Here is a 52,967-nt window from a genome sequence, read left to right on the forward strand (position 1 = left end):
GCCCAGGTTCACGCGCGCGGCGATGACATAGGCCTTGGCGTCGTCCACCGCCCAATAGCCGCTGGCGCCCGCGTTGCCGATGACGAAGGTGCCGCTGTCGCCCAGGGGGCTGAGATAAGGGGTCAGGCCGGCGTTCCAGCGATAGCCCTGGGTCGGGTTCAGCAGGTTGTCGGTGTTGTCGAACTTCAACGCCACCGGCAGCCCCACCAGGGTGTTGTCGGTGGTGGTCAGCACGCCATCGCCCGTCAGGTCCTGCCGGATGGAGGATTGCTCCAGCGTCACGCCGGCGCTGGCCATCAGATGGGGCGTCAGCGGGTGGGTGACGATGGCGCCCAGCGTCAGGGCGTCGCGCGAGTAGGCCTCCGGATGCTCCGACACCGCCAGGGCCGAGAGGTTCAGCGTGGTGTCGGTTTCCAGGAAGTCGGGCTTCTTCAGCGTGGTGCCGAGGCTGTAGTCCAAGCCGTCGGAATCGCGGAACTTCTTGCGGGCGATGCCGCCGATGGACCCGGTGACGGTCAGCGCCTCCGCCCCGCCCAGGAAGTTGCGGTCGCCCCAGGTGGCGGTGGCGGCGGCGCCGTCGGTGGTGCCGTAGTTCAGGCCGGTGTTGATGAAATGGCGGGGCCGCTCCTCCATCTGGCCCAGCATGGGCACCTCATGCGACCCGTCCGGCTGCACCGTGCCCGGCACATCGTCCAGAACGACGCGCACTTGGGAGAAGACGCCCAGGTCGGTCAGTTTGTTGCGGGCTTTGTCCACCTTGGCCGGATCGTAGACATCGCCCTCCTTCCACGGCAGGCGGCCATAGGCCACGTCCGGGTCCAGGCGGCCCAGGCCGGTGAAGGTGGTGGGGCCGAAGCGGACCAGCGGCCCGGGGTCCAGGGTGAAGGCCACGGCCATGGTGTGGGCCTGCACGTCCACGGCCAGGTCGCGTTGGCCCACCTTGGCCCGGGCATAGCCGCGCGCCGCCATCAGGGGCACCACGGCCGCCTCCGCGTCGCGCACCGCCGGGCCCCGGGCGGGGTCGCCCGGCTTCAGGTGCAGCTTGGACAGGTCCAGCGGCCCGCCCGGCGGGGGGAGCCGTCGGGCATGCTCAGGGTCACCTTGGAAATGGTGTAGCGCCGGCCGGGTGTCACCTCGATGACCACCGCCACCGGCTTGGCGTCGGCATCGACCTTCACCATGACGCTGCCGTCGAAATACCCTTCGGAGCGTAAGGCCGCGGCCAGCTTCTCGTAGTCGTTGTCGATGCGCTTCTCCAGCCCCAGCAGGGACGACGGCGGGTCGTTCTGCAGGGTGATGAGGGAGGAGGCGCTGCGCAGCACGTCCATCAGGCCGTCATCGGCCTCGACCCCCGGCGCGGGATGGAAATCGACGGTGTAGGTGGCCGGTGGCGGCTCCGCGTCCGGCTGGTGGGGGACGCCGTCCGGCTCCTGCTCCGCCTTGCGCGCCAGCACGGCCCCCGGCGTGTCGTCATCGCCAGGCGTGTCCGGCAGGGCGGCCGTTCCGGTGGTGCTCCCGGTGGCGGCCCCGGTGGCGGCGTCCGTCGGTGTGGCGGCCTTGGCGGCATCGGCCGCCGGCGCGGCGCCGACTTGGGTCTGCTGCGGCGCGGGCGCACCTTGGGCGTGGCCCTGCGCGGACCAGCAGGCCAGGGACAGGGTAGAGAGCAGCGCCAACGCGGACGGACGGACCGGCGATCGGGGCTGAAGGCGGGGGACGGCGAAGGGCGACGCGGGCTCCAACGGCTGCGGGTGGTCGGGTGGGCTTGGGGGCTGGCGATAAGGGGACCGGCGCTAAGGGCCAGAAAGGGGCATGGGGCCGCGGGCGGGCCCGATCGGGCGGCGTTTCGCCTCCTTGGTTGTCGACCCATCCGCCGGCGTCCAGCGTTAAGTCTTTGTGACGGTGACGGCGGGCGCAGTCCCCTGATTCAGGAAAAACGCGCCGCGCGCATGAGGTTAACCCACAAAATCATGGCGAATTTATAGTCTGCCTTGCGGTACTCGTAACCCCCTCTTGCGTCCAACCCCCTTAGGCAGGTCTTTCTCCCGACCCTGCCAATAGCTATATTCCGCTCCGTGAAACCCGGTCCCGGCGCCGATGCGCCAGGGGTCGGGCTTTTGTTTTTGGGCCATCGCCAGGCGCACGTCGCGTTTTTGGACCGGGCCCCAGCTTCGCGGGATTAGCGTCCAATGGATATGCGTAACATCGCCATCATCGCGCACGTCGACCATGGCAAGACCACCTTGGTTGACGTGCTGCTGCGCCAGTCGGGCGCTTTCCGCGACAACCAGCAAGTCGCCGAGCGCGCCATGGACAGCAATGACCTGGAACGTGAGCGCGGCATCACCATCCTGGCGAAGTGCACCAGCGTCCTCTGGGAAGGCACCCGCATCAACATCGTCGACACCCCCGGCCACGCCGACTTCGGCGGCGAGGTGGAGCGTATCCTGAGCATGGTCGACGGCGTCATCCTGCTGTGCGACGCCGCCGAGGGCCCGCTGCCCCAGACCAAGTTCGTGCTGGGCAAGTCGCTGAAGCTGGGCCTGAAGCCCATCGTCGTCATCAACAAGGTGGACCGTTCCGACGCCCGCCCCGACGAAGTGCACAGCGAGGTGTTCGACCTGTTCGCGGCGCTGGACGCCACCGACGAGCAGCTGGACTTCCCCACCCTGTTCGCCTCGGGCCGCAACGGCTGGGCGGCGGAAAGCCTGGATGCCCCGCGTGAGGACATGCGCCCGCTGTTCGAGCTGGTGCGCCGTCACGTGCCGCCCCCCAAGGTCGACGTCGACGCACCCTTCACCATGCTGGCCACCACCCTGGAAGCCAACCCCTACCTGGGTCGCCTGCTGACCGGCCGCATCCAGACCGGCACCGCCCGCGCCAACATGGCCATCAAGGCGATGAGCGCCGACGGCAAGCTGATCGAGCAGGGCCGCATTTCCAAGCTGCTGGCCTTCCGGGGCCTGGAGCGCGTGGGCGTGGAAGAGGCGCAGGCGGGTGACATCGTCGCCATCGCCGGCCTGACCAAGACCACCGTGGCCGACACCATCTGCGAACCGTCGGTGACCGAGCCGCTGGCCGCCCAGCCCATCGACCCGCCGACCCTGGCGATGACCTTCAGCGTCAACGACAGCCCGCTGGCCGGCCGCGAAGGCGACAAGGTCACCAGCCGCATGATCCGCGACCGTCTGATGCGCGAGGCCGAGGGCAACGTCGCCCTGCGCGTCCGCGAGACCGAGAACGCCGACGCGTTCGAGGTCGCCGGCCGTGGCGAACTGCAGCTGGGCATCCTGATCGAGAACATGCGCCGCGAAGGCTATGAGCTGTCGATCTCCCGTCCCCGCGTGCTGCTGAAGACGGACGAGAACGGCCAGCGCATGGAGCCGATCGAGGAAGTCGTGGTCGACGTGGACGAGGAATTCTCCGGCGCCGTCGTGCAGAAGATTTCCGAGCGCAAGGGCGACATGCTGGAGATGCGTCCGTCCGGCGGCGGCAAGGTGCGCCTGGTGTTCCACGTGCCCTCGCGCGGCCTGATCGGTTACCAGAGCGAGTTCCTGACGGACACCCGCGGCACCGGCCTGATGAACCGCCTGTACCACGGCTACGCCCCGTACAAGGGTCCCATCCAGGGCCGCCGCAACGGCGTGCTGATCTCCAACGGTGAGGGTGAGGCTGTGGCCTACGCCCTGTGGAACCTGGAAGACCGTGGCCCGATGATGATCGAGCCGGGCGCCAAGGTGTACCAGGGCATGATCATCGGCGAGCACAGCCGCGGCAACGACCTGGAAGTGAACGTCCTGAAGGGCAAGCAGCTGACCAACATCCGCGCCGCCGGCAAGGATGAGGCCGTGCGCCTGACCACCCCGATGGACATGTCCCTGGAAAAGGCCCTGGCCTACATCGAGGACGAGGAACTGGTGGAGGTGACGCCGAAGTCCATCCGCCTGCGCAAGCGCCTGCTGGACCCGACCGACCGCAAGCGCGCCCAGAAGCAGGCTGAAGCCGGCTGATCGCCGACCTTGCCGCTTTGACGATCGAAGCCCCGTCCACCGCCTGGTGGGCGGGGTTTCGTTTTGGGGAGGCCGCCCTTACGCGCGGGTGGGCAACGATATCTTCGCCTGGGGCGCCGTCTCCGGCAGGATGGGGGCGGGCCCGTCGTAAGTGACGTCGGTGGAGAGGCTGACCGCTTTCCACGCCGCCAATTGGGCCGCGCGCTCGGCGTCGGCCAGGCTGAAGAAATGCATCGCGTCACTGCCCAGCAGCAGGTGCGGGGGCAGGGTGGGATGGTCGGCCAGGCGCAGGATCAACTGGGCGACCTTGGCCGGATCGCCGGCTTCATTGCCGATGTAGGGCTTATACATCTCCAAGAAAGCGCCCACGGTGGGCTGGTAATCGGGCCATATCGCCGGCATGTCGCGCAGGGAGCGGGGGCCCCATCCGGTGCGCATGCCCCCGGGCTCCAGCGCGCAGATCTGGATGCCCAGCGGGTTGAGTTCCCCCGCCAGGACCTCCGTCAGGCCGCCCACGGCCCACTTGGCGGCCTGATAGGCGCTGAGCCCCGGCCGGCCTACCCGCCCGCCGACGGAGGATACCTGTAGGATGTGGCCGGAGCGCTGGGCCCGCATGACGGGCACCGCCGCGTGAGTGACGTTCACCACGCCCATCAGGTTGGTGTCGATCTGGGCCCGAAAGACGTCCAGGTCCATCTGCTCGAATGGGGCGACGTCGGCATAGCCGGCATTGTTCACCACCACATCCAAGCGGCCGAAAGCCTTGACCGTCTGGGCCACGGCGTCGTGAGCGGCCGCGGCGTCCGTCACGTCCAGCGCCAGGGGCCGCACCCCGTCACCATACCGGGCATGAAGATCGGCCAACCGCTCGGGCTGGCGGGCGGTGGCGACCAGGCGGTGGCCGGCGGCCAGAATCGCCTCGGCGATGTCGCGGCCCAGGCCGGCGGCGCTGCCGGTGACGAGCCAAACCTTGGAAGTGTCGGTCATGATCGGTCCGTACATGGATGACAGGAACATGAGTGATCAGTCACTCATTTTAGGCAAGAAAGGAAAGCCGGCGTTTACGCTTCGGCCGTCAGCGGCCGATGGCGTGCCAGAAGGCGTCGAAGCCGGCGGTGCGGTAGTTCTCGGCGTTGTCCGGCCGCCGCAGGATGAAATCCATGGTGGTTTCGGCCAGTGAGGCCAGGATGGCCGCGGCGAAGTCGGGTGGTTGTTCCCGCATCAGGTCTTGGGCCACACCCTCACGCACCATGTCCTCGATGCGGGCGAACCCCTCGCTGCCCAGCGCTCGGGTTTCGGTGGCCAAGCGGCCCGACACGATCAGCTGCGCCAGCGTCTGGCGCTTGGCGGGATTGTGAACTCCCCAATCGACATAACGGTCCCAGATGTGGCGCAAGCGGTCACGCAGGGGGGCGTCGGCGGGATAGGTCGCCATCATGGCTTGGCGCAGTTCCGCCTTCAGCCCCAGGTACAACTGGTTCAGCAGCAAATCCTTGGTGGCGAAATAGGTGAACAGCGTGCCTTCCGCCACGCCGGCCAAGCCGGCGATGCGGGCGGTGGTGGCGCCCAGGCCCTGATCGGCGATGACCTGAACGGCAGCCGCAAGGATGGCGTCGCGCTTCTCTTCGCTTTTGGGCCGGGCCATGAGTTGAACACACAGAGGTTAAAGAGTGAGTACGCACTCAATATAATTCCCGTTTGCGCCGGGCGCCAGTGCGCGGCGTCACAGAGACCGCGCGCGCCTCATTTGATCCGAATCAGCGCGGACTGGGCGCGCGCAAGTTAAGTTTCCGAGTGAAGGACGCAATCAGGCGCAGGGGTGTTTCGCGCTTTGGTGGTGCGGCAGCTGGCGAGCATGCTTGCACCCGGATTGGTAAATGGCCGAGACTAGGAACCGGGGATGGCCAAATGCCGCCCCACCGGAATTTCCACCGCCTTTTCCCGCCGGCCCCGTTAACCTTGACAGGGGCGCCGGCGGGGCGGGCCGCCCCAGGATCGACGGGGCATGAAATCGTTCGGGAAGAGAGGAAACATCATGGTCGAAGTGGTCATCGCCGGTGCCGCGCGCACGCCCATCGGCAGCTTCAACGGCGCGCTCAGCAGCCTGTCCGCCGTGGCGCTGGGCACCGTGGCCGTCACCGAGGCCCTGCGCCGCGCGCATGTTGACGCCGCCGAGGTGTCCGAGGTCGTCCTGGGCCATGTACTGAAGGCCGCCACCGGCCAGAACAGCGCCCGCCAGGTGTCCGTCGCCGCCGGCGTGCCGGTGGAGCGCACCGCCTACACCCTGGACCAGGTCTGCGGCTCCGGCCTGCGCGCCGTGGCCCAGGGCTTCCAGGCCATCCGCCTGGGCGAGGCCGAGGTGGTGGTGGCCGGTGGCATGGAAAGCATGAGCCAGGCCCCCCACGCCATCCACCTGCGCAACGGCACCAAGATGGGTGACGCCAGCATGGTGGACACCATGATCAAGGACGGCCTGTGGGACGCCTTCAACAACTACCACATGGGCACCACGGCCGAGAACGTGGCCAAGAAGTGGGAAATCAGCCGCGAGGCCCAGGACGCCTTCGCCGCCGCCAGCCAGCAGAAGGCCGAGGCGGCGCAGAAGGCCGGCCGCTTCAAGGATGAGATCGTTCCCGTCACCGTGCCCGGCCGCAAGGGCGACGTGGTGGTCGAGGCCGACGAATACCCCAAGGCCGGCACTACGGCGGAGACGCTGGCCAAGCTGCGCCCGGCCTTCGCCAAGGACGGCACGGTCACCGCCGGCAACGCCTCGGGCATCAACGACGGTGCGGCCGCCGTCGTGCTGATGACCGCCGAGAACGCCGCCAAGCGCGGGGTGAAGCCGCTGGCGCGCATCGTTTCCTGGGCCACCGCCGGTGTCGACCCGTCGATCATGGGCACGGGGCCGATCCCGGCCAGCAAGCTGGCGCTGCAGCGCGCCGGTTGGACCGTGGCCGACCTGGACCTGGTGGAGGCGAACGAGGCCTTCGCCGCGCAGGCCTGCGCCGTGAACAAGGACATGGGCTGGCCCGAGGACAAGGTGAACGTCAACGGCGGCGCCATCGCCCTGGGCCACCCCATCGGCGCGTCGGGCGCCCGCGTGCTGGTGACCCTGCTGCATGAGATGCAGAAGCGGGACGCCAAGAAGGGCCTGGTCACGCTGTGCATCGGCGGCGGCATGGGCATCGCCCTGTGCGTGGCCCGCGACTGAGTGATGCGGTCGCGCGATCGGAATTGATCTTTCCGGTCGCGCAACCATCTAGGATTTGCCTTGGGTTAGGCGCGATGCCATTCGCGCCGGCCTGGGGGCGGGGGGCCGGGATGCCGGGCGAATGCCGATCCTCCTGACGCGTGACGCTCCATGGTCGTATTCTGACTCGTGAAAAAGGGGAGGACTAGATGACAGCGCGTGTTGCATTGGTGACGGGTGGTACCCGCGGCATCGGTGAGGCCATCTCGGTGGCGCTGAGGGACGCCGGCTACAAGGTTGCGGCCAACTACGGCGGCAACGAGCAGAAGGCGCGCGAGTTCACGGAGCGGACGGGCATCCCCGCCTATCGCTTCGACGTGGCGAATTTCGAGGACGTGCGGCATGGCATGGGCAAGATCGAGGCCGACCTGGGCCCGATCGAGATCATCGTCAACAACGCCGGCATCACCCGTGACGGCGTGCTGCACCGCATGACCTTCGAGCAGTGGAACGAGGTCATCCAGACCAACCTCGCCTCCTGCTTCAACACCTGCCGCGTGGCCATCGACGGCATGCGCGCGCGCGGCTTCGGCCGCATCGTCAACATCGGGTCGATCAACGGCCAGGCCGGCCAGTACGGCCAGGTGAACTACGCCGCCGCCAAGTCCGGCATCCATGGCTTCACCAAGGCCATGGCGCAGGAAGGTGCCGCCAAGGGCGTGACCGTCAACGCCATCGCCCCCGGCTACATCGACACCGACATGGTGCGCGCGGTTCCGCCCAACGTGCTGGAAAAGATCGTGGCCAAGATCCCGGTCGGCCGCCTGGGCAAGGCGGAGGAGATCGCCCGCGGCGTGCTGTTCCTCGTGGGCGACGACGCCGGCTTCATCACCGGTTCCACGCTGTCCATCAACGGCGGCCAGCATATGTATTGATGACCCGTTGGGGACCTCAAGCGCCGGTGGGGGGCGCGGCCCGTGGCCATGAGGTGCGGGTGTAAGGTATGACGGGGGCGGGTCCGGTGATGGGCCCGCCCTTCGTCTTTGGTGCCCCATGTCCGATCAGCCGTCCACCCAGCCACCCGCCTCGCCGCACCTTTATCCCGACCAGCCCCGCGTGGGGGTGGGCGTGCTGGTGTGGAAGGGTGACCAGCTGCTGCTGATCCGCCGGGCCAAGGCGCCCCTGGCGGGGGAATGGTGCCTGCCCGGTGGCAGCCAGGAATTGGGCGAGACCCTGTTCCAGACGGCGGCGCGCGAGGTGCGGGAGGAGACGGCCGTGACCTGCCGCCCCTACACCGTGCTGACGGCGGTGGACGGCATCACCCGCGATCCCCGGCCCGTGGGCGCCGGCCCGGCGGTGCCGCCGCGCGTGCGCTTCCACTTCACCATCGTGGAGATCATGGCGGAGTATGGGGAGGGAGAGCCGGTGGCGGGCGACGACGCGGCGGCGGTGCTCTGGGCCGACCGGGAAACCTGCGACCGGCTGGTGACCTGGCCGTCGATCAAGGCGGTGGTGGATTTGGGCTGGGCGGCACGGGCGGCCGGCGGTTAGGATTCCCCGAGAATATCGGGGCAAGGGGTGGGGCATGGTCGACAGGGCGGAGGATGACCGGGTTGTGGATGACACTGCCGCGGATGACGGGGCGGCGGATGACGGGGCGACGACCGGCGGCACGGCCGCGCGGCGGGCGACGCTGATCGGTGCCGGGGCCATCCTGCTGTGGTCCACGCTGGCGCTGCTGACCACGCTCACCGGCCCCATCCCGCCCTTCGAGACCGAGGCGGTGGCCTTCGCCGTCGGCGGCCTCATCGGCATCGTCTGGATGGTGGCGCGCGGCCGCTCGCCCTGGCTGGCCCTGCGTCAGCCGCCGGTGGCCTGGGTGCTGGGGGTGGGGGGGCTGTTCGGCTATCACTTCTTGTATTTCCTGGCGCTGAAGTCGGCGCCGGCGGCGGAGGCCAACCTCATCAACTATCTCTGGCCCTTGCTCATCGTGCTGTTCGCCGGCCTGCTGCCGGGTGAACGGCTGGGCCGGCGCCAACTGGCAGGCGCCCTGGTCGGCTTGGCCGGCACCGGCCTGCTGGTCACCGGCGGCCGGGGGCTGAGCGTCGACCCCGCCTATCTGCCGGGTTTCCTGGCGGCGGCGGGGGCGGCCGTCACCTGGGGGGCCTATTCCACCCTGTCGCGCCTGCTGGGGGCCGTGCCCACCGATGCCGTGGCCTTCTTCTGCCTGGCCACCGCCGCCCTGTCCGCCCTCTGCCATGGCGCGCTGGAGGCGACGGTGGCGCCCGACGCCGGGCAATGGACCCTGCTGGCCCTGATGGGCCTGGGGCCGGTGGGCGCCGCCTTCTTCGTCTGGGACATCGGCATGAAGAAGGGCGACATCCACACCCTGGGTGCGCTCAGCTACGCCACGCCGCTGCTGTCCACCCTGCTGCTGATCCTGGCGGGGCGCGCCCAAGCCAGCGGCGTGGTCGCCGCCTCCTGCCTGCTCATCATCGCCGGCGCCGCCATCGCCAGCTGGAAGCCCCGCCGTTGGAAGGCCCCCGTGTGACGCCCCGCCAGCCCTGACATTTTTCGCTCACATACCGCTTGCGCAAGCCCCCCGCATCCGCTAGGGTCCGCGCCGCTTCGCCAGCCGGCCCCTTTCCCGTTCGACAGCAAAACGGGGGCCGGACACGGGAATGGATACGGAGAGGTGCCGGAGCGGTCGAACGGGGCGGTCTCGAAAACCGTTGTACCAGCGATGGTACCGTGGGTTCGAATCCCACCCTCTCCGCCATACCCCAGTTCGTGGGGGTGCGTAGCTATGCACGAAATTTCTCCAAAAATGCCGAAGAGCCGTTGAAAATCAGCGATTCCCTCGCTGATAGTGTCCACCTTCGTTCCCCTGTTCTCACTGCCGTTCGGTCACGGGATTAGGGGACAGACTAGGGGATAGCTTCTATCCCCTAATCGATAGGGGATTGGGATGCCACGAGTTCCGACGCCGTTATCAGCCGCAAAGGTGCGTACCGCTAAGCCTGGGCGTTATGCGGACGGGCATGGCTTGTACTTGCTGGTGCGGTCTGCGGAGCAAGCCTACTGGCTGTATCGTTATACGCCGCGCGGCGGGAAGATGCGGGAGATGGGCGGTGGCAAAGCACGAGGGCCCGGGGCCGTAACGCTGGCGGAAGCCCGGGAGTGGGCGCAGGGCTTGGCGCGCCTAGTCAAGGATGGGGTCGATCCTCAAGAGCAGCGCAAGGCCGATGAGGCGGCCAAGGCGATTGAGGCCCAGGAGGCCGCTGCGCGCGCCACAACGTTTAAACAGTGCGCAATGGCCTACATCGCCGCGCACGAGGCTTCCTGGCGGAATCAAAAGCACATCCAACAATGGGCAGCGACGCTTGATACATACGTTTACCCCGTCTTCGGTGATCTGCCCGTCGCAGCGATCGATACGGCTTTGGTCATGAAGGTGCTGGAGCCGATTTGGACCACCAAGACCGAGACGGCCAGCCGGATTAAGGGCCGCATAGAGACGATCCTGGATTGGGCAGCGGTGAGTGGGTTCCGCAGTGGGGAAAACCCCGCCCGATGGAAGGGGCATCTGTCGCACCTCCTGCCGGCGCGGGGTAAGGTGCGAAAGGTTAAGCACCACAAGGCGCTGCCCTACAGCGAACTGCCCGACTTCATGGCGCGGTTGCGCGCGCAGCCTGGTATGGGCGCCCGGGCCCTTGAGTTCCTTATCTTGACCGCCGCTAGAACTGGCGAGGTGAGAGGCGCCACCTGGGCCGAAATTGATCTGGTCGCCAGGGTGTGGATTGTTCCGGCGGATCGCATGAAGGCGCGACGCGAGCACCGGGTGCCCCTTTCGTCATCCGCTGTCGCGTTGCTTGAGGCGCAGCGAAAAGCCGGGGATCGGGAATTCATTTTTCCGGGTTCCCGGCGAGGTAGCGCCCTATCGGATATGACGCTGACGAAATTGCTCCGCCGGATGAAGGTTGATTGCACGGCGCATGGCTTCCGTTCAACTTTCCGGGACTGGGTTGCCGAATGTACGCACTATCAGCGGGACGAAGCTGAGATGGCATTGGCGCACACCATCGATAATAAAGTTGAAGCGGCCTACCGGCGTGGCGATCTTATCGAGAAAAGAACATCAATGATGGCTGATTGGGCTGACTTCTGTGACGGCAAGATGGGTAAGGTTTTGCCCATTTATCGACGGGCATGATTGATCATTTGCGGACGTAACGGAAATTTATCGGGATTTTTGCTGTGAAATTCGGCGATATATCCCGATAAATCCCGAACTGTATTTCATTGTCCCAGATAATCCCAACAAATACTCTTCCGCACGGCTGAGAATTATCAATAATCACGGCATCGAATCGACGGCGAAATATCCCGCCATAAACGAAAGGTGCCAAAATTGGTATTTGAAAATAAACTTCAGCCGATGGTGTATTCAATCCAAGAGGCATGCAAAATTGGTGGATTTGGACGGACGAAAGCTTACGAGTTAATGGGGTCCAAGATTCTGGATGCCCGTAAGATCGGCTCGAAGACCGTTATTACGGCGGAAAGCGTTCATGCGTTCGTCTCTAGTCTTCCTGTAGCTAATATCCGCTGACCCCGGGCCAATATTTTTCTCTCCCCGACCCGGGAGGGAAATCTGGAAATCACGGATTACGGGCTTCTTCGGAAATCCTCCTGAAAAAGCCATATGTCGCTTTGACGACAAGGACAATAAACATGCCAATGTCAAACAACGGTGCGCTCGTGGCGCTGCCGAAGGTCACCCGTGTGTCGCTTTATATCTCAAAACCTCAACGGCTCTTAACAGGTGCCCACCAAAATTTCCTGATCACCGCTATTCGCAGCCAATTCCCCTTTGCTCAAGATAGCAATGATCGCCTGGTGGCGGGTCGAAGGGAGAACTTTCACAATGATTACGTTTTCAGGGCCTGCCTCATGACCGCGCATTGGAATGGCCATCGGTCTGGGGCTAAGGGCGAAGGTATCTCATCACTGGCGGCGTATTTGAGGCGGTACCAAGGCGCAGCGGCGCTCGACCGGGAGCAGATTGCTTGTTCCCTGGAAAAGGGGGTTTCCCCGGCTTTTCTTGGCCCCTTGGCGGAAATGCCACTGGGGGAGCGTGGCCAATGAAGGCGAGAAATCTGAATCATGGTGGCCCTTCTGAACGCTTCAAGCGTGTGAATGCCGCCGCCCTTCCGATACTGCCGCTGCTCCTTTCACGCCGCTGGCTTCCAGATGGAAAACGGCAGGGGCGAGAATGGGTCGCGCTCAATCCCAGGCGGGCGGATCGTTCACCAGGCTCCTTCCGGGTCAACATCATTAACGGTCGCTGGGCTGACTTCGCCACCGGAGACAGCGGCGGGGATGTTGTGTCGCTGGCGGCATACCTGGGCGGGATCAGCCAAGCCGAAGCCTGTGCTCAATTGGCCGCTATGTTGGGAATCGATGCTGTGAATGGGGGGAAGGCCCATGGATAAGGCGAAGATGTTCGCGCCTATCCCGTCCGAGGAATTGGAGGCGCAGCAGGGAGGGTTGGGGCAACCCATCATAGACGACGGAGGCACGCCTATTGCGTTGTCGCCAGAAGACTTCGAAGCAAACCCACTTCCCAGGCGCACGCTGGGGCAACCCGCTGGTTGCTGGCGTTACCTGGATGCGTCGGGCAACATCCTGATGGTTGTCCGCCGCTTTGACCGGCCGGAAGGCGGTAAGAAGTTCGAACAGGTGACCTTCCGCCGATTTGCCAATGATGTGCGGCGCTGGGTGCCTAAGGCGCTGCCGGAGCCCCGGCCACTGTACGGCTTGGCTAATTTGGCGGCTCGACCGGACGCGCCGGTCATGGTGGTGGAGGGCGAGAAGACAGCGGACGCAGCCGCCGCCCTATTCCCTGACCATGTGATCGTGACGTCACCGGGTGGGGCCAATGCCGTAGGCAAAGCGGACTGGTCGCCCCTCGCTGGTCGCCGGGTGCTTATCTGGCCGGATCACGACACACCCGGCCATGCTTACGCCGAAGCTGCCAGCAGTGCTTTGCGAGCGGCCCGCGCCAGCGAGGTGCGGGTTATCCAGGTTCCCTCGGACTTTCCAGAGGGGTGGGATTTAGCCGACAGCCTGCCCAGCGGATGGGACAGGGAACGATTGCGGGGCTTGCTGGATCGCCCGGCGTTCCCTGCGGCGGCAAACGACAATGGCATGGTCTTGCCGGCCGGGTTCTTCTTCAATGAGGTTGGGCTTCATTGGGATGGCCATGGCCGTGCCGACAAAGGACCCCTGTTTATTGCCAGCCCATTCGAGTTGGTCGCCATCACGCGCGATGCCGAGCAGCAAGGTTGGGGCAAGCTGCTGCGCTGGAAGGATGCGGATGGACATACCCATCAATGGTCCATGCCCGCTGCGATGCTGGCGGCCGATGGTGCCGACTACCGTCGTATCCTCTTGGACGGGGGGCTTAAGCTGGGGCCGGACCGGATGGCGCACCAGAAGCTGGGTGAGTTCCTGACGGCCGTCACTGTTGCCAGGCGAGCCCTTTGCGTGAGTCGGACTGGCTGGCATGGATCGGTTTTCGTTATGCCGGACCGAACCTATGGGGCGAGTGATGAACATGTCGTGCTTCAGGCTGCTGGCGCCGGCATGGAGTTGAAGCGCAGCGGTACATTCGATGGCTGGAAAAGGGAGGTTGCCGCCCTCGCCCAGGGTAACAGCCGTGTGGCTTTTGCCATGGCAGCGGCCTTCACCGGGCCTCTCCTGCATCTGACTGGAAGCGAGGGAGGCGGCATCCATTTCCGGGGGCCTTCATCTATTGGCAAGACCAGTACCCTGCATGCGGCGGCGTCAGTTTGGGGAATGAAGGTTGGAAGTTGGCGGACCACCGATAACGCGGCCGAAGGGGCGGCGCTGGCGCACAACCACACGCTTTTGACCCTGGACGAGATGGGGCAGGCAGACGGCCGCCATGTCGGTGAGATGGCCTATATGCTGACCAACGGTCGCGGAAAGGGGCGGATGGGACGGGATGCGGCAAATCGAGCCATCCCGACCTGGTGCGTCCCGTTCATTTCCACTGGCGAGGTGGGCCTGGCTGACAAGCTAATAGAAGCGGGGATTCGGGTTCGTGCCGGGCAAGAGGTGCGGGTTCTGGACCTGCCCGCTGATGCTGGGGCCGGTTTCGGTGTGTTTGAGGTCTTACATGGCGAACAGGATGGGGATCGTTTTGCGCGTCTTTTCAGACAAGGCGCTGAGGCTCATCAAGGGCACGCGGCATCCGCTTTTCTCGAAGCGATTACCGGCCGAGCGCAAGCTGATGTGTCGGCGCTCATCCGTGGATGGATGTCGAGATGGATGGAAGCGGTGGTTCCGCCAAATGCCAATGGCCAAGTGCAGCGGGCCGCAGGACGTTTTGCCTTGGTAGCGGCGGCGGGGGAATACGCTATCGAGTTGGGCATTCTGCCTTGGCCGGTCGGCCATTCCTCGTGGGCCGCTAAGGTTTGTTTCAAGGCGTGGTTGGACGCCCGGTCGGCGGGTACGGGATCATCGGAGGAAGATGCCCATTTGTCTGCCGTTCGCGCCTTCATTGCCACTCATGGGGCCAGTCGGTTTGAGGCGGTGAACTGCCTGGTGTTTGGTGGTGCCGAGGCCCCACCACCCGAAGGGCAGAGGGTGGCGAATCGGGCGGGTTGGACGAAGGTGATCGATGGTGAGTTGCATTACCTCATTCAGTCAGATGTCTGGCGGGCGGAGGTATGCAAGGGATTTGACCCCAAGGCTGTCGCCAAAACGCTAAGGGCCCAAGGGCACCTCATGCTCAGCCCCGACAGAAAATCGTCGAATAACTTCCGCATTCCAGGAGGGGCGACGACACGGGTCTATCACATCCTACCATCGATCCTTGGCAGCGATGTCTTTCACCGCGATTAATTTGCCAGCCATGGTTTAGGAGTGGAACAGGTGGAACTGGTGGCACAGGCGCTGTTTTCCAGGCATTCCGCCGTTCCCTGGTCTGCGGTGAGTGGTGGAACGGTGGAACAATGGTCAGCGCCCGAACCGTTCCACCTGTTTCACCTGCCAGGCGCCCCGGGGGGCTGTCTAAACATGAGTAATATCAGTGGTTTAGCACCTGTTCCCCCTGTTCCACCACTCACATGATGGCGGTATTTCCTAAGCGGCCAACTCAGTCTTGACCAGATTCCATAACGCGCCGATTTCCCGGGCGGCCCGACTATCGGGAGCAGTTTCAAGAACCGTCAGCCCGTCGAAACGCGGAAGGAACTCGCCTCTAGAACCTAATACGATGGGAGAGACAGGCCCCAACTCCGCCAAAGTTAAAACCATATCCTGGGTTATAGTTGCTCCGTGGTGGGCGCAATTGACTACAAACAGGAACGGCCGCCCACACGAGTGCAGCAGGGGTAAAAATGCGCCAAGTGCTCTTAGGTCGTTGGGGCTTGGTCGAATGGGAACGATGATTAAATCAGCATTCGGCAATATAACTTCAATCGGTTCCATAGATCTTCCCCCGTTTGATGGGGTATCTATAAAAACTATATCTAAGTATGCGGCGCTTGACCTTGCTAGGCTATCTGAAATTTCTTCATTGAAATGTATTAATGTTGGGAGCTGCTTATGGCGGCTCTCTATCCATTCTGTAGCATTCCGAGATTTGTCCAGATCTAACACGCCGATCAATTTTTGAGGGTCGCTGGCCGCCGCGACTGCCATATGGATGCTTAGGGTCGTTCTCCCTACGCCACCCTTTGTATTCGCAACGATAACTGTCTTCATAGAGCTATCATTGGCATAATTTTATTTCCTTTCGCCAGTATTTCCGAGAACTGCGCCGTCTCAAGGCGGGCGCTGGCACGACGTGAAGCAACCTGGGTTAAATTGCATAACCATCCATCCAGCGACGTACGCCGTCCGACCGATGGTGATGGTGCGCATGGCGAATAAGGCAATGAAATGGCTGTGAGCAATGCGTTTTTTCGGCCGAGGCGAAGGGGGGGGTGGCGGATCATTGTTCACGTCGCCGCCAGTGTCCTCGGCGGGGGATCAGCTGGGCACGCTCTTGGCGGGGGCCTTCGCCTTCCATTCTGACGGTGCGGCGACCTTCGACCAGGCGATGCAGTTTATCCAGGCCCTGGACCTGCGGGACGATGATTTGGACCCCACGGCCCACGCCGACGAACAAAAGATGTGGCGGCACCTGATGCAATCCAAGTTGCGGGTGAATGCCGGCGGCGGCGGGATAGACGTGCCTGTCGGCATGCTTCTGGACATTGCGCGGGGCAGGGCGCCTAGCAATGCCCCCGCCGTGCCCGAGGAAGTAGCGGCCCGGGAAGCTATGGCCGCAGGCTTCCGCTTGTTGGACGATGGGCACACCGTTGCCGTGTCTAATACGGCCCTTGCCATCCAGGGCATGCTTAAGGGGACTGCCTGGCCCAACGAATGGGGCAGGGTGCTTAGGCGCCTGCCTGGCGCACGGCCAGGCGGCGCCACCAGCTTCGGCTATCAGGGCAGCACGGCCCGGGTTACGCTGGTGCCGCTGGACTGATCAGCGCGGCCCCAGCAGGGCGGCGGTGGGGCGGCTGATGACGTTCCTGGAATGGCACTTGTAGCAGACCAGGGCCTTGCGGAGTGGCCGTAAGGCCCCCTGAATGTCGAATGGGCTTGCGTTCATAGGGCATTCGTAAGCCCAGAAGAACGTCAAGCGCACAACCCGTTGATGGCCGCAGTCCCCGCACCGCAACAGGACTCGGACGGGTTCATGACAGTCATCCAGGGATCGAAAATTCTTGGTGGACATGATGGGGAATGTTCCCCATCTGTTCGCTTTGGAGTCAAGGGCGGAAAAGGCGGGGCGCCCGGGATAACCTGAGCGCCCATCTTCTATTATGAGGCGTTCCTGGCCTTTTTCCTGATATCCTCGTAAGAGGCATCCACCTCAAGGATTGCATTGGCAAGCACGATCTCGCACGTTTCACCACCTTCTTCTATTTCCTTAACGGCGGATATCTGCTCAATGTTAATCAATGCCTTACGGTATTGAGATTGGTTGCCGCTTCTGGGCTTGGCACTTACTTCAATGAATTTCGCCATTTTTAAGGACCCTCCTCGTTACCCATCGCCCCATGCGTCGGGCAGTGCAGCGCCCCCACGGTATCCAACCACTTCCGCGCCACCCGGGCAGTATACCCGCATTCCTTGCAAGAAACCTTGATCAAGCGCGTGCCTTGCTTCGGTGGGGCGCTGCTGAGCGGCGGGGCCTTGTGCGTTTCCTCGCCGTTGTCGCCGGCATCGTTCGGCGTGTCGCCGGCCGGGGGTTGCGCCGTCAGCCCAGGCGCGGCGCGGCGGGCGAAGTTCAGCCGTGCATGGGGCAGGGGGCCCATGGCTTCCAGGTGGGGCGCCAGCAACTCCCGAAACTTGGGGCCCGTGGGGGTGGAGTTCATGGGGCGCAGCAGGCCCAGGCCCAGACAGATTTTCTCAAAGTCCCCCTTATGACCGCAGGCGAGGCCCGCCGCCGCGTGGGCCAACTCATGCGCAAGGCTGTTCGCCACTTCCATGGGATCGTCTTCGTCAGGGCGGATCAGGATCTCAAAGCGCCCGTCACCCGATGCCGACTTGTCCCAGCACTCAGCCACGGCGCGGCCACGGGCCCCTGCCGAAGGGAAGCCGATAGCGACACGGAACGGCGGGATGGGGTGGCCAAGATCGGCAAAGTGGGGCGCCAGGCGTTCGGCCAGGGTGTGCAGCCAGGTTTCGCGGTTCATTGCTTTGTCCACTGCGTTTAAACGACTTAGGCAGGTCAGAAAGAAGGGCGGCACCATCGCAGGGCCGCCCGGGTTTCAGCCGAACATGCGGACCAGGCCGAATACCTGATCACCATCGGGTTTGTAGAAGCCCGCCTTGGACAGGGCGGACAGGTGGCCAGCGAACGCCTGCGACGACATGCCGGCGGGCCGGGCATTCCAGACGTAGCAGTCGCGCCAGGTGGCGCCGTCCGCGTCCGTGATGGTTACCCCATCGGCATAGACCGTCCGGCCGGTGGTGCGCGGGCGTTCGCGTCATAGATTGTATCCCGGGTTTCTACCGCGCGCGGGCCGCGCATGGGGAGGGAGCAGCAATGCCGATTAACACCCAGGATTTTCACAACAGCCTGGCGTCGCTCAATCTAAGCCCCATGATGTGCCTGGGGTTTGAGGAAGACGCTTACGGCGCCGTGCTGGGCTTGTTGCACTTTAGGGAATTGAGCCTGAGCAACCGGCACGCTTGGGATACGGCAGTAGCGCGGGCGGCGGCCGAGCGGAACCCCGCCAGCGGCTTTCGCAGCAGTGCCAGCGTGTTCTATGGCATGTTGCGCCAAACTCGCCAAACCACCTTCGGCAACGGGTTGGACAACGCCAGCATCCAAGCCAGCGAACGTCTGGTAGCCGCTCCCTGGTGCCTGAGCGAGGCCGAATTTCAATATTGCTTGGTCTACGTCCGCGACGGGGCCAGCCCGGTGCTGAAGGACTACGATCATAGCCTTCTGTCGGAGGATCAGGAGTTTTGGGCGCCGTGGGTCTTTTCTGTAGGCCAAACCGCCCTGACGCAGTTCCTGAAAAGGTACACACCCGAGATGATCGCCGCCGTCGAGGTCACCTTGGAGCGGCTTTCCCTGCCGCTCTTGATAGCGAGCGGCATTAAAACAGCGCTCGATTACGTGTTGGCCAAGATCACCAAGGCTCAGATGCTACAGCGATATGAAATCGACGCCAGACGGCGGGATTATCTGCGCGGATCGAAGCGGGACGGGGGCGGTTACGTCGCCTCAGCTGGGGCGCGGTGACGCCGATGGAACAGACGTTCAAGCCCTTTTTCGACCTGGTGCGGCGCATGCCGGGATGGGCCGAAATCGGCATACTTCTGATTTTGGGGATCCTGCCTGTCGCCGCTCATAACGTCTGGCTGATGCTTCCGGCTTTGGTGTGGGTGGGGATCATTCAAGGCGCAGAGGAAAAATGGTCTTGGATGTGGGTATGCTTCGCAAGCGTCCTGCTGATGCTGGTCATTCTGGCCTGGGGGCAAGCTGTAGTAGGGGGGTGACGCTCTACGTCGCCACCCCAATCTGTGCCGGGTGCAATTCCCCATAGCGGGCGATGCACTGCCCCAGCATGGCCACGGGCAGGGGTATCCCGTACCGATCATGCTCACAGTCCCGATATGAGCCCAGCTTGATTCCCAGCAGGCAGGCCGCGCCCCCACGGGTCCGCCCTACGGACAGGCGCCAGGCTTCCAGGTCGGCACCCTTCCATGGCGCCCCCGGCGGCGGTAGCTCCGGCCGATGCTGGACGTAGAGCGCCAGCAGCACGACAGGGCAGGGGATGCGCGCCAGGTCATAGACGTATTTCCGATAGCCGGACGGGCTCAGCCCCAGCAGCTGGGCCGCGTGGGCTTGGGTGTGGCCGATCAAGGCCCGCCAGGCTTCCAGGTCGGCGCCTTTCCAGTCGATGGGGGTAGAGGGGGGCAGCAGTGTCATGTCGGTGTGATCGCGGCTCTTAGGGCTATGGCGGCATCCTCGATAGCTCGCCTGGTGCTGTCCAGCGTCTCCGCCGCCAGGTCCGCATTGCGGCCCTGGTTATGATCGTGGTGCCACGGATAGCCAGCCGGGGCGCGGTTGCCCTGGCACCCACAGAGAGTTAGACTGTGACCGACGCGACTTTTGATGGCCCGAACATGACCGCCGCCGCCGCTGCCACTACCGAAGCCGAAGCCTCCTTGTTGCGGATGCTGCGTGACAGCGAAAAGCTGCAAGCCGAGCGCGACAAGCTGGCGGCCGAACAGCTGAAGCTGCAAGCCGAACAGAACAAGCTGGCGGCCGAAGCGCTCAAGATGGCGTCTGAGGAAGCCAAGTTGCGGGCGGAAACCAATAAGCTGGCCCGTGACAAGGCCCTTGCGCCGTGGGTGCTGAGCGCGGCGGTTCTGGGCGGGATACTTTCCGCCTTAGCCGGCACGGTGGCCAAGCACATTTGGCCGTAATCAAAAACCCCCGCCAGAGCGATCCGGCGGGGGTTTTTCATGAGCTACCGCCATTGGGCGCAAAACATCCCTGGCCTGCGCGAGCCAGGGGGCGGGGGCGCCTCCCCAAACCTGGGGGCTGAGTAGCAGCGGAACAGAAAACCGACATAAGCCCAGATCAACAACATCCTGATGCGCTCCGGGTGTCGCTACCGACCCAGCTAATTCGAGCCGGGAATCAACATAATCTCGCGTAGGGGCGCCCCTAGTTGCGGATCAACATATCAGTTATATTGCTCAACCCGAAACGTAGCGCCACTTTTGGGCTGCCGTTACGGTCCACCAACCAATCTCGGTCGCCGTATCTCCGTCATCGAGAAAGCGAAAATTCGCTTTAAAACCAAAGCCATCGTCGGTAATCGCTTCCACGCGAAGCTGTCGGGTCCGACCGTCAAAATCGGCCTCCCAAATCTGACCAACGGCAAAACTTACTGGCATCGTTTGGCCTCCTCCTGCTGACCAACCCAAAATAGGGCTGATTGACCATCGTTATAAGTTGGTGTGCGAAAGCGCGCATCCAAGTAAGGCAAGGCTATGCGGCGGCAGGAACGCGAAAGGGACGCGGGCCGCTTAGCAGCAGCGGAATAGAAAGTCCGACTCAGAACTCGTCATCGGTAAGAGCCGTGCCGGCTCGTAGTGGCCGCAGCTCGCCGCGCGATTGATGACGGTCTTTTTGTCCATGCCGAAGCTGCGGGCCATTTCCGCGACGTAGGCGGCAGCGATGAACAGGTCAAGCCGGGTGATCGGTTCGCGGCTCATGCTGCTGTCCCTGTGCTGGGCGCGCTGTTCGGGATGCTGGCCAGCAGGTCCGTTGCCGCTAGCCGATAGGCGTGCTTGATCATGCCCATGTCCCATGGGTCGTTGCGGTTCAGGGCTTCCCAAGCGGGTCGCCCGGCCACCTTGGCGCGGTTCGCCTCATAGATTTCCCGCGCCTTCGCCTCGATCCGGTTTGCCACCGGGGCGGGGGTGTTGGTCAGGGCCACGATCAGCCCCCAGACCGCAAAGCGCGCAGGGCCTGCGTCAGGTAGCCGGCGGGGCCAGGGATGGGCAGTTCTTCCCGGTTGTCCTGTTCGGGAACCGGCTTGGCGATCAGGTCGACGCTGTAGCGTTGCCCGGCGGGCGCACCCATCGCCACCAGCACGCGGCCCCACGCGGCGGCATCCCGATTCCCCAGGCGGGTGATAAGGTCCGCCTCGCCTTCCTCATAGGAACCGCCAGCCAGGGCCGACGCGAGGGCGCGCAGATCGTCGCCGACACGCCCCGCCAGCCAGTCCATGCGGTCGGCGTCGTAACTGCCGCCTTCCTGGATATTCAGGTAATTGGTCAGGGCGGGAACCATAAGCCCCACATCACGGGCGCGGGCCTTGACGCGGCCTTCCTGTAAATCTTCAACGAAAGAGGCGACTAGGAAGCGGCGCACCCACTCAAGACGCTGTTCGATTTTGAGGCTACTGGCGCCGAACAAGGCTTGCGCCACCTGATCACGACGGGCAACGGCGATGTCTTGCATTTTACTATCTCATCCCTTGCGTTGGGGCGTTCCGATAGCCCGGAATATCTGCCGCTAGAACAGGATAGTAAACGGTAGTTGGTGGGAGAAATCGGGAGGTCTCCCCGATAATAAGATTTATGGAAAAAGCAAGCAAAAACCGCAGGCGATAACGGGTGTATTCGGGAGTTATGGAGTTATGCCAGCAATATCAATGTGATAACGCTGTAACGCTTTTTGGCGCAAAATATATATATACACACATATATGATCATGTCCCGAGAGACACACATATAGGTACAGTCACTTATATATGAATATGAATATGTTATAGTGTTATAAGTGTTATAACCCCTGGATTTCTGCGGCTTTCAGCCATAACGCATTTATAACGGGTGTTATCGGGAGGTATGGCGACTAGAGACTGACGCACCAGCGGCGCCCCTGTACTGTGCGCCCATGCTTCAAATCGACGTTTCATCCAGCATTGACCAAGCCGTCAGTCTGCTGCGGGCCTTCGACCCCGAACAGCTTCCCTATGCCGTGGCCCTGGCCCTGACCAACACGGCCAAGGATGCGCAAGAGGCGGTACGCGCCAGCATGCCGGCCCATTTCACCCTGCGCCGTGATTGGGTGGTGCAAGGTATCCGCATCGTGCCCGCCACCAAGCAACTGCCCGTGGCCATGGTCTACAGCCGTGACCAGTTCATGGCGTTGCAGGAAACCGGCGGCTTGAAGATACCGCACGGGAAGCACATCGCTATTCCCCTGCCAGCTGTGCGGCCGACGCCCACGGCGCTGATCGCCAAGGATGACTTGCCGCGCAACATCCTGCCCACCCTGCGGGCCAAGGGTGGCGGGCTTACCGCCGTGGTCACGATGAAGAACGGCCACAAGTTCATCGCGCGCCTTCGCAACGGCGCGGGCAAGGGCAACCGGCTTGACCTGCTGTACTACCTGGTAGACGACGCGACCCTAAAGCCGCGCCTGGGGTTGGAAGACATCACGCGAAAGGTGGTGGATAGGCGGTTCGTCCAGCACCTGGACGCGGCGCTGACCCAGGCCATGAGGACGGCACGGCGATAGCCCGATTTCCGGGCCGTGGAATGCGGTGTGGCTTCGGCCGCTACTCCCCCAGCGGGCATGTCGTCAGAAAGATTCCACCGGCCACGGGACGGGCGATGCGGGCATGTGTCGCCCGCCACCCACCCCAGGGCCTGCGGGTCCCTTCCGGGGGCACCCCCTATCGAGGGTAACGCGCCACCCCCGGGGTTCCGCTAGGTATCGGCGGGAGGTTTGGTTAAGTCTGTGGGTTGTCGGAGGTTCCACATGAAGATGATATTCATGTGGCTTCTGGTTTGGGGCGCGGTTATCCCGATGGCGGTAGAGGCTTAAACTAAGGGGGTGCCGCAGTTGTTGGCAGCGTCATCGCTACCCTCTTGGCCGACGTGCTGAGGCACATCTGGCCGTAATCACAACCCCAAGGGCGATCCGGTGCGGCGAGATGAACGGCCTCCGTTCGCCTTTATCCGCTTATTTTTAGGGGATAGATTAGGGGACGGGCGTCGTGTATGCGCAAAATTCCTAGGGTTTCTGGGCATGAGTGGCGGACACCCTCTCCGCCATTTCCTGATAAGCACCGATATCCCCACCGACATAGCGGCGGCTTGCTTGCCGATACCCTGGTTAGGCTGGCGATACACTGGCGGTTTCACCGTGCTGATCGCGCCCGCAATATCGGCAAACGTTGGCGTCGGCCTTTATCAGTTCGGCGCAATGGGGGCATTTCTTCATCCCACTGTCCAGTTGCCGCTGCTCGACTTCCGCGACATTCGGCGAAATCAGCAGGGAATGGATCAAGGCGACGATGAAGATCGCAGCCCCGTAAAGCCACCAAAGGAAAAATGAGCGGCCTTTACTGTGGGCGATGTAGCCGGGAATGATGCCGAGCAAAGCGGCGATCACGAGCATTTCAAACATATTGACGTCCTATCTGTCGAATTCCTTGCCATCGGTGGAAACCGTGTACAGCCATTTGCTGTAGGGAAGGCGAAGGTAGATGGTTGCGTTTTGGGCAACGGTGCCCAGCAGCATGCTGCGGCATAGCAGGCTGACGCCACCTTGAACGCGATCACACATCGCGTCGGCGCTGTCGATGAACTGCATCTTGTTCAGCCTGGAAATAATCAGGGTTTTCCCGTCAGGGATGGCGCCAATAGGCTGGATCACGAATATTGTTATCTGTGTGCATAAGATGGCGATGATCAGGAAAAGGACTGTCACGCCCCCAAGGATAACGGCTTTCTTTTTATTCATTTGTCCCGATACCTCCGCGACTTATGGCGCGCTTATCGGAACATACGCAGAACGAAGAGTCAACGGGCATTCTCGTTATGGGTGTGTGGTGGGCCGTTTCACCAAGAAAGGCGCGTATCGTTGCAATGCGGTGCGCGCAGGTGCTCCCGAGCGCCAGCGGGTCCCGGTCTACCGGAGCACGGGCAGCCGAGAGTCGGCGGGCGGGGCATCTCCACCCAAAGTCCATCCTGTCTTCCCCCGCCATCCGCGCCATGCTGTCACCCCAACAGGGGAGGATGCTCATGGGCAGGGTGCTGGCGGGATTGGCGTTGGTGATGCTGCTGCTGGCGGCGGGCCGGGTCGGTGCCGCGCCAACGGGGGCCCCGGCCACGGCGGTGTTCGACGTGCAGTTCGTCAACAGCTCGCCGGCCGACACCACGGCGGAGGAAACGGCGCGGGTGGCGCGGCTGGGGGTGGCCTTGCGGGCGGCGCTGGCGCAATCGGGGCGCTACGCCGTGGTGGACATGACGCCCTGGGCGGCCACGCTGGCGGCGAAGCCCGCCCCGCGCGATTGCCCACCCTGCGCCCTGGAGATCGCCACCCGAGCGGGGGCGACCGTGGCCGTGTTCGCCTGGGTGCAGAAGGTCAGCAACCTGATCCTGAACCTGAACATCAGCATCCGCGACGCCGCCACCGGCCAGGTCCTGAAGGGCGGCAGCGTCGACATCCGCGGCAACACGGACGAGTCCTGGGACCGGGGCCTGAAGTTCCTGCTGCAGGAGCATGTGTTTGAGGAGGGGCGGTAGGGCTCACACCGGCTGGTCGATGGACGTGGCCAGCGGGGTGAACAGCGCCGGCCCCGTTTCCGTCATGTGCCAGCAATCCTCCAGCCGGATGCCGAACTCGCCAGGGATGTAGATCCCGGGCTCATCGGAGAAGCACATGCCGGGCTCCAGCGGCGTGGCGTCGCTCAGCACCAGGTAGGGGGATTCGTGGCCGTCCAGGCCGATGCCATGGCCGGTGCGGTGCGACAGGCCGGGCAGGCGATAACCGGGACCCCAGCCTTCCCCCTCGTAATACCGGCGCACCGCCTTGTCGATGTCCCCCACCGGAATGCCTGGCTTGGCGGTTTCCAGCGCGATCTCCTGCCCGCGCTTCACCGTGTTCCACACCGCGCGCTGGCGGGCGCTGGGGGTGCCGAAGACCCAGGTGCGGGAAATGTCGGATTGATAGCCGTGCACGGCGCAGCCGCAGTCGAGCAGCACGGTGGAGCCGTCCCGCACCACCTCCGGCTGGAGGGAGCCATGGGGATAGGCGCTGGCCTCGTTCAGCAGCACCAGGGAGAATTCTGGCCGCCCGCCCAGGGCCGCCGTGGCGGTGTCCACCAGGGCGGCGATGTCGGCCGCGCGCATGCCCGGCCGCACATGGGCATGGGCGTAGCGCAGGGCCGCCAGCGTCACCGCGTTGGCCACCTGCATCAGGGCCAGTTCCGCCGGCGACTTGTGCATGCGGCAGGCCCGCACCAGATCGTCGCCGGACACCAAGTCATAGTCCTTGGTCACCTGGCGGATGCCGTCGATGATGAAAAAGCGGGTGGTGGGCTCCACCGCCACCGTCCCCTTCGTGGCGCCACCCCCAGGGGCCGCTGTGATGTCTTTCAGCGCCTGGGCCAGACGCTGAAAGGGGCTTTCGTGCTCCTGCCAGGCGCGGACATCGCCGCCCACCTGCAGGGTTTCGCGCACCGACGGTTCCTCGAACGCCGGGGTCACCACGATGACCGGCCCCTGGGCTGGAATCAGGGCGGCGGTGGTGCGTTCGGAACGGTGCCAGCGGATGCCGGTGAAATACTCCAGGCTGGACCCGGATTCGACCAGGAAGGCGACGATGCCGCGCCGCGCCATCAGGTTCTGCAGCTTGGCGATGCGGGCCTGCCGCTCCTCCGCCGCGATGGGCTTGGCGCCCGTCGTCAGGGAGGTTAGGGTGGTGAGGTCGCCGGTGGCGGCCCTGGCCCCCCTGGTGCCGGCGGTGACGGCCGGGACCGATAGGGGCAGGGCGGAGGCGGCGGCGAGGAAGTGGCGGCGGCTGACCATGGCAAGGCTGTCCCGGATGGTTTCGCGCCGGCCCTTCGGCGGCCAGCGGTTCGCCCATCGTCCTATCACAGCGGGCCCGCCCTTTCCCCCGCCTTTGGCGGAAAGACGCGTGTTACGCGCCCGCGGCCCTGGCCGTCATATAGGCGCGCAGGCCCTCCTCCATCTCATCCCACACCCGCGCCAGAGCGGGGCTTTCACGCAAGCCTTGGGCGTAGCCGGCCACGGCGGCGTGGCGGTCCAGCAGGTGGCCGCGGCCGGAAAAGCGCATCAACCCTTCCAGGGTGTAGCGCACCGGCGTCAGCCACACATCGGCGGTGGTCACCCGCCCGCCGAAGGCGAAGGGGCCGCGCGCCGTGTCGTCGGCCAGCAGGCCGTTCAACTGGCCCAGGCCCATGTCCAGCTTGGCCAACTGCGCCTGGATGGCGGCCTCATCCGGGGTCTTGCTGTCGAACAGGCCGAACAGCGGGAAGGTTTCCCGCATCACGTACTGGTCGGCCACGGCGGTCAGCAGGCGCACCCGCGCGCCGTCCACCGGGTCGGCGGGGCGCAGGGGGATGGCCGGGAAGGCATCCTCCAGATACTCCACGATCACCCCCGATTCCGGGATGGACCGGCCGTCGTCCAGCACCAGCACGGGCACCCGCACCATGGGGTTCAGCGCCCGGAAGGCGGGGGAGGTGCGCCAGTCCTCCGGTGGGGTTAGGATGTCGATGGCCAAGTCCTTGGCATAGATCGCGCCCCGGGCGCGGGCGGCGAAGGGCGACAGGGCCAGGGAATAGAGTTTCATGGCGGCTCTCCACGGGGAAGGGGATGGCCGGAACGATAGCCTTGAGGGAGACCGTGGGCTTGGAAAAACGCGACAGCCGGAAGGAAAGCTCGTGCATCCCGTGACGGCGGCGCCCAAGGGGGTGCTGGCGCCCGGCGCGGCGGCGCAGCGCTTCCGCCTGGGCCGCTACCTGCCGTCCCCTGATATGGCCCCGGATTTGGCGGCGGTGGTGGAGCATTACTGGGTGGTGGCCTGGGACCTGACCGGGCAGCCGCCCTATGTCCAGCGCACACTGCCCTATCCCGCCGTGAACCTGGTGTTCGAGCGCGGCCGCTCCGCCGTCTACGGCCCCATGCACGGCATCTTCGCCTATGAATTGCGCGATGCCGGGCGGGTGCTGGGCATCCGCTTCCGCCCCGCCGGCTTTCGCGCCCTGGTGGATGCCCCACTCAGCACGCTGGTCGACCGCGTCCTGCCGCTGGAGGCCGTGCTGGGTCACCTGACCCCGGCGACCGCGGCGGCGGCGGAGGCGGCGGTTCTGGCCGCCGCCGATGACGCCGGCATGGTGGCGGTGGCCGAGACCCTGCTGCGCCAGGGGTTGAGGGCGGCCCCCGCCCAGGTGGAGGAGGTCAACCGCCTGGTGGCGCTGATCGAGGCTGACCGGGAGATTTTGCGGGTGGACGATCTGGTCGCGCGCTCCGGCCTGGGCGTGCGCGCGTTGCAGCGCCTGTTCGCCGACCTGGTGGGCATGACGCCCAAATGGGTCATCCGCCGCGCCCGCCTGCATGAGGCGGCGCACCGGTTGGCCCAAGAGGAGCGGGACCAGAAAGGGCGGGACCAGAAGGGGCGCGCTGGCGGCGCGGCGCTGGACCTGACGACATTGGCCCAGGATCTGGGGTATTTCGATCACGCCCATTTCACCCATGATTTCAAACAGGTCATCGGCCAGTCCCCCTCCGCCTACCGCGAGGACTGCGCCCGGAAAACCGCCGAAGGGAAACCGCATCCATGACCCCGCAAGACCGCCTGCGCTGGCTGCTGCCTGCGGCACTCGCCTGGTTCGCCGCCGACCAGGCGACCAAGGCCTGGCTGAAACAGGCGCTGACGCCGGGGGTGGACCTGACGGCGCTGGGCGGCGCCATCCTGGTGACGCCGGTCAACAACCCCGGCGCCTTCCTCAGCCTGGGCGCCGGGCTGGACGACCATGCGCGCGGCCTGGTCTTCACCGTGGGCGTGGCCCTGGTCCTGGCGGTCCTGCTGGTGTGGAGCCTGCGGGCGAAGACACTCAGCCGGCTGGAACTGCTGGGCGCCGGCAGCTTCCTGGGCGGTGGCCTGGGCAACCTGCTGGACCGTCTGCGTCAGGACGGCACGGTGTTCGATTTCCTGAACCTCGGCATCGGCGCCCTGCGCACCGGCATCTTCAACATCGCTGATGTCGGGCTGATGGTGGGGGTGGCGCTGTTCGTGGCGGGCGGGTTCATGGCGGGCGGGTTCATGGCGGGAAATCGCCGCACATAGTTATATCCAGCAACTTTTCTGGACATCCATCGTTTCCGCGCGCACCTTAATCCCGCCCATAAGAACAAACGGGAGAGGAACGTGCTGAACCAAGACGCGGTGCCCGCGCCCGCCGGTGCCCCCATGGCGGCGGCCGGCGGTCTGTTGAACCGAACGACGCTGCTGTGCCTGGTGGTCGCCATCCTGGAGGGGGTGGATTTGCAGGCCGCCGGCGTGGCGGCGCCCAAGCTGGCGCCGGCGCTGCATCTGACGGCGGCGCAACTGGGCACCTTCTTCAGCGCCGGCACCATCGGCCTGTTCCTGGGCGCGTTGGTGGGGGGGCGGCTGGCCGACCATTTCGGGCGCAAGGCCGTGCTGGTGGTCTCGGTCGCGTTGTTCGGCCTGTTCACGCTCGCCACCGCCCTGTCACCCGACTTCACCACCCTGTTCCTCATGCGCCTGGCCACCGGCCTGGGCCTGGGCGGCACGCTGCCCAACCTGGTGGCGCTGGCGGCGGAGAACAGCCCGCCGGGGCGCAGCGGCGGCGCCGTTTCCCTGATGTACGGCGGCATGCCGCTGGGGGGCGCCATCGTCAGCCTGATCGCCGTCTTCGCCGGCATGGGCGGCGGCTTCGACAGTTGGCGCACCATCTTCTATGCCGCCGGTGGCGCGCCACTGTTGGTCCTGCCCCTGCTGATCTGGGCCTTGCCCGAGTCGCACGCCTTCCGCGCGACCGCGGCGGCTGACGCGGCCGGCCGGCCCGGCGTCCTCGCCATCCTGTTCGGCGGTGGCCGCGCGGCGGAGACGGTGCTGTTGTGGTTGGCCTTTTTCGCCACCTTGATGGTGCTGTACCTGCTGCTGAGCTGGCTGCCCCTGCTCATGACCGACCGGGGGTTCAGCAAGCCGCAGGCGGCGCTGATCCAACTGGTGCTGAACGTCGCGGGGGCCATCGCCTGCATGATCACCGGGCCCTTGCTGGACGGCCCGCGGCGCTTTGGCTACGCCATCACGGTGTTCGTGGGGCTGGCGGTTTTCCTGGTGCTGTTGGCCGTGATGCCGGCCAACCTGACCGTGGCCTTGGCGGTGGGCATGGGGGCTGGCGCCATGATCCTGACCACCCAGGCCACGCTCTACGCCGCGGCCCCCGCCTGCTACCCCATCGCCATCCGGGGCACCGGCGTGGGTGGGGCGGTGGCGGCTGGCCGCCTGGGGTCCGTCGTGGGGCCGCTGCTGGGCGGCGCCCTGGTGCAGGCGGGCCTGTCGGCGTCGGGTTTGCTGCTCAGCCTCGTGCCCCTGGTCGCGGTGGGGGGGCTTCTGGCGGTCCTGCTGATCCACAGGCAGCTGCGGCGCCGGGCCTGACCCTTCCCAGGCCACCGTTTCCCAAGTCCCCGATTCCCTCGCCAGCCGCCGCGTGACGGTGTAACCCTGCCGCCCGGTATCGGGATGCGGGGTTGGGGAAGGGATGGGCAGGAAGACGGATATGGTGCTGGCCGTGGCGGACATGGCCGGCACCGTGCTGTTCGCGGTGGAGGGCGCCATGGCGGCGCTGCGCGGTGGGCTGGACCTGTTCGGGGTGCTGGTCCTGTCCTTCGCCACGGCCCTGGGCGGCGGCGTGTTGCGCGACCTGCTGATCGGGGCGGCCCCGCCCACGGCCCTGCGCGACTGGCGCTATCCCGCCATGGCCTTCGCCGCCGGGGGCGCCACCTTCGTCGGGCACGCCATCGTCGGCCAGCTTCCTATCGGCCAAAGTCCCGTGGGCTGGATGACGACGCTGGACGCCGCCGGCCTGTCGCTGTTCGCCGTGGCTGGCACGGAAAAGGCGTTGAACCGCCACATACCGCCGTTCAGCGCCGTGCTGATGGGCACCATCACCGGGGTGGGCGGCGGCACCCTGCGCGACCTGCTGCTGGCCCAGGTGCCGGCCATCCTGCGGGTCGACGTCTACGCCACGGCCGCCTTGCTGGGGGCGGCGGTGATGACCGCCGCAATCCGCCTGGGCGTCGCCCCCCGCTACGCCGCCTTGCTGGGCGGCGGGGCCTGCTTCGTCCTGCGCATGGTCAGCGTCTGGCGCCACTGGGCCCTGCCGACGGCGGCGGGGCTGGCCGGCTGACGTTTCAGTCGCCGTCTGCCTTGGGTGCCGGGGTCGCGGTATCCGACGGCTTGTCCGTCTTCGGCTTGGCCTTCAGGGCGTCGGCCTCGGCCTTGTCGATGGGGATCATGCTGTCGATCAGGCAGACGGGCGGCACCGGCATGCCCACCAGGGTCAGGGGATCGGTGCGGCACAGCTCATCATTATGGGAGACGTAGGCGAAGCCGTAGAAGCCCAGGCCGGTGCAGCGGCCGGCCATGTTGATGCGGATGAACTTGGTGCGGTCCTGCATCTCCACCAGGATGGTGCTTTCATCGATGACCTGGGTGCGGCGGATGGTGCGCACCGGGATGCACATCTGGCCCCGGTCCGGCGACTCGGCCTTCGCCGTCTGGGTTCCGGGGGCGGCCTTATCGGCGGCAGGGTCGGTGGCACAGCCTGCCAGCAGGCCGGCGGCAAGGGTCGCGGTGATCAAGGCGGGGGCGAAGCGGAACATGGCGGGGGCCTCCCAAGGCGTTCATCCTGAAAGGTAAGCGCCAATTCGCCCCGCCACAAGCGGCGGCCGCGTCGCAGGGGGCACCGCCGGCATGGTTATGGGTTTTAGGGCTCCAGGCCTAATAGGCGAACCCGCGCCCGCCATGCTAGCATCCGCCCGATGTATAACGATGTCGTCGACCTGCGCGAATTCTATGAAAGCAGCCTGGGCCAAGTGGTTCGGCGCCTGGTGCGCCGCCGCCTGCGGGAGCTGTGGCCCGATGTCACCGGCCAGCGGGTGCTGGGCATCGGCTACGCCACCCCCTTCCTGCGCCCCTTTCTGACGGAGGCGGAGCGGGTGATGGCGGTCATGCCCGCCGCCCAGGGGGTGGTCTTCTGGCCGCCCGAGGGGCCGGGCCTGGTGACGCTGGGCGAAGAATCGGAACTGCCCTTCCCCAATATGTCGGTTGATCGCGTGCTGCTGGTCCATGGGCTGGAGTTCACCGAACACCTGAAGCCCATGATGCAGGAGATTTGGCGCGTGCTGGCGGGGGGCGGGCGCCTGATTGCCGTCGTGCCCAATCGGCGGGGCATCTGGGCCCGCACCGACCGCACCCCCTTCGGCCATGGGTCGCCCTTCTCCTCCGGCCAGTTGCGGCGCGTGCTGCGCGCCAACCTGTTCGTGCCGGAGCGGGAGACGTCGGCCCTGTTCATGCCGCCCGTCACCTCCCGATTCTTCATGGCGTCCGCGGGTGCTGTGGAAAATCTGGGCGCCCGGTGGTTCAAGGCCTTCGCCGGCGTCCAGATCGTGGAGGCCAGCAAGCAGATTTACGCCACCACCTCCACCCGCGTGGTGGAGACGCGGCGGCGCATGGCCCCCTCGGTGGCCCAGCCGGCCTTCTCCGGCCTGGCGGCGGAACGGCGGCTTCTGCCCCGGCTGGTCGCCTCCTCCGGCACCGGCATGGCCCCGGAGGCGGAGCCCTGAGAATCCCGCAACGGTGCCGGGCGCAGGGATTCCGCGCGGACTCGTATTGGGGGTGCTTGACAGGGGCCGGGTCGCCTGTATAGTGCGCGCTCTCTTAGAAACGGGTCCTGTGCTAGGTCCCGTCGTTCCGTTTTGCGTGGGCGCTGGCCACTCTCGGCTGGGCCCGGCCAGATCAGTGGTGGGCTAGAATGTTCGCAGTCATCCGCACCGGCGGTAAGCAGTACAAGGTCGCGGCCGGCGACGTCATTAAGGTTGAGAAGCTGGCGGGTGAAGCCGGCGCCTCCCTGAAGCTGGACGAGGTCCTGCTGGTCAGCGATGCCGGCAACACCACCGTCGGCACCCCGCTGGTGGCTGGCGCCGCCGTGACGGCCACCGTGGTGGCCCAGGCGCACGCCCCGCACATCATCATCTTCAAGAAGAAGCGCCGGCAGAACTACCGCCGCAAGAATGGCCATCGTCAGGACCTGACGATCCTGCGCATCACCGACATCCAGGCCGGCGCCTAATCGGCAGCCGACCTCCTCGATTTAAGGAGTTTTCGAGATGGCACATAAAAAGGCAGGCGGTAGCTCCCGCAACGGTCGTGACAGCGCCGGTCGTCGTCTGGGCGTGAAGGCCTTCGGCGGTGAAGCCGTCGTTTCCGGCAACATCATCGTCCGCCAGCGCGGCACGAAGTTCCACCCCGGCGCCAACGTGGGCCTGGGCAAGGACCACACCATTTTCGCGGTCGCCGATGGCGCCGTGAAGTTCCACACCGGCCGTCAGGGCCGCACCTACGTGTCCGTCGAGCTGGCCCAGGAGCCGGTGGCCGCCGCCGCCGAGTAACCTGCCGCTTCGGCATCAGGTGTTTTGACTCTGATCGGGGGGACGGGTGACCGTTCCCCCGATTTGCATTTGCCGCTGCCGCGCGTCGCCCACGCGCTTTCGCTCCTCTCAGCTTTTTTCATAGGACGCGACCGCGTCCGCCGGAGCGAGCACCGAAGGGCGGAGCGAGGATAAGCCAAGGCCACGGATGTGGCCGCCCGGCGTCTGAGGGGGCCTTTGATCCACCCAGGATCAGAGGCCATTAATATAAGGCCCGCCCATCATGAAGTTCCTGGACCAGTGCAAAATCTACCTGAAGAGCGGTGACGGCGGCCCCGGCTGTGTCGGCTTCCGGCGGGAGAAGTTCATTGAGTTCGGCGGGCCGGACGGCGGCAACGGCGGGCGCGGCGGCGACATCGTGATCGAGGCCGTGGACGGCCTGAACACGCTGATCGACTATCGCTACAAGCAGCACTTCAAGGCCCAGCGCGGCGGCCACGGCATGGGCCGCGACCGCTCGGGTGCCGCCGGTGAGCCCATGGTGCTGAAGGTGCCGGTGGGCACCCAGGTCCTGGATGAGGACCAGGAGACGGTGCTGGCCGACATGATGGAGGTGGGCCAGCGCATCGTGCTGCTGAAGGGCGGTGACGGCGGCTTCGGCAACGCCCATTACAAGACCTCCACCAACCGCGCCCCCACCAAGGCCGGTCCCGGCTGGCCGGGGGAGGAGCGCTGGGTGTGGCTGCGCCTGAAGCTGATCGCCGACGTCGGCCTGGTGGGCCTGCCCAATGCCGGCAAGTCCACCTTCCTGGCCGCCGTGTCGCGCGCCCGGCCCAAGATCGCCGACTATCCCTTCACCACGCTGGTGCCCAACCTGGGTGTCGTGCGCGCGGGTGAGGAGGAGTTCGTGGTGGCCGACATCCCCGGCCTGATCGAGGGCGCGCATGAGGGCCACGGCCTGGGCGACCGCTTCCTTGGCCATGTGGAGCGCACGCGCGTGCTGCTGCACCTGGTGGACGGCACGCAGGAGGATGTGCAGAAGGCCTACCGCACCATCCGGCGCGAGCTGCGCGCCTATGGCGGCGGCCTGGCGGAAAAGCCGGAGATCGTGGCCCTGAACAAGGTCGACGCGCTGTCCGAGGAAGAGCTGGCGGAAAAGAAGCTGAAGCTGCGCCGCTCGGCCAAGAAGCCGGTCATGGTGCTGTCCGGCGCCACCGGCGAGCATGTGCCCGACGTGCTGTATGCGCTTCTGGAGCAGATCAAGGCTGCGCGTCTGGCGGATGGCGAGGAAGCGCGCAGCAAGGCATACAAGGCGCGGTACAATCCCCTGGATGACATCTCCCAGGCCGACAAAGGGACACGTTAGAAAATGAACGACGCCGCCGACCGCACGGAAGTTTCCTCAACCGGTGCGGCGGCGATGTTTAGTGTCCCGCCGGTGGAGGTGCCGCCGGTGCTGGGGGCCAAGCGCCTGATCGTCAAGATCGGCTCCGCCCTGCTGGTGGATGGCGAGACGCACCGCATCCGCCGCGACTGGCTGGACAGCGTGTGCGATGACGTGGCCGCATTGCGCCGCCGGGGCGTGGACGTGGTCATCGTCTCCTCCGGCGCCGTGGCCGTGGGGCGGGAGCATCTGGGCCTGGTGGGCCGCCCGCTGAAGCTTGAGGAAAAGCAGGCCGCCGCCGCCACCGGCCAGATCCGCCTGGCCCACGCCTATCAGGAAACCCTGGCCCGCCACGACATCACCGTGGCCCAGGTGCTGCTGACCCTGGACGATACCGAGGACCGCCGCCGCCACCTGAACGGCCGCGCCACCATCGAGACCCTGCTGAAGCTGGGCGCCGTTCCCGTGATCAACGAGAACGACACCGTGGCCACCGCCGAGATCCGTTTCGGCGACAACGACCGCCTGGCCGCCCGCGTGGCGCAGATGATCAGCGCCGACACCCTGATCCTCATGTCCGACATCGACGGCCTCTACACCGCCGACCCGCGCAAGGACCCGGCGGCCCGGCACCTGCCCGTGGTGACCGAGGTGACGCCGGAGATTGAGGCCATGGCGGGCGAGCCGCCCGCCGGCTACAGCAGCGGCGGCATGGTCACCAAGATCGCCGCCGCCCGAATCGCCGTGGCCGCCGGCTGCCGCATGGCCATCGTTTCGGGCAAGCGCGCGCATCCGCTGGCGGCGCTGGAAAAGACGGTGGAGCAGGGCGGGGCGCTCTGCACCTGGTTCCTGCCCGCCGCCGGCCCCGGCACGGCGCGCAAGCGCTGGATCGCCGGCTCACTGAAGCCGGCCGGCACGCTGGTGGTGGACGAGGGTGCGGCCCAGGCCCTGGCGCGCGGCGGCAGCCTGCTGCCCGCCGGCGTGCGCGCGGTGGAAGGGGAGTTCGAGCGCGGCGACTTGGTGGCCGTGCGCACCCAGGCCGGCCGGGTCATCGCCCGCGGCCTGGTCGCCTACTCCGCCGAGGACGCCCGCCGCATCCAGGGCCGCCGCAGCGCCGAGATCGAAGCCAGCCTGGGCTGGCGCGGCCGCGACGAGATGATCCACCGGGACGACCTGGCGCTGGGGTGAGGCCGGGGGATCTCGACTTTCGGATGCTGGGGTGCCATCTTCTAAGCATGAGCAAGCACGCGCCCATTCCTGAGTTGGACGAAGAGCAGGCGGCCGAATTGGCTGCGCTGACCGCTGCCGTCGCTGAGGCGGATGCGGACCTGCGGGCGGTCCCGCACGAGGAGATGCGGGCGTGGCTGTTGGAGTTGGCCGCCGGCAACTTCGACGCGCCGCCGCCGGTTGCCCGCGTCCTGTGAAAGTTATCTGGCGCAATGTGGCGTTGGCGGATGTCGGCCGCATCGCCCAGCACATTGCGGAAGAAAATCCAGTCGCGGCCCGGCAGGTCGCTCGGGAATTGGTGCTTGCGGGCGACAGCCTGGGAACCTTTCCCCGCCGGGGACGTCCCGGACGTGTTCCCGGCACGCGTGAACTGGTGACAGCGCGGCCTTACATCATTGTCTATCGCGTTGAGGATGCTGGCCGCCTGGCCATCCTGCGTGTATGGCACGCCGCGCAGGATTGGCCCTGACACTCCCCTCTTTCCCGAGTCGATTCCTTACCTGGACCCTAACGCGCTCGGCAATTCACGTAAGGATGCGAGCTCGGTATAGGGGTGGGGAATCGGGCCGGACACCATCTCATGGGCCCAGGTGGTGTGATAGGGCACGTGGAAACCCTGGCCGCCCAATGCCGCCACCGGCAGGACGTCGGACTTCAGGGAGTTGCCGGCCATGGCGAAGTCGGCGGGGGCCACGCCGTGGCGGTCCAGCAGGCGGCGGTAGGTGGCGTCGTCCTTTTCCGACACGATCTCGATGCGGTGGAACAGGTCGGCCAGGCCGGAGCGGGCGATCTTGCTTTCCTGGTCGAACAGGTCGCCCTTGGTGATCAGCCACACCTCATGGTCCCGCTCCCGCAGGGTTTCGATCACCTCCAGGGCACCGTCGATCAGGTCCACCGGGTGGGCCAGCATGGCGCGGCCGCGCTGTACCAGCGTCTCGATGGCGACGCCGGGGATGCGCCCCTCCGTCAACTCCAGCGCCGTCTCGATCATCGACAGGGTAAAACCCTTGATGCCGTAGCCATAGGCCGCCAGGTTGCGCCGCTCCACCAGCAGCAGGCGCTCATCGATGGTGGCCTGGTCCAGGTCGCTGTGGCGCAGCAGCAGGTCACGGAACTCGGCGTACGAGGTCGAGAACATGGCCTCGTTGTGCCAGAGCGTGTCGTCGCCATCGAGGGCGATGACGCGGGGGGGCACCCGGGGCGTAGGGGCAGGCATGGGACGCAACTCCAAAGGAACTCAGGCGGCCTGATCGGGGGCCGCGATGGAAGGGGACGATACCCCCGCCGCCCGCATCAAGGCCAGGCAGAGCAGGGATGCGGCGAGGCCGCAGGCGGCGGCGCTGGTCCAGCCCCAATGGCCGGCGAAGGCGGCGAACAGCGGCGGCCCGATGAGGGAGCCGCTGGCGCCGAACTGGGTCAGCAGGCCGTTGGCGGCGGGCAGGCCCCGGTCCGATCCCGCCACGGCGGGCAGCAGGGCGAAGGCCAGGCCGGGATAGACGCCGGACAGGGCGTTGAGCGCGATCACCACCCCGGCGGCGGTGGTGAGGTCGGGCGCCGGCCCGAACACCAGGAACAGCAGCAGGGCCGGCAGCACGATGCTGACCGCCATCAGGGCGAAGGACGGTCCCCGCGTCAGGTCCCGCCCGTGGTTGCGGTGGTTCCACCACCCCGCCACCCCGCTGCCGGCCACGGTGGCGAAGGAGGCGACGCCAGTGATCAGGCCGGCGGTGTCGGCGCTGGCGCCGGCCTTGTCCACCAGGAAGGTGGGCAGCATGCCCAGCAGGCCGACCTCGAACGTGGTGTAGCAGCCGAAGCCCAGGGCCAGGGCCCAGGCCCGCCGGGTGGGGCCGGTGCCGCCGGCGCCAGCCCCGCGCACCCGGGCGCCGACTCGTGCCGTCATGGGCAGGGACAGGACCAGGGCGCCCGCCGCCACCACGCCGCCGCCGAACAGCGCGCCGCGCCAGCTCCACAGCTCCGCCGCCCAGCCGGACAGGATGGCGCCCAGGGCCAGGCCCACGGGCACGAAGCTGCTCCATAGCGCCAGCGCCACGCCGCGCTGGCGCGGGGTCGCCGTTTCCAGGATCAGCATGGGGGCGGCGATGACGGTGGTGAGATAGCCGGCGCTTTCCACCACCCGCCAGGCGATCAGCGCCGCCGGGCCCTGCGCCAGGCTTTCGCCGATACCGCCCAGGGCCAGGAGGGCGGTGCCGGCCAGCAGCGCGGGGCGGCGGCCCGCCCGCTGGATCAGCCCGCCGGCGATGCGGCCGAAGCCGGCGCCGCCGATCTCCAGCAGCGAGATCACCAGGGCGGCCACGGTGAGGCTGAGGCCCAAGTCACGGGAGATGAGGGGGATCAGGGCCGACATCTTGCCCAGCTGGGCGGCGGCGATGACGCCGACGCCATAGAACCAGACGACTTTCACCCAGCTTCCGCCCATGATGCCCCCCAACGCACGTTCCGCCCGCGACAGGCGGGGCACCATTTTTGCCATGACCGGGTCGGCTCCGGCGTGAATAAGATATGCGGGCCCGGTGCCAAGCAACGGAACCATCATGGCCAGCATCGCCGCCGTCATCGATACCCTGCCGCGCATCGCCGGGCCGCACCTGGGCCGGTCGCTGCGGCTGTGGCGCACCCTGCGGCGCATGAAGCAGACCCATGCGGGGGAGTTGCTGGGCGTGTCCCAGGCCACCGTGTCCCGGTGGGAATCAGGGGCGCTGACGCCCGACGCGGGGGAGCAGGCGGCCATCCGCCAGCTCATGCAGGCCGGGCTGGACAGCGCCGCCGACCGGGAGCTGGCGCGGCTGGTCAACAACTCGACCGGGCCGGTGCACCTGGTGTGCGACCTGACCCACCGTCTGCTGGCCGTGTCGGCGCGACGGGAGCGCGACTTCGGCCGGCCCCGGGCGGAGGTGCTGGGCACCTCGCTCTGGCCCTATGCCAGCGATGAGATCCGGGCGGCGGAGGCGACGCTGGCCGATTGGGGCTGGTTCGAGCCGGCCCCGCCGGAGCTGGTGATAACGACGCGGGCCAACCGCTCACCCGAGGTCCGCATCCACGCCAGCCGCTTCCGCTGGGTGCGCTTCCAACTGTCGGACGGCAGCTTCGCCCGCCTGGTCGACACCATCGCGTACGATGATCCCTGCGCCTGAGAGTCCCAGCGGCCGCCGGCCGCTGTAGGCTGCGACTGCGGCCGCCGCAGCGTTTCGGGAAGCGGTAGCGGACCGAAACGCGAGGATGAGCCAAGCGGCCGGAGGGCCGCGCCCGGCGCCTGAGGGACGGAACTAATCCCTTCTTAACAAGAAAATCCCCTGCTCGCCGGACCAGTTGGCGCGCCAGGTGGTGGCGTCGCTGGTCAGTTGGCGGCCGTCATGGTCCAGGATGGCGCTGCGCTCCACCGTCACCCCGCCCAGCTCGGCGCAGAGGGCGGTGAAGTCGGCGATGGTGCAGAAGTGGATGTTGGGCGTTTCCCACCACTGGAAGCCCAGCCGGTCGGTGACGGGCATGCGCCCTGTCAGCAGCAGGGCCAGGCGCACCCGCCAATAGCCGAAATTGGGGAAGGAGACGATCACCCGGCGGCCGATGCGCAGCATTTGCAGCAGTACGCCGCGCGGGTCGCGCGTGGCCTGCAGGGTCTGCGACAGGATGACGTAGTCGAAGGCGTCGCTGGGATAGTCCTTCAGGTCGGTGTCGGCGTCGCCCTGGATGACGGACAGGCCGCGCGACACGCAGGCGCGCACGCCGTCCATGCCCAGTTCGATGCCGCGGCCATCCACGCCCTTTTCGCGGGTCAGGAGGTCCAGCAGGGCGCCGTCGCCACAGCCCACGTCCAGCACGCGGGCGCCGGTGCTGACCATGTCGGCGATGCGGCGCAGGTCGCCGCGGATGTCGGTGCGGGGGGGAATGACCGAGGCGTCCATGGGATCAGACCCGCCGTTTCAGGCCGCGATGGTCGGCGCAACCGTTGATGAAGCCGCGCATGACCTGGTGGAACTCCGGCTCATCCAGCAGGAAGGCGTCGTGGCCTTTGTCCGTATCGATCTCCACGAAGCTGACATTGGCGGCCACGGCGTTCAGGGCGTGCACCACCGCCCGCGACTCGGAGGTGGGGAACAGCCAGTCGCTGGAGAAGCTGGCCAGGCAGAAGCGCACCGGCGTGCCCTTACCCCCCACGCGGAAGGCCTGGGCCAACTGGCCGCCGTGTTCCGCCGCCAGGTCGAAATAGTCCATGGCCCGGGTGATGTAGAGGTAGCTGTTGGCGTCGAACCGGTCGACGAAGCTGGCCCCCTGGTAGCGCAGGTAGCTTTCCACCTGGAAATCGGCGTCGAAGCCGAAGGTGATGGCCTGGCGGCTTTGCAGGTTGCGGCCGAACTTGCGGTGCAGCGCCGCCTCGGACAGATAGGTGATGTGGGCGGCCATGCGGGCCACGGCCAGGCCGCGCGCCGGGTTGGTGCCCGCCCGCTGATAGGCGCCGTCGCGCCATTCCGGGTCGGCCATGATGGCCTGGCGCCCCACCTCGTGAAAGGCGATGTTCTGCGCCGAATGCCGGGCGGCGGTGGCGATGGGCACGGCGGCGAACACCCGCTCGGGGTAGGCCACCGCCCATTGCAGCACCTGCATGCCGCCCATGGAGCCGCCGATGACGCAGAACAGCTGGTCGATGCCCAGCGCGTCGATCAGCAGGGTCTGCGCCCGCACCATGTCGCCGATGGTGATGACGGGGAAGTCGATGGCGTAGGGCTCACCCGTCGCCGGGTTCACGTCATGCGGCCCGGTCGAACCCATGCAGCCGCCGATGACGTTACTGCAGATGACGAAGAAGCGATCAGTATCCACCGGCTTGCCCGGGCCCACCAGCATCTCCCACCAGCCGGGCTTGCCGGTGATGGGATGGCGGTCGGCCACGTATTGGTCGCCCGTCAAGGCATGGCACACCAGGATGGCGTTGGACTTGTCGGCGTTCAGCGTGCCGTAGGTCTGATAGGCCACGGTGAAGGGGCCCAGTTGCCCGCCGCCGTCCAGGGGCATGGGCCGGTCGGCCCCCAGCACAAGGCGCTTCCCCGGCAGGGCCAGGGGAGGCGCGCCGGTGGTGTCCGTGCCGGAACTATCCGTGTAGGCAGGCGGGGTGATCATGATGAAGGGGCCTTCGAATCCAGCCTGAATGACTAGGAAGGTGGGGCATGCCAAGTCAACGTTTTCTTTGATTTTGCGGGGGGCAGGCTCTAAGACTCAGTCGTTTCAGGTCTCCAATTCGAACCCGTCCATGCCCCCTGTGCCCCCCTCCGTCGACGCCCTGCGCCGCGAAATCGATGAAATCGACGTGGCGATCCATGACCTCATCATGCGGCGCGCCCGGGTGGTGGAGCGTATCGCCCACTCCAAGGCGGGCGAAAAGGTCTTCATTCGTCCGGGGCGCGAGGCGGGCATCCTGCGGCGCCTGGTGGCCCGCCACCAGGGCAGCGTGCCCGTGGCGGCCATCGTGCGCATCTGGCGGGAGATGATCGCCGCCATGACCCTGATCCAGGGGCCTTTCGCCGTCGCCGTCTACGCGCCCGACGACGACCGCCGCCTGTGGGACATCGCCCGCGACCATTACGGCACCGTCACTCCCCTGGCGCCGGCCAACACCACCCAGGCCGTGCTGCGCGCCCTGGCGGAGGGCAGCGCCACCGTCGGCGTGGTCCCCATGCCGGAGGAAGAGGACACCGACCCCTGGTGGCGCTTCCTCATCAGCGACGACACCAAGACGCCCAAGATCATCGGCCGTCTGCCCTTCTGCCGCCGTCCCGGCCAGAAGGAGGGCGGCGACGCCCTGATCCTGGGCGCCGTCCCGCTGGAGGCGACGGGCCAGGACCACACCCTGCTGGGCGTGGAACTGTCGCAGGACATGAGCCGCGGCCGCCTGAAGGACATGATCGAGGCCGCCAGCCTGCCCGTGGGTTGGTTCCGCATCTTCCACCTGCCCGGCGGCGGCGGTTCCGTCCACCTGATCGAGGTGGAGGATTTCGTGGATTTTGACGACCCGCGCCTGCGGACCCTGGCGGAAAAGCTGGGCGACGCGCTGGTGCGGGCGCTGCCCGTGGGCACCTACGCCCTGCCCATCACGCTGGAAGCCCGGAAGGCCTGATACAGGCCCTCCCGAGTCGTGCCACAACTCCGCCCGAGTCGCGCCCCAACGGCGCAGGGCATGCGCCCCCGATTCGCATAAGGCTTTGATAAGACTCACAGCTATCCTTACCTGCGTGCGGGTTTGATCCCGAACCCGCCGCCCGCGAGAAGAAGACAGCCACCGCCTGCCAGAAGGTTACGCCGTACCATGTCCGCACCCGTTCCCAACCCCGGCATTCTCGATATCCATGCCTATGTCGGGGGCGAGGCGCATGCGCCGGGGGCGTCGCGGCTGATCCGTCTGGCCTCCAACGAGGGGGCGCTGGGCCCCAGCCCCAAGGCCATCGCCGCCTACACCGCCGTGGCGGGGCAGATGCACCGCTATCCCGACGGCGGGTCCAAGGCCCTGCGCGCCGGCCTGGGGCGCCGCTTCGGCCTGGATGCGGAGCGCATCGTCTGCGGCAACGGCTCGGACGACGTGTTGCAGCTGCTGACCCGCGCCTATGCCGGCGTGGGCGATGAGGTGCTGCACACCGTCCACGGCTTCGCCATCTATCCCATCAGCGCGCGCTTCGCCGGCGCCACGCCGGTGGCCGCCCCCGAGCGCGACCTGAAGACGGACGTGGACGCCCTGCTGGCCCGCGTCACGCCCCGCACCCGCGTGGTGTTCATCGCCAATCCCAACAACCCCACCGGCAGCTACCTGAACAAGGACGAGCTGCGGCGCCTGCACGCGGGCCTGCCGGAGAACGTGCTGCTGGTCATCGACGCGGCCTATGCCGAGTATGTGGACGCGCCCGACTACACCGATGGCGCCGACCTGGTCGACGAGTTCAGCAACGTCGTCATGACCCGCACCTTCTCCAAGATTTTCGCCCTGGGCGGCTTGCGCCTGGGCTGGGCCTATTGCCCGGCCCCGGTGGCCGACGTGCTGAACCGGGTGCGCGGCCCCTTCAACGTGGCGTCCAGCGCCCAGGCCGCCGGCCTGGCGGCGCTGGAGGATGTGGAATTCCTGGAGCGGAGCCGCCAGCACAACACCCAGGTGCGCGCCTGGTTCGTGGACCAGGTGCGGGCCCTGGGCCTGGTGGTCCACCCCTCCGTCGCCAATTTCGTCCTGATCTCCTTCGCAGAGCAGGCGGGCGACCGCGCCGACGCCGAGGGCGCGCGCCAGCTGCTGAAATCGCGGGGTATCCTGGTGCGGCAGGTGGGCTCCTACGGCCTGCCGCATTGCCTGCGCGTCACCATCGGGCTGGAGGAAGAGATGCGGGCGGTCGTCGATGGCCTGGCGGACTGGGTGAACGGCAAATGAGCGCCCCCGAAACGGCCCTCGGCGCCCCGCTGTACAACCGCGTTTGTGTCATCGGCCTGGGGCTCATCGGCTCTTCCCTGCTGCGCTGCCTGATGGCGGACCGTGGCCTGGCGGGGGAGGTGGTGGCCTGCGACCGCTCGGACGCCGTTTGCGCCCGCGTGGCCGAACTCGGCATCGCCGACCGGGTGGAAAACGACGCCACCCTGGCCGTGGTCGGCGCCGACCTGGTGGTGCTGTGCACGCCCGTGGGCGCCTACGCCGATGTGGCGGCCCTGATCGGCCCCCACCTGGCGCCGGGCAGCACGCTCAGCGACGTGGGCTCCGTCAAGCAGGCGGTGGTGCGCGACGTTTCCCCCATGTGCCGGACGGCGTGCATTTCGTGCCCGGCCATCCGCTGGCGGGCACCGAGCATTCCGGCCCGGACGCCGGCTTCAAGGAGCTGTTCCGCGGCCGCTGGCTGATCCTGACGCCGCCGCCGGGCACGGACGCGGGCGCCGTGGATCGTCTGGGACGGCTGTGGGCCGCCTGCGGTTCGCAGATCGAGGTCATGGACGCCAGCCACCATGACCAGGTGCTGGCCATCACCAGCCACCTGCCGCACCTGATCGCCTACACCATCGTCGGCACGGCCACGGACTTGGAGGAGACGACGAAGTCGGAGGTCATCCGCTTCTCCGCCTCCGGCTTCCGCGACTTCACCCGCATCGCGGCGTCGGACCCCGTGATGTGGCGCGACATCTTCCTGAACAACCGCGAGGCGGTGCTGGAGATGATCCAGCGCTTCACCGAGGATCTGACGGCCCTGCAACGCGCCATCCGCTGGGGGGAGGGCGACAAGCTGTTCGACCTGTTCACCCGCACCCGCGCCATCCGCCGGTCCATCATCGACGCCAAGCAGGCTTGATCGGTTCGTTTGCGTCAAGCGCCGGCGGGGCATCCGCCCCTCGGCTTATCCTCGCTGCGCCCTTCGGTACTCGCTGCGGCGGACGCGGGTCGCGTCCTGGTCGCTGCGCTCCGGTGCGACTGCGGCGGGGCTGGCCGTGATCCGGCTTGGCTCAGCGCCAGGCGATGTCGGGGTAGTGGCCCACGGTCAGCGGGCCAATCTGCAGCTTGTGGTTCTGCATCGTGATGGGCAGCTTCAGGGTGGGGGCGCCGCCATCGGCCTTGGGCTTGGCCAGCAGGGCCACGCCCAGGTGGGCCCATTGGGCCTGGTTGCCGTGCAGGCTGCCGCCGTCCTGCAAGGCGTCCACCAGATTGTCCAGGCCCGACAGCTCCGCCGTGCCCGATCCCTGGGGTTGCAGGTTGTTGTCCAGCGCCAGGGTGGCGTTGGCCGCCAGGTGCAGGTTGCCCCAATCCAGCTTCAGGCTGTCCAGTTCCACCGTCCCGCCCGCCTTGGACCAGGGCGCCACCGCGTCCGCCGTGGGGGCGGCGGGCAGGGGGCCCTGCACCCGGGCGGACAGCACCAGGCGCTGCAGCTTGGTGCCCAGGCTGCGCACCGGCGGCACCGTCATGTTGGTGATGTCCACCCGCAGGCCCAGCCCCGTGCCGGTATGATCGGCGGGCGGGGTCGCCGGCCGTTCCACCGTAATGGACAGACCCTCGATGGGATAGCTGCCGGCCGGCACCAGGCTGGCCGGGGGCGGCGCGCCGGCGGCATCCCCCTCCGGCGCCGGCAGGGCGGCGGCGGTCAGGGTGGCATGGCTCAGGTTCACCTGCACCGTGCGCGGGGTGCCGGCGGCGATGTCCAGGGTGACACGTCCCCCGACGATGGCTGCGGTGGCGTCCAGGGCCGGTCGCACGCCCTCATGCGGCAGGCTGGCGTGGCCACCCTTGGGCAGGGTCAGCACGACGTCATCCAGGCGCCAGATGGGGGCGGAGGCCCGGACCATGTCGGCGGACCAACTGAGCCCGTCCGGCTTTTCCACCTTCACATCGGTGGCGGTGATGGCGATCCCCAGGGGAAGCCGCCCAGCGTCGGCGGCTGATAGGTGATGGTGGCGCCCCCCGTCCGCGCCAGGTCGGCGCTGTGGTCCAGCAGGGTCAACAGCCGGGTCGCCATGCGATGCCACCACACGGCATAGCCGGTGACCAGGACCAGCACCAGGAACAGGACGAGCGTCAGGGGGCGGATACGCATGGGGAATCCCGAAAGGCGGCGGCCGGGGCTGGCCGCCGGGGCGATGAGGCCATGGCCCGGGTGGGCTTGGCAAGGGCGACGCCGTCGCGGCGGCCTTCTGCCATAGATCGGCATCGTCCGGCCGGAATGCCAGCCTCCGTCATCGTGCCGACAGTTGACGGCGGGGGCCCAAGCCGTCCAGGCTCGGGACGCGACCCTTGGTTTCTCCTGCCTGGCATGCCGGCCTTGTCTTCATCGTCTTCTGAAATCGCCGCCCCATACCGTGCCATCGGCGTCGCCGCTGGTGCTGATATCTGGGTCTTCGGCTATGGCTCCCTGATGTGGAACCCCGGTTTCCCCTTTGCGGAGCGGCGGCGGGCCACCGTGCGCGGCTGGCATCGGGGGTTCAGCGTCTATTCCTTCCTCCATCGCGGTACCCGCGCCTGCCCCGGCGCCGTGCTGGGCCTGGACCGGGGGGGCGCCTGCCGGGGCATCGCCTACCGCGTGACGGCGGCCGACGCGCCCGGCGTCCTGGACTACCTGTGGGAGCGGGAGATGCCGAACGAGGTCTATGAGCCGCGCCTGCTGACCGCCGCCCTGGACAATGGCGCCCGCGTGGCCGCCCTGGCCTTCACCGCGGTGCGCGGGCATGAGCAATATTGCGGCCGCCTGCCACCGGACGAGGTCGCCCGCCTGATCCGCCAGGGCGTGGGCGAAAGCGGTCGCAACGTCGATTATCTGGTCAACACGGTGCGGCACCTGCACGAACTGGGCATCCGCGACCGTAACCTGGAAGGGCTGGTGGAACGGGTGATGGCGCCGTAAGGGCGACCGCCCTTACCCCCGTTTGAGGATCAACACCCTGGTATCTCCATAGCGGCGGTCGTCCAGTTCCTCGAAACCCGGCGGCGCCTCGAACGGGTCGCCGCCGCCGATCTCCACCACGCATAGGGCCTCAGGGGCCAACCAGCCGGCGGCCGACAGACCCTCCAGGGCGCGGGGTGCCAGCCCCTGGCCATAGGGCGGGTCCAGGAAGACCAGGGCGGCCGCCTGTGCGTTCAAGGAGGGGGGCTTGGCCTTGGCGGCGTCGCCTTGGATGAATTGGCAGCGCCCGGTTTCCTTCAGCGTGGCGGCATTGGCCCGCGCCAGGTCCAGCGAGGCGCGGCTGACATCCAGGAACAGGGCGGCCTCCGCCCCGCGCGACAGCGCCTCCAGTCCTAAGGCGCCGGTGCCGCAAAAGGCGTCCAGCACCACCCGGCCGTCCACCGTCGGGCCTTCGTCGGTGAAGAAGTCGCCATGCTCCAGGATGTTGAACAGGGCTTGGCGCGTGCGGTCGCTGGTGGGCCGCACGTCCCGCCCGCTGGGCGCCGCCAGGGCCCGCCCGCGATGCCGGCCGCCGACGATGCGCATCAGGTCTTCTTGCCCTTGGGCGCCGGCTTGCCCTTAGGGGCCGGGCGAGTGGGTTTCGGGCCAGCCGATCTGGCGGCCGTGGCCTTGGCGGGTGCCGCCTTGCCGGTGCGCGGGGCCGCCTTGGCGTCACCCCATTTGGCGCCGTCCTGCTTGGCGTCTTGGCGTTTGGCGGGCGCGCGCTTGGCCGGGGCGCGGCTGTCGACACGCTCCCCCAGGCTGGGTGCGGTGCGGGCCACCGCCGCTTTGCGCGGACGGCGGGCGGCGGGCCTGTCCTCATCATCGTCCGGCGTGCCGTCCAGCGCCCGGTCCAGGGCCTGGGCCAGCGCGCGTGCCTTGTCGGCGGCGCTGTTGCCCGTCGATGGCGGGCGCCGGGTCCGCGTGGCCGAGTCCGCTTGGGCCGACGGGCGCTCAGCCGAGGGCCGGGAGGGTGAGCGGGCCGGGCGGGGTGCCTCGGCCACGTCCTCGCGGCGGGACCGGGCCGGCGCGGCCTTCGTTGTCGCGGCCTTCGCCGGTGACTTCCCCGATGGGACGGGCTTGGCCTTGGGCGCCTTGTCGAAGCGCAGGGCGGGTACCTCCGCCGCCGCGGCCCTCGTGGCGCGGGCCTCCTTGCGGTCCTGGGCGCTGTCCTTGGGGAAGAAATCGGGCAACTGGTCGCGCAGCACACGGCGCGGCACTTCCTCCACCTCGCCCTTTTCCAGCTTGCCCAGCTGGAAGGGGCCGTAGGCGATGCGGATCAGCCGGTTCACCGTCAGGCCCAGATGCTCCAGCACCTTGCGGATCTCGCGGTTCTTGCCCTCGCGCAGGGTCATGGTCAGCCAGGCGTTGCTGCCCTGCTCCCGGTCCAGCACGGCCTCGATGGGGCCGTACTCGATGCCATCGACGAAGATGCCCTCGGCCAGCTTGGCCAGCTTGGCGGTGTCCGGCGTGCCATGCACGCGCACACGGTAGCGGCGCGGCCAGGCGGTGGACGGCAGTTCCAGATGCCGGGCCAACTCCCCATCATTGGTCAGCAGCAGCAGGCCCTCGGTGTTCAAATCCAGCCGGCCGACGCTGATGACCCGCGGCATGCCATCGGGCAGCCGGTCGAACACCGTGGCGCGGGCCAGCTCGTCCCGGGCGCTGGTCACCAGGCCGGCGGGCTTGTGATACCGCCAGACGCGCGTCGGCTCCTGTTCCGGCAGCACCTGGCCGTCAACGACGATGCGGTCGCCGGGCCGCACGTTCACGCCGGGCGAGGTCAGCACCTGGCCGTTCACGGCCACGCGGCCATCGGCGATCCAGCGCTCGGCATCACGGCGGGAGCATAGGCCGGCACGCGCCAGCCGCTTGGCGATGCGCTCACCGTCCTTGGAGGCGCCGGCCTGGTCGGCCGCGGATTTCTCGGGCGTGGATTTCTGGGGCGCGGATTTCTGGGGGGATTTGGTATCGGGCATGCGGCGGACTGTATGCGCGCCCAGCCGCCTTGCCAAGCGCCACACGGCGCCGGCCCAAGCCGGTGGGCCCCCCGCCCCCGGCATGGCTGCGCTTGATTCGGAAATGACCGTTTCCTATCATGCCGCCATGACCGCCCCATCCCATCCCCGCCTTCCCGGGCCCCGTCGTCCAGGTCCCGGCCGTCCGCGCGAATTCGATACCGACCTGGCGCTCGACCGCGCCATCGCGGTGTTCAGTGAGCGCGGTTATCACGGGGCCGCCATCAGCGACCTGACCCAGGCCCTGGGTCTGACCGCTGGCAGCCTGTACAAGGCCTTCACCGACAAGCGCGGCCTGTTCCTGGCCGCCTTCGACCGCTACGTGGCCGTGCGGACCGAACGGTTGCGCGCCGCGCTGGAGGGCGCGCCCACCGGCCGGGCCAAGATCAAGGCAGTCTTGGATTTCTATGCCGACAGCAGCCATGGGGCGGACGGTCGCCGGGGGTGCCTGGTGGTGGCCGGCGCCGTGGACCTCGCCACCGCCGATCCGGAGGTCGCGGCCCGGGTGACCGGCGCGCTGCACCTGAACGAGGGGCGGCTGGCCGGCTTTGTCGCCGAAGGTCAGGCCGACGGCACCGTCGCCCCGCATCTTGATCCCATGGCCACCGCCCGGCTGTTGCTGTGCGTGCTGCAGGGGATGCGCGTCGTTGGCAAGACGGGGCGGGACCGGGCGGAAATGGCGCCCTTGGCGGACAATGCCCTGAAACTGCTGGATTGAAGGCGGCCCCCCCATCGCCGCCGCATTGACGGTTGTTCAATTCGGAAATGATCATTCCCAAAATAAGGAGATAAGCCCATGCCGCCCTTCAACGCCGATCGCTTCTGGCAACGCTTCCGACACGGTCTGGTGACCGCCAACGGTGTGCGCCTGCATTATGTCGAGGGTGGGCCGGACCGGCGGGGGCCGCCGGTGCTGTTGATCCCGGGCTGGCCGCAAAGCTGGTACGCCTGGCGCCATGTCATGCCGCTGCTGGCCGACGCCGGACGGCGGGTCATCGCCGTGGATCCTCGCGGCTTCGGCGAGTCGGACCGGCCGGCGGGCGGGTATGACCTGGGCACGGCGGCGGCCGACATGCACGGCTTGGCCGTAGCCCTGGGTCTTCTGGCGGAGGGGCCCCTCGACGTGGTGGGCCATGATGTCGGCACCTGGATCGGCCATGCCTATGCCGCCGATTGGCCCGGGGATGTGCGGCGCCTGGCCTTGGTGGATGCCGCGCTGCCGGGCATCACGCCCCCGCCACCGCCCGGCATCCCGTCAGACGAGGCCAACGCCCGCACCTGGCACTTCGCCTTCAACCGCCTGGACGATTTGCCTGAACTGCTGATCCAGGGGCGGGAGCGCGCCTACCTCAGCCACCTGTTCAACGCCAAGGCCCAGCAGCGCTGGGCCATCGGCCCGGCCGACCTGGACGAGTACGTGCGGGTGCTGTCCCTGCCGGGCGCCTTGCGTTCCACCTTCGCCTATTATCGCGAGGTGTTCCGGCCGGAAGAACTGGCGCGGGCCAAGACGCGGGCGGGGAAGGGGCTGGCGCTGCCCATCCTGGCCGTGGGGGCCCGAACCGGCGTGGGAACCGCGCTTGCCGATACCCTGCGCGGCCACGCCGCCGATGTGCGGGCCCAGGTGCTGGACTGCGGTCATTATGTGCCCGAGGAGGCGCCCGACGACTTGGCGGCCCTGCTGGTCGACTTCCTCGCCGGATGACAGATGCGTCGCCCGCCCGCTTGACGCCGCGCGCGGCGCTGCCCCACGCTGGGGACATGCTGTCGTCCCCGCTTGAGACCGAGCCAGACCTGTCCCCCATGGAGCGCGCCTTCGCCGAGGCGGCGTCGGCCGCCGCGCGGGGGGAGGTGCCGGTGGGCGCCGTCATCGTCGACCCTGCCACTGGGGCGGTGCTGGCCGCCGCTTCCAACCGCACGGAAGAACTGGCCGACCCCACGGCGCATGCGGAGGTGCTGGCCATCCGTGCCGCCTGCGCCGCCGTGGGGCAGCCGCGCCTGCCGGGCCTGGACCTCTATGTGACGCTGGAACCGTGCGCCCTCTGTGCCGCCGCCATCAGCTTCGCCCGGCTGCGGCGCGTTTATTTCGGCGCCTACGATCCCAAGGGCGGGGCGGTGGAACATGGGCCCCGCTTCTTCAGCCAGCCGACCTGCCATCATGCGCCCGACACCTATGGCGGGCTGCAGGAGCGGCGGGCGGGCGCCCTGCTGCGGGATTTCTTCAAGGACCGACGCTGACCACGGCACGACGACACCAAGGGGGACGGGAACCGCATGCCGCTCTATCGCGACGACTACGGCGCCTTCTATTGGTCCTTGCGCGGCGACGTCACGGGCGAGGTGGTGCGCGACACGCCGTTCCATAAGGACGCGGGCATGCGGGCCCAACGGGTGCGCCCGGGACAGGAGGGGCGCATCCTGTGGACGGTGCGCGGCGTCCTCGCCCTGCTGGTGCTGGAGGTGCTGGCCCTGGTGGCGCTGGCGATAGGGTGGGGGGATGTCCTGGCGGGTTGGCCCCTGGCGCTGGCCTTGAACGCTTTCCTGCCCATCACCGTCATGGCCGGGCTGGCGGTATCGGTGCTGGTGCCGCTGTCCTGCGAATGGACGACGGTGCGGCATCCCCTGCGCATCGTCTATGGCCAGGCGGCCAGCCTGTTGCTGGCGCCGCTACTGCCCATCCTGGCGCTGGCGCTGCATTTCTTCGCCATGGCCCTCACGCTGGGGCTGCACCCGCAGGCCATGAAGGGGCTGCGGGCCGTTCTGCGCGGCGCCGATGTCTGGGAATGGGGAATGCTGGCGGTCGCCATTACCGGCTTGTTGGCGCTGGCCGGCTGGCAGGTCCGCCAATGCTGGATCGCCTGGCGGGCATCCCGCCGCCGCCCGCCGCCCCGCATCCTCGGCCTGAGGGTGGCGGCGTCGCGCGAGCAGCGGCGGGACCGGACCGGGTCTTAAGCCTCGGGCGTGGCTTCCTCGGCCTTGGGCGCTTCTTCGACCTGGGCCTCTGCGGCGGCGGCTTTCTCGGCGCGGTAGTTGTCGAAGGCGATCTTCACCGACCGGGCGGCCTCGCTGTCCGGGTAGGTCGCGGCCCACTGGTCGGCGCGGTCGGCGGCGGCGTCGCCATTGCCCATCTGCGCCATGACCGTCAGGGCGCGGGCGTAGAACTGCTGCGGCACCGGGTGGGCCGGCGTGGTCTGCACCAGCACCCAGATGATCTGGGCGGCCTCTTCGGCGCGGCCCATGGCGATCAGGGTGTCGGCCAGGGCCAGGCGGGCATCGCCCTGGGACGGGTCCAGGGTGGCGCAGGCGTGGAACTCGGCCGCGGCCGCGTCCAGCCGGCCGGTGTTGCGCAGCACCAGGCCCAGGTTGAAGCGCGTCTCGGCCCGGTTCGGCTCCAGCTCCAGCGTGCGGCGCCAGGCGTCCTCCGCCCCGGCCAGGTCGTTCTTCTGGCCCGAAGCCACGCCCAGGGCGTGCCAGGCCTCGGTGAACTGCGGGTTCAGTTCCACCGCGCGGCGGAAGCTTTCCAGCGCCTCATCCACCTTGCCCTGGGCCAGCAGGGCCATGCCCAGGTTCTGGTGCGGCGGCGGGTGGTTGGGGTTCAGCGACCGCGCCTTCTTCAGCGCCGTCACCGCCTCCTCCAACTTGCCCAGGCCCTGCAGCACAGCACCCAGGTTGGACCAGGCGACGCGGATTTCCGGGACGGAGGCGTAGATGCGGATGATGGCGCGGTAGGCGTTCTCCGCCTCCTTCAGCCGGCCCTGGCGATGCAGGTCGGCGGCCACGCGCATGTCGTTGACGAAGGGCGCGCCGGCATTGGCGTCCTTGGAGATTTCCGCGATGCGGCGGCGGCGGTCCTGGCGATTCATGATCTTATGTCCCTAAAAACGGCGGGGCCCCGTGCTGGAGCGCCGGCCTTATCCCTGCTTCTGTTCCCCGTTGGCCTTTTCGCGGTCGGCCTTCTCACGTTCCAGGGCGCGCCAGCCGATGTCCCGCCGGCAGAACCCCTCCGGCCAATGGATGCGGTCCACCGCCTGGTAGGCCAGGGCTTGCGCCTCGGCCACCGACTTGCCGATGGCCGTCACGCCCAGCACCCGGCCGCCGTTGGCCAGTACCTGATCGTCCCCCTCGGGTGTTTTGGCCGCCTTGGTGCCGGCGTGGAAGACGGTGACCCCGCCGACCTTGCCCGCCTCCTCCAGCCCCCCGATGACGGTGTTCTTCACATAATCACCCGGATAGCCCTGGGCCGCCATCACCACGCACAGGGCGGGGTCGTCGTGCCAGCGCACATCGACATGGTCCAACTGCCCGTCGCAGGTGGCCAGCAGCAGCGGCACGATGTCGGACTTCAGGCGGCGCATCAGCACCTGGCATTCCGGGTCGCCGAAGCGCGCGTTGAATTCGATCAGGCGCGGTTTGGGTCCTTCCGGGCCCGCAACGATCATCAGCCCGGCGAACAGCACGCCGGTGAAGGGCTTGCCCTCCGCCGCCATGCCCTTCACCGTGGGTTCCACGATCTCGCGCATCACCCGGTCCTGCAACTCGGGCGTCAGGACGGGGGCGGGGGAATAGGCCCCCATGCCGCCGGTGTTGGGGCCCTGGTCGTTGTCGAACACCCGCTTGTGGTCCTGCGCGCCCACCAGGGGCAGGGCGTGGGTGCCGTCGCAAAGGGCGAAGAAGCTGGCCTCCTCGCCATCCATGAACTCCTCGACCACCACCTCGGCGCCGGCGCTGCCGAAGCGGCCGTGCAGCATGGCGTCGTCGATGGCGGCGTGCGCCTCCTCCAGGGTCATGGCGATGACCACGCCCTTGCCGGCGGCCAGGCCATCGGCCTTCACCACGATGGGCGCGCCCTGTTCGGTGGCATAGGCCTTGGCGGCGGCGGCATCGGTGAAGCGGCGGTAGGCCGCCGTGGGCACGCCGTACTTGGCGCAGATGTCCTTCATGAAGCCCTTGGAGCCTTCCAGGGCGGCGGCGGCCTGGCTGGGACCGAAGGCCTTGATGCCGGCGGCCGTCAGGCGGTCTACCAGGCCCAGGACCAGCGGCTGCTCCGGGCCCACCACCACCAGGTCCACGGCGTTGGCCGTGGCGAAGGCCACCAGGCCGTCCACGTCGTCGGCCTTGATGTCCACGCAGCTCGCCACGTCGCGGATGCCGGCGTTGCCGGGCGCGCACCACAGCGTGCCGCACAGGGGG

At 67.2% G+C, this 52,967-nt stretch carries 62 protein-coding genes, 1 tRNA gene and 1 pseudogene (2 of these 64 only partly in view); 37 read left to right on the forward strand and 27 right to left on the reverse strand.

Annotated elements, in window-relative coordinates; genetic code table 11:
- Positions 1–1,002: the 5' portion of an autotransporter assembly complex protein TamA gene (locus ULB03_RS08395; RefSeq protein ID WP_322482730.1), read on the reverse strand. Its footprint begins 390 nt before the window's first position; only the first 1,002 of its 1,392 coding nucleotides appear in the window; it begins with the start codon at positions 1,000–1,002; its stop codon lies beyond the left edge, outside the window.
- A 29-nt stretch (positions 1,003–1,031) separates the two neighbouring features.
- Positions 1,032–1,673, reverse strand: coding sequence for a POTRA domain-containing protein (locus tag ULB03_RS08400; protein ID WP_322482731.1), 642 nt, complete (start codon positions 1,671–1,673; stop codon positions 1,032–1,034).
- Between the two features lie 513 nt (positions 1,674–2,186).
- Between ULB03_RS08400 and typA the strand changes: the two genes are divergently transcribed.
- Entirely contained in the window at positions 2,187–4,007 is a 1,821-nt protein-coding gene (gene typA / locus ULB03_RS08405) for a translational GTPase TypA (protein WP_322482732.1), read from the forward strand.
- A gap of 78 nt (positions 4,008–4,085) precedes the next feature.
- On the opposite strand, the gene ULB03_RS08410 is transcribed toward typA, so the two are convergent.
- Both ULB03_RS08410 and ULB03_RS08415 read right to left on the reverse strand, forming a co-directional pair.
- The gene (locus tag ULB03_RS08410; protein ID WP_322482733.1) at positions 4,086–4,994 is read right to left on the reverse strand and encodes an SDR family NAD(P)-dependent oxidoreductase; all 909 of its coding nucleotides are present in this window, start codon (positions 4,992–4,994) and stop codon (positions 4,086–4,088) included.
- Positions 4,995–5,082: 88 nt separating this feature from the next.
- Positions 5,083–5,652 (reverse strand): TetR/AcrR family transcriptional regulator, encoded by a 570-nt coding sequence (locus ULB03_RS08415; RefSeq protein WP_322482734.1) that lies wholly within the window; start codon positions 5,650–5,652, stop codon positions 5,083–5,085.
- A gap of 390 nt (positions 5,653–6,042) precedes the next feature.
- Between ULB03_RS08415 and ULB03_RS08420 the strand changes: the two genes are divergently transcribed.
- From ULB03_RS08420 to ULB03_RS08460, 10 genes are all read left to right on the forward strand, one after another.
- Positions 6,043–7,218: an acetyl-CoA C-acetyltransferase gene (locus ULB03_RS08420; protein WP_322482735.1), complete on the forward strand. Its 1,176-nt coding sequence runs from the start codon at positions 6,043–6,045 to the stop codon at positions 7,216–7,218.
- Between the two features lie 188 nt (positions 7,219–7,406).
- Entirely contained in the window at positions 7,407–8,132 is a 726-nt protein-coding gene (gene phbB, locus ULB03_RS08425) for an acetoacetyl-CoA reductase (RefSeq protein WP_322482736.1), read from the forward strand.
- 118 nt (positions 8,133–8,250) lie between these two features.
- The gene (locus ULB03_RS08430) at positions 8,251–8,748 is read left to right on the forward strand and encodes an NUDIX hydrolase (protein ID WP_322482737.1); all 498 of its coding nucleotides are present in this window, start codon (positions 8,251–8,253) and stop codon (positions 8,746–8,748) included.
- A 34-nt stretch (positions 8,749–8,782) separates the two neighbouring features.
- A complete protein-coding gene (gene yddG, locus ULB03_RS08435) occupies positions 8,783–9,748 on the forward strand; it encodes an aromatic amino acid exporter YddG (RefSeq protein ID WP_322482738.1) in 966 nt (321 codons plus the stop codon).
- A 138-nt stretch (positions 9,749–9,886) separates the two neighbouring features.
- Positions 9,887–9,976 (forward strand) — tRNA-Ser (locus tag ULB03_RS08440).
- A gap of 189 nt (positions 9,977–10,165) precedes the next feature.
- The gene (locus tag ULB03_RS08445; RefSeq protein WP_322482739.1) at positions 10,166–11,410 is read left to right on the forward strand and encodes a tyrosine-type recombinase/integrase; all 1,245 of its coding nucleotides are present in this window, start codon (positions 10,166–10,168) and stop codon (positions 11,408–11,410) included.
- Between the two features lie 225 nt (positions 11,411–11,635).
- Positions 11,636–11,809 carry a helix-turn-helix domain-containing protein gene (locus tag ULB03_RS27390; RefSeq protein WP_416211145.1) on the forward strand — a complete coding sequence of 58 codons (174 nt, stop codon included), beginning with the start codon at positions 11,636–11,638 and terminating at the stop codon, positions 11,807–11,809.
- A 122-nt stretch (positions 11,810–11,931) separates the two neighbouring features.
- Entirely contained in the window at positions 11,932–12,345 is a 414-nt protein-coding gene (locus ULB03_RS08450) for a hypothetical protein (RefSeq protein WP_322482740.1), read from the forward strand.
- Positions 12,342–12,692, forward strand: coding sequence for a hypothetical protein (locus tag ULB03_RS08455; RefSeq protein ID WP_322482741.1), 351 nt, complete (start codon positions 12,342–12,344; stop codon positions 12,690–12,692). The genes ULB03_RS08450 and ULB03_RS08455 overlap by 4 nt, the downstream gene beginning before the upstream one ends.
- A complete protein-coding gene (locus ULB03_RS08460; protein WP_322482742.1) occupies positions 12,685–15,129 on the forward strand; it encodes a DUF927 domain-containing protein in 2,445 nt (814 codons plus the stop codon). The genes ULB03_RS08455 and ULB03_RS08460 overlap by 8 nt, the downstream gene beginning before the upstream one ends.
- A 240-nt stretch (positions 15,130–15,369) precedes the next feature.
- Here the strand turns inward: ULB03_RS08460 and ULB03_RS08465 are convergent, their stop codons facing one another.
- A complete protein-coding gene (locus ULB03_RS08465) occupies positions 15,370–15,993 on the reverse strand; it encodes a ParA family protein (protein ID WP_322482743.1) in 624 nt (207 codons plus the stop codon).
- Between the two features lie 190 nt (positions 15,994–16,183).
- On the opposite strand from ULB03_RS08465, the gene ULB03_RS08470 reads away from it, so the two are divergent.
- A complete protein-coding gene (locus ULB03_RS08470; RefSeq protein ID WP_322482744.1) occupies positions 16,184–16,762 on the forward strand; it encodes a hypothetical protein in 579 nt (192 codons plus the stop codon).
- A 338-nt stretch (positions 16,763–17,100) separates the two neighbouring features.
- Here ULB03_RS08470 and ULB03_RS08475 read toward each other — a convergent pair whose 3' ends face one another.
- Entirely contained in the window at positions 17,101–17,307 is a 207-nt protein-coding gene (locus ULB03_RS08475) for a hypothetical protein (protein WP_322482745.1), read from the reverse strand.
- 2 nt (positions 17,308–17,309) lie between these two features.
- Positions 17,310–18,035: a transcription elongation protein SprT gene (locus ULB03_RS08480; RefSeq protein WP_322482746.1), complete on the reverse strand. Its 726-nt coding sequence runs from the start codon at positions 18,033–18,035 to the stop codon at positions 17,310–17,312.
- A 296-nt stretch (positions 18,036–18,331) separates the two neighbouring features.
- On the opposite strand from ULB03_RS08480, the gene ULB03_RS08485 reads away from it, so the two are divergent.
- Both ULB03_RS08485 and ULB03_RS08490 read left to right on the forward strand, forming a co-directional pair.
- A complete protein-coding gene (locus ULB03_RS08485; RefSeq protein ID WP_322482747.1) occupies positions 18,332–19,036 on the forward strand; it encodes a hypothetical protein in 705 nt (234 codons plus the stop codon).
- Positions 19,037–19,041: 5 nt separating this feature from the next.
- Positions 19,042–19,293, forward strand: coding sequence for a hypothetical protein (locus ULB03_RS08490; protein ID WP_322482748.1), 252 nt, complete (start codon positions 19,042–19,044; stop codon positions 19,291–19,293).
- A gap of 4 nt (positions 19,294–19,297) precedes the next feature.
- Here ULB03_RS08490 and ULB03_RS08495 read toward each other — a convergent pair whose 3' ends face one another.
- On the reverse strand, positions 19,298–19,726 hold the full coding sequence (locus ULB03_RS08495; RefSeq protein ID WP_322482749.1) for a hypothetical protein: 429 nt from the start codon (positions 19,724–19,726) through the stop codon (positions 19,298–19,300).
- A gap of 167 nt (positions 19,727–19,893) precedes the next feature.
- Between ULB03_RS08495 and ULB03_RS08500 the strand changes: the two genes are divergently transcribed.
- The gene (locus ULB03_RS08500) at positions 19,894–20,226 is read left to right on the forward strand and encodes a hypothetical protein (RefSeq protein ID WP_322482750.1); all 333 of its coding nucleotides are present in this window, start codon (positions 19,894–19,896) and stop codon (positions 20,224–20,226) included.
- Positions 20,227–20,502: 276 nt separating this feature from the next.
- Here ULB03_RS08500 and ULB03_RS08505 read toward each other — a convergent pair whose 3' ends face one another.
- The 4 genes from ULB03_RS08505 to ULB03_RS08520 form a co-directional block, all read right to left on the reverse strand.
- Positions 20,503–20,703: a hypothetical protein gene (locus ULB03_RS08505; RefSeq protein WP_322482751.1), complete on the reverse strand. Its 201-nt coding sequence runs from the start codon at positions 20,701–20,703 to the stop codon at positions 20,503–20,505.
- Positions 20,704–20,835: 132 nt separating this feature from the next.
- A complete protein-coding gene (locus tag ULB03_RS08510) occupies positions 20,836–21,024 on the reverse strand; it encodes a hypothetical protein (protein WP_322482752.1) in 189 nt (62 codons plus the stop codon).
- Positions 21,021–21,248: a hypothetical protein gene (locus ULB03_RS08515; RefSeq protein WP_322482753.1), complete on the reverse strand. Its 228-nt coding sequence runs from the start codon at positions 21,246–21,248 to the stop codon at positions 21,021–21,023. The genes ULB03_RS08510 and ULB03_RS08515 overlap by 4 nt, the downstream gene beginning before the upstream one ends.
- Positions 21,249–21,250: 2 nt before the next feature.
- On the reverse strand, positions 21,251–21,775 hold the full coding sequence (locus ULB03_RS08520; protein WP_322482754.1) for a hypothetical protein: 525 nt from the start codon (positions 21,773–21,775) through the stop codon (positions 21,251–21,253).
- 438 nt (positions 21,776–22,213) lie between these two features.
- On the opposite strand from ULB03_RS08520, the gene ULB03_RS08525 reads away from it, so the two are divergent.
- Positions 22,214–22,840, forward strand: a complete 627-nt coding sequence (locus ULB03_RS08525) for a hypothetical protein (protein ID WP_322482755.1) — start codon at positions 22,214–22,216, stop codon at positions 22,838–22,840.
- Between the two features lie 600 nt (positions 22,841–23,440).
- Here the strand turns inward: ULB03_RS08525 and ULB03_RS08530 are convergent.
- Positions 23,441–23,734: a zinc ribbon domain-containing protein gene (locus ULB03_RS08530; RefSeq protein ID WP_322482756.1), complete on the reverse strand. Its 294-nt coding sequence runs from the start codon at positions 23,732–23,734 to the stop codon at positions 23,441–23,443.
- 9 nt (positions 23,735–23,743) lie between these two features.
- Complete coding sequence (locus ULB03_RS08535) at positions 23,744–24,070, reverse strand: hypothetical protein (RefSeq protein ID WP_322482757.1); 327 nt, start codon at positions 24,068–24,070, stop codon at positions 23,744–23,746.
- A gap of 281 nt (positions 24,071–24,351) precedes the next feature.
- Between ULB03_RS08535 and ULB03_RS08540 the strand changes: the two genes are divergently transcribed.
- Complete coding sequence (locus ULB03_RS08540) at positions 24,352–24,855, forward strand: DUF3280 domain-containing protein (RefSeq protein ID WP_322482758.1); 504 nt, start codon at positions 24,352–24,354, stop codon at positions 24,853–24,855.
- Positions 24,856–24,858: 3 nt separating this feature from the next.
- Here the strand turns inward: ULB03_RS08540 and ULB03_RS08545 are convergent, their stop codons facing one another.
- Both ULB03_RS08545 and ULB03_RS08550 read right to left on the reverse strand, forming a co-directional pair.
- Positions 24,859–26,139 carry a M24 family metallopeptidase gene (locus ULB03_RS08545; protein WP_322482759.1) on the reverse strand — a complete coding sequence of 427 codons (1,281 nt, stop codon included), beginning with the start codon at positions 26,137–26,139 and terminating at the stop codon, positions 24,859–24,861.
- 112 nt (positions 26,140–26,251) lie between these two features.
- On the reverse strand, positions 26,252–26,926 hold the full coding sequence (locus ULB03_RS08550) for a glutathione S-transferase family protein (RefSeq protein ID WP_322482760.1): 675 nt from the start codon (positions 26,924–26,926) through the stop codon (positions 26,252–26,254).
- A 91-nt stretch (positions 26,927–27,017) separates the two neighbouring features.
- On the opposite strand from ULB03_RS08550, the gene ULB03_RS08555 reads away from it, so the two are divergent.
- From ULB03_RS08555 to ULB03_RS08570, 4 genes are all read left to right on the forward strand, one after another.
- The gene (locus ULB03_RS08555) at positions 27,018–27,917 is read left to right on the forward strand and encodes a helix-turn-helix transcriptional regulator (RefSeq protein WP_322482761.1); all 900 of its coding nucleotides are present in this window, start codon (positions 27,018–27,020) and stop codon (positions 27,915–27,917) included.
- Positions 27,914–28,423 (forward strand): signal peptidase II, encoded by a 510-nt coding sequence (gene lspA, locus ULB03_RS08560; protein WP_322482762.1) that lies wholly within the window; start codon positions 27,914–27,916, stop codon positions 28,421–28,423. The genes ULB03_RS08555 and lspA overlap by 4 nt, the downstream gene beginning before the upstream one ends.
- Positions 28,424–28,504: 81 nt before the next feature.
- Positions 28,505–29,761 carry a 3-(3-hydroxy-phenyl)propionate transporter MhpT gene (mhpT, locus tag ULB03_RS08565; RefSeq protein ID WP_322482763.1) on the forward strand — a complete coding sequence of 419 codons (1,257 nt, stop codon included), beginning with the start codon at positions 28,505–28,507 and terminating at the stop codon, positions 29,759–29,761.
- A gap of 103 nt (positions 29,762–29,864) precedes the next feature.
- Positions 29,865–30,512, forward strand: a complete 648-nt coding sequence (locus tag ULB03_RS08570; RefSeq protein WP_322482764.1) for a trimeric intracellular cation channel family protein — start codon at positions 29,865–29,867, stop codon at positions 30,510–30,512.
- A gap of 4 nt (positions 30,513–30,516) precedes the next feature.
- Here the strand turns inward: ULB03_RS08570 and ULB03_RS08575 are convergent, their stop codons facing one another.
- Positions 30,517–30,987: a DUF6491 family protein gene (locus ULB03_RS08575; RefSeq protein WP_322482765.1), complete on the reverse strand. Its 471-nt coding sequence runs from the start codon at positions 30,985–30,987 to the stop codon at positions 30,517–30,519.
- A gap of 159 nt (positions 30,988–31,146) precedes the next feature.
- Between ULB03_RS08575 and ULB03_RS08580 the strand changes: the two genes are divergently transcribed.
- The 7 genes from ULB03_RS08580 (at position 31,147) to ULB03_RS08610 (ending at position 35,834) form a co-directional block, all read left to right on the forward strand.
- Positions 31,147–31,950 (forward strand): class I SAM-dependent methyltransferase, encoded by an 804-nt coding sequence (locus ULB03_RS08580; RefSeq protein ID WP_322482766.1) that lies wholly within the window; start codon positions 31,147–31,149, stop codon positions 31,948–31,950.
- Between the two features lie 188 nt (positions 31,951–32,138).
- Positions 32,139–32,456 carry a 50S ribosomal protein L21 gene (gene rplU, locus ULB03_RS08585; protein ID WP_145729859.1) on the forward strand — a complete coding sequence of 106 codons (318 nt, stop codon included), beginning with the start codon at positions 32,139–32,141 and terminating at the stop codon, positions 32,454–32,456.
- A gap of 37 nt (positions 32,457–32,493) precedes the next feature.
- Entirely contained in the window at positions 32,494–32,775 is a 282-nt protein-coding gene (rpmA, locus tag ULB03_RS08590; RefSeq protein ID WP_145729858.1) for a 50S ribosomal protein L27, read from the forward strand.
- Positions 32,776–33,037: 262 nt separating this feature from the next.
- Positions 33,038–34,120: a GTPase ObgE gene (obgE, locus tag ULB03_RS08595; protein WP_322482767.1), complete on the forward strand. Its 1,083-nt coding sequence runs from the start codon at positions 33,038–33,040 to the stop codon at positions 34,118–34,120.
- A 54-nt stretch (positions 34,121–34,174) separates the two neighbouring features.
- Positions 34,175–35,326 carry a glutamate 5-kinase gene (proB, locus tag ULB03_RS08600; protein WP_322483806.1) on the forward strand — a complete coding sequence of 384 codons (1,152 nt, stop codon included), beginning with the start codon at positions 34,175–34,177 and terminating at the stop codon, positions 35,324–35,326.
- Positions 35,327–35,373: 47 nt separating this feature from the next.
- A complete protein-coding gene (locus tag ULB03_RS08605) occupies positions 35,374–35,562 on the forward strand; it encodes a CopG family transcriptional regulator (protein ID WP_322482768.1) in 189 nt (62 codons plus the stop codon).
- Complete coding sequence (locus ULB03_RS08610; RefSeq protein ID WP_322482769.1) at positions 35,559–35,834, forward strand: type II toxin-antitoxin system RelE/ParE family toxin; 276 nt, start codon at positions 35,559–35,561, stop codon at positions 35,832–35,834. The genes ULB03_RS08605 and ULB03_RS08610 overlap by 4 nt, the downstream gene beginning before the upstream one ends.
- Positions 35,835–35,861: 27 nt before the next feature.
- On the opposite strand, the gene ULB03_RS08615 is transcribed toward ULB03_RS08610, so the two are convergent.
- Complete coding sequence (locus ULB03_RS08615; protein WP_322482770.1) at positions 35,862–36,581, reverse strand: HAD family hydrolase; 720 nt, start codon at positions 36,579–36,581, stop codon at positions 35,862–35,864.
- 21 nt (positions 36,582–36,602) lie between these two features.
- Positions 36,603–37,856 (reverse strand): MFS transporter, encoded by a 1,254-nt coding sequence (locus ULB03_RS08620; protein ID WP_322482771.1) that lies wholly within the window; start codon positions 37,854–37,856, stop codon positions 36,603–36,605.
- Between the two features lie 61 nt (positions 37,857–37,917).
- Here ULB03_RS08620 and ULB03_RS08625 point away from each other — a divergent pair, with 61 nt between their 5' ends.
- Positions 37,918–38,517, forward strand: coding sequence for a helix-turn-helix transcriptional regulator (locus ULB03_RS08625; protein WP_322482772.1), 600 nt, complete (start codon positions 37,918–37,920; stop codon positions 38,515–38,517).
- Between the two features lie 132 nt (positions 38,518–38,649).
- On the opposite strand, the gene metW is transcribed toward ULB03_RS08625, so the two are convergent.
- A complete protein-coding gene (gene metW / locus ULB03_RS08630; protein ID WP_322482773.1) occupies positions 38,650–39,285 on the reverse strand; it encodes a methionine biosynthesis protein MetW in 636 nt (211 codons plus the stop codon).
- A 4-nt stretch (positions 39,286–39,289) separates the two neighbouring features.
- A complete protein-coding gene (metX, locus tag ULB03_RS08635) occupies positions 39,290–40,498 on the reverse strand; it encodes a homoserine O-acetyltransferase MetX (RefSeq protein WP_322482774.1) in 1,209 nt (402 codons plus the stop codon).
- Positions 40,499–40,628: 130 nt separating this feature from the next.
- Here metX and ULB03_RS08640 point away from each other — a divergent pair, with 130 nt between their 5' ends.
- From ULB03_RS08640 to ULB03_RS08650, 3 genes and pseudogenes are all read left to right on the forward strand, one after another.
- Positions 40,629–41,492 carry a chorismate mutase gene (locus ULB03_RS08640; protein ID WP_322482775.1) on the forward strand — a complete coding sequence of 288 codons (864 nt, stop codon included), beginning with the start codon at positions 40,629–40,631 and terminating at the stop codon, positions 41,490–41,492.
- A gap of 189 nt (positions 41,493–41,681) precedes the next feature.
- Complete coding sequence (gene hisC, locus ULB03_RS08645) at positions 41,682–42,782, forward strand: histidinol-phosphate transaminase (protein WP_322482776.1); 1,101 nt, start codon at positions 41,682–41,684, stop codon at positions 42,780–42,782.
- Positions 42,779–43,686: pseudogene (locus ULB03_RS08650) on the forward strand (prephenate/arogenate dehydrogenase family protein). The gene hisC and the pseudogene ULB03_RS08650 overlap by 4 nt, the downstream one beginning before the upstream one ends.
- A gap of 151 nt (positions 43,687–43,837) precedes the next feature.
- Here ULB03_RS08650 and ULB03_RS08655 read toward each other — a convergent pair.
- Complete coding sequence (locus ULB03_RS08655) at positions 43,838–44,707, reverse strand: DUF2125 domain-containing protein (RefSeq protein ID WP_416211081.1); 870 nt, start codon at positions 44,705–44,707, stop codon at positions 43,838–43,840.
- Positions 44,708–44,709: 2 nt separating this feature from the next.
- Positions 44,710–44,919, reverse strand: a complete 210-nt coding sequence (locus ULB03_RS08660) for a hypothetical protein (RefSeq protein WP_322482777.1) — start codon at positions 44,917–44,919, stop codon at positions 44,710–44,712.
- A gap of 225 nt (positions 44,920–45,144) precedes the next feature.
- Here ULB03_RS08660 and ULB03_RS08665 point away from each other — a divergent pair, with 225 nt between their 5' ends.
- A complete protein-coding gene (locus tag ULB03_RS08665) occupies positions 45,145–45,723 on the forward strand; it encodes a gamma-glutamylcyclotransferase (RefSeq protein WP_322482778.1) in 579 nt (192 codons plus the stop codon).
- Between the two features lie 12 nt (positions 45,724–45,735).
- Here ULB03_RS08665 and rsmD read toward each other — a convergent pair whose 3' ends face one another.
- Positions 45,736–46,308 (reverse strand): 16S rRNA (guanine(966)-N(2))-methyltransferase RsmD, encoded by a 573-nt coding sequence (gene rsmD / locus ULB03_RS08670; protein ID WP_322482779.1) that lies wholly within the window; start codon positions 46,306–46,308, stop codon positions 45,736–45,738.
- Positions 46,308–47,741, reverse strand: coding sequence for a pseudouridine synthase (locus ULB03_RS08675; protein ID WP_322482780.1), 1,434 nt, complete (start codon positions 47,739–47,741; stop codon positions 46,308–46,310). The genes rsmD and ULB03_RS08675 overlap by 1 nt, the downstream gene beginning before the upstream one ends.
- 103 nt (positions 47,742–47,844) lie before the next feature.
- Here ULB03_RS08675 and ULB03_RS08680 point away from each other — a divergent pair, with 103 nt between their 5' ends.
- From ULB03_RS08680 to ULB03_RS08695, 4 genes are all read left to right on the forward strand, one after another.
- A complete protein-coding gene (locus ULB03_RS08680; RefSeq protein ID WP_322482781.1) occupies positions 47,845–48,498 on the forward strand; it encodes a TetR/AcrR family transcriptional regulator in 654 nt (217 codons plus the stop codon).
- Positions 48,499–48,576: 78 nt separating this feature from the next.
- Positions 48,577–49,482: an alpha/beta fold hydrolase gene (locus ULB03_RS08685; RefSeq protein ID WP_322482782.1), complete on the forward strand. Its 906-nt coding sequence runs from the start codon at positions 48,577–48,579 to the stop codon at positions 49,480–49,482.
- Positions 49,483–49,580: 98 nt separating this feature from the next.
- Positions 49,581–50,015 (forward strand): nucleoside deaminase, encoded by a 435-nt coding sequence (locus ULB03_RS08690; protein WP_186455614.1) that lies wholly within the window; start codon positions 49,581–49,583, stop codon positions 50,013–50,015.
- A 36-nt stretch (positions 50,016–50,051) separates the two neighbouring features.
- On the forward strand, positions 50,052–50,729 hold the full coding sequence (locus ULB03_RS08695) for a hypothetical protein (protein WP_322482783.1): 678 nt from the start codon (positions 50,052–50,054) through the stop codon (positions 50,727–50,729).
- Here the strand turns inward: ULB03_RS08695 and ULB03_RS08700 are convergent.
- The gene (locus ULB03_RS08700) at positions 50,726–51,640 is read right to left on the reverse strand and encodes a tetratricopeptide repeat protein (RefSeq protein ID WP_322482784.1); all 915 of its coding nucleotides are present in this window, start codon (positions 51,638–51,640) and stop codon (positions 50,726–50,728) included. The two genes, ULB03_RS08695 and ULB03_RS08700, sit on opposite strands and share 4 nt — an antisense overlap.
- A gap of 48 nt (positions 51,641–51,688) precedes the next feature.
- A protein-coding gene (purD, locus tag ULB03_RS08705; RefSeq protein WP_322482785.1) for a phosphoribosylamine--glycine ligase crosses the window boundary here: on the reverse strand, positions 51,689–52,967 show its 3' portion. Its footprint extends 65 nt past the window's final position; only the last 1,279 of its 1,344 coding nucleotides appear in the window; its start codon lies beyond the right edge, outside the window; the stop codon is at positions 51,689–51,691.

This window comes from Nitrospirillum goiasense, assembly GCF_034427435.1.
In the GTDB taxonomy this organism is placed as follows: Bacteria; Pseudomonadota; Alphaproteobacteria; order Azospirillales; family Azospirillaceae; genus Nitrospirillum.

What these genes read in the sequence shown, in the direction of transcription:
- typA (WP_322482732.1), top strand. Translation starts at nt 2,187, where the DNA reads ATGGATATGCGTAACATCGCCATCATCGCGCACGTCGACCATGGCAAG.
- ULB03_RS08410 (WP_322482733.1), bottom strand. Translation starts at nt 4,994, where the DNA reads ATGACCGACACTTCCAAGGTTTGGCTCGTCACCGGCAGCGCCGCCGGC.
- ULB03_RS08415 (WP_322482734.1), bottom strand. Translation starts at nt 5,652, where the DNA reads ATGGCCCGGCCCAAAAGCGAAGAGAAGCGCGACGCCATCCTTGCGGCT.
- ULB03_RS08420 (WP_322482735.1), top strand. Translation starts at nt 6,043, where the DNA reads ATGGTCGAAGTGGTCATCGCCGGTGCCGCGCGCACGCCCATCGGCAGC.
- phbB (WP_322482736.1), top strand. Translation starts at nt 7,407, where the DNA reads ATGACAGCGCGTGTTGCATTGGTGACGGGTGGTACCCGCGGCATCGGT.
- ULB03_RS08430 (WP_322482737.1), top strand. Translation starts at nt 8,251, where the DNA reads ATGTCCGATCAGCCGTCCACCCAGCCACCCGCCTCGCCGCACCTTTAT.
- yddG (WP_322482738.1), top strand. Translation starts at nt 8,783, where the DNA reads ATGGTCGACAGGGCGGAGGATGACCGGGTTGTGGATGACACTGCCGCG.
- ULB03_RS08445 (WP_322482739.1), top strand. Translation starts at nt 10,166, where the DNA reads ATGCCACGAGTTCCGACGCCGTTATCAGCCGCAAAGGTGCGTACCGCT.
- ULB03_RS27390 (WP_416211145.1), top strand. Translation starts at nt 11,636, where the DNA reads ATGGTGTATTCAATCCAAGAGGCATGCAAAATTGGTGGATTTGGACGG.
- ULB03_RS08450 (WP_322482740.1), top strand. Translation starts at nt 11,932, where the DNA reads ATGCCAATGTCAAACAACGGTGCGCTCGTGGCGCTGCCGAAGGTCACC.
- ULB03_RS08455 (WP_322482741.1), top strand. Translation starts at nt 12,342, where the DNA reads ATGAAGGCGAGAAATCTGAATCATGGTGGCCCTTCTGAACGCTTCAAG.
- ULB03_RS08460 (WP_322482742.1), top strand. Translation starts at nt 12,685, where the DNA reads ATGGATAAGGCGAAGATGTTCGCGCCTATCCCGTCCGAGGAATTGGAG.
- ULB03_RS08465 (WP_322482743.1), bottom strand. Translation starts at nt 15,993, where the DNA reads ATGAAGACAGTTATCGTTGCGAATACAAAGGGTGGCGTAGGGAGAACG.
- ULB03_RS08470 (WP_322482744.1), top strand. Translation starts at nt 16,184, where the DNA reads ATGCGTTTTTTCGGCCGAGGCGAAGGGGGGGGTGGCGGATCATTGTTC.
- ULB03_RS08475 (WP_322482745.1), bottom strand. Translation starts at nt 17,307, where the DNA reads ATGGCGAAATTCATTGAAGTAAGTGCCAAGCCCAGAAGCGGCAACCAA.
- ULB03_RS08480 (WP_322482746.1), bottom strand. Translation starts at nt 18,035, where the DNA reads ATGGTGCCGCCCTTCTTTCTGACCTGCCTAAGTCGTTTAAACGCAGTG.
- ULB03_RS08485 (WP_322482747.1), top strand. Translation starts at nt 18,332, where the DNA reads ATGCCGATTAACACCCAGGATTTTCACAACAGCCTGGCGTCGCTCAAT.
- ULB03_RS08490 (WP_322482748.1), top strand. Translation starts at nt 19,042, where the DNA reads ATGGAACAGACGTTCAAGCCCTTTTTCGACCTGGTGCGGCGCATGCCG.
- ULB03_RS08495 (WP_322482749.1), bottom strand. Translation starts at nt 19,726, where the DNA reads ATGACACTGCTGCCCCCCTCTACCCCCATCGACTGGAAAGGCGCCGAC.
- ULB03_RS08505 (WP_322482751.1), bottom strand. Translation starts at nt 20,703, where the DNA reads ATGCCAGTAAGTTTTGCCGTTGGTCAGATTTGGGAGGCCGATTTTGAC.
- ULB03_RS08510 (WP_322482752.1), bottom strand. Translation starts at nt 21,024, where the DNA reads ATGAGCCGCGAACCGATCACCCGGCTTGACCTGTTCATCGCTGCCGCC.
- ULB03_RS08520 (WP_322482754.1), bottom strand. Translation starts at nt 21,775, where the DNA reads ATGCAAGACATCGCCGTTGCCCGTCGTGATCAGGTGGCGCAAGCCTTG.
- ULB03_RS08525 (WP_322482755.1), top strand. Translation starts at nt 22,214, where the DNA reads ATGCTTCAAATCGACGTTTCATCCAGCATTGACCAAGCCGTCAGTCTG.
- ULB03_RS08530 (WP_322482756.1), bottom strand. Translation starts at nt 23,734, where the DNA reads ATGTTTGAAATGCTCGTGATCGCCGCTTTGCTCGGCATCATTCCCGGC.
- ULB03_RS08535 (WP_322482757.1), bottom strand. Translation starts at nt 24,070, where the DNA reads ATGAATAAAAAGAAAGCCGTTATCCTTGGGGGCGTGACAGTCCTTTTC.
- ULB03_RS08540 (WP_322482758.1), top strand. Translation starts at nt 24,352, where the DNA reads ATGGGCAGGGTGCTGGCGGGATTGGCGTTGGTGATGCTGCTGCTGGCG.
- ULB03_RS08545 (WP_322482759.1), bottom strand. Translation starts at nt 26,139, where the DNA reads ATGGTCAGCCGCCGCCACTTCCTCGCCGCCGCCTCCGCCCTGCCCCTA.
- ULB03_RS08550 (WP_322482760.1), bottom strand. Translation starts at nt 26,926, where the DNA reads ATGAAACTCTATTCCCTGGCCCTGTCGCCCTTCGCCGCCCGCGCCCGG.
- lspA (WP_322482762.1), top strand. Translation starts at nt 27,914, where the DNA reads ATGACCCCGCAAGACCGCCTGCGCTGGCTGCTGCCTGCGGCACTCGCC.
- ULB03_RS08570 (WP_322482764.1), top strand. Translation starts at nt 29,865, where the DNA reads ATGGGCAGGAAGACGGATATGGTGCTGGCCGTGGCGGACATGGCCGGC.
- ULB03_RS08575 (WP_322482765.1), bottom strand. Translation starts at nt 30,987, where the DNA reads ATGTTCCGCTTCGCCCCCGCCTTGATCACCGCGACCCTTGCCGCCGGC.
- ULB03_RS08580 (WP_322482766.1), top strand. Translation starts at nt 31,147, where the DNA reads ATGTATAACGATGTCGTCGACCTGCGCGAATTCTATGAAAGCAGCCTG.
- rplU (WP_145729859.1), top strand. Translation starts at nt 32,139, where the DNA reads ATGTTCGCAGTCATCCGCACCGGCGGTAAGCAGTACAAGGTCGCGGCC.
- rpmA (WP_145729858.1), top strand. Translation starts at nt 32,494, where the DNA reads ATGGCACATAAAAAGGCAGGCGGTAGCTCCCGCAACGGTCGTGACAGC.
- obgE (WP_322482767.1), top strand. Translation starts at nt 33,038, where the DNA reads ATGAAGTTCCTGGACCAGTGCAAAATCTACCTGAAGAGCGGTGACGGC.
- proB (WP_322483806.1), top strand. Translation starts at nt 34,175, where the DNA reads ATGTTTAGTGTCCCGCCGGTGGAGGTGCCGCCGGTGCTGGGGGCCAAG.
- ULB03_RS08605 (WP_322482768.1), top strand. Translation starts at nt 35,374, where the DNA reads ATGAGCAAGCACGCGCCCATTCCTGAGTTGGACGAAGAGCAGGCGGCC.
- ULB03_RS08615 (WP_322482770.1), bottom strand. Translation starts at nt 36,581, where the DNA reads ATGCCTGCCCCTACGCCCCGGGTGCCCCCCCGCGTCATCGCCCTCGAT.
- ULB03_RS08620 (WP_322482771.1), bottom strand. Translation starts at nt 37,856, where the DNA reads ATGGCAAAAATGGTGCCCCGCCTGTCGCGGGCGGAACGTGCGTTGGGG.
- ULB03_RS08625 (WP_322482772.1), top strand. Translation starts at nt 37,918, where the DNA reads ATGGCCAGCATCGCCGCCGTCATCGATACCCTGCCGCGCATCGCCGGG.
- metW (WP_322482773.1), bottom strand. Translation starts at nt 39,285, where the DNA reads ATGGACGCCTCGGTCATTCCCCCCCGCACCGACATCCGCGGCGACCTG.
- metX (WP_322482774.1), bottom strand. Translation starts at nt 40,498, where the DNA reads ATGATCACCCCGCCTGCCTACACGGATAGTTCCGGCACGGACACCACC.
- ULB03_RS08640 (WP_322482775.1), top strand. Translation starts at nt 40,629, where the DNA reads ATGCCCCCTGTGCCCCCCTCCGTCGACGCCCTGCGCCGCGAAATCGAT.
- hisC (WP_322482776.1), top strand. Translation starts at nt 41,682, where the DNA reads ATGTCCGCACCCGTTCCCAACCCCGGCATTCTCGATATCCATGCCTAT.
- ULB03_RS08660 (WP_322482777.1), bottom strand. Translation starts at nt 44,919, where the DNA reads ATGCGTATCCGCCCCCTGACGCTCGTCCTGTTCCTGGTGCTGGTCCTG.
- rsmD (WP_322482779.1), bottom strand. Translation starts at nt 46,308, where the DNA reads ATGCGCATCGTCGGCGGCCGGCATCGCGGGCGGGCCCTGGCGGCGCCC.
- ULB03_RS08675 (WP_322482780.1), bottom strand. Translation starts at nt 47,741, where the DNA reads ATGCCCGATACCAAATCCCCCCAGAAATCCGCGCCCCAGAAATCCACG.
- ULB03_RS08680 (WP_322482781.1), top strand. Translation starts at nt 47,845, where the DNA reads ATGACCGTTTCCTATCATGCCGCCATGACCGCCCCATCCCATCCCCGC.
- ULB03_RS08685 (WP_322482782.1), top strand. Translation starts at nt 48,577, where the DNA reads ATGCCGCCCTTCAACGCCGATCGCTTCTGGCAACGCTTCCGACACGGT.
- ULB03_RS08690 (WP_186455614.1), top strand. Translation starts at nt 49,581, where the DNA reads ATGGAGCGCGCCTTCGCCGAGGCGGCGTCGGCCGCCGCGCGGGGGGAG.
- ULB03_RS08695 (WP_322482783.1), top strand. Translation starts at nt 50,052, where the DNA reads ATGCCGCTCTATCGCGACGACTACGGCGCCTTCTATTGGTCCTTGCGC.
- ULB03_RS08700 (WP_322482784.1), bottom strand. Translation starts at nt 51,640, where the DNA reads ATGAATCGCCAGGACCGCCGCCGCCGCATCGCGGAAATCTCCAAGGAC.